The following is a 57671-nucleotide window of genomic DNA, read 5'->3' on the forward strand; positions in this document are numbered from 1 at the left end:
GGTCTTACCTTATATATGAACGGCGATCCGGGGCAAATTGACGCTCTTGGAAAAGCTGACGTTTTACCAAACTACTATCACCTCTTTACTCCAAAAGCAAACGGCAATCCTGAAATGATTGTTGTATTTAACCATGGGGGAACCAATACTAACCAGGGAGAAGAACTGATGCGTGATTTTTCTGGTCGTTCACATGAAGGTTCCCAGTGCTGGGTGTCTCCACGATATGAACTGGCAGATAGGTACCAGAGGATAAGCACCGGCGACTTTGCCGACTCGCTGATTCCAATGAATCCAACAACAAATGCAGCTGCAAGAACTACGCTGAATTCAGCAGTTAATCCGAACAGTTATCTTGACAGGGATTACCGCATGAAAGCAACTATCCAATGGGATTATGAAATGAGCATTGGCCTTGCAGCTTTGCAGTCTACCGGTTTTGTACCATTTATTTACAGAACATGGGCGGCGAATGTAACAATCAACGGGGTAAATTATATCACCTACAATACCGATGGTTCGAATTCAGGATATGTGTTCAGGAAATTTGTAAGGAATTATGCAGGACAAGGGCGTAGTGATGGTGATTTCGCCTGGCCTGTTGTCAGGCTCGCAGATGTTTTCCTGATGTATGCTGAAGCTACCAACGAAGTATCAGGTCCCCAGGCAGATGCTATTGCATTGGTTAACCGCGTTCGTCGCCGTGGAAATCTGCCACCATTGGGTGCTTCGAAAATTGCGAGCAAACAAGCGTTTTTTGATGCTATTGAGCAGGAAAGAATTATTGAGCTGGTTGGTGAAGGACATCGTGGATTTGACCTGAGGAGGTGGAGAGCAATTGAAAGAGTATGGGGGCCTCCGGGAAGTGCTGGTGTCTGGAGAATTGATACCTGGGGTGCAAATCAGCAGCGCTACTACCAGAACACGATAGACAGGGTGTATGAGCAAAATTATATCTTCCGGATTCCGGAGAGCGAGAGAAACCGCAATCCAAACCTGACTCAAAACATTCCCTGGAGATAATCTGAATACCTGAAAAAATAAAGAACATGAAATTCAAATTAAAAAATATAAGCTTATTGTTTGCCGGTATACTGGCAATAACAGTTTGGTCAGCATGTAAAAAAGACTACCCGGTAGATGAAGATGGCCTTCTTATCACCACTCGTACGGAATGTTATGTAAGCAATTTTGAGTTGCTGGGTACTGATTTCGTAACGGTGAGAACAAAAGCTGCCGTGATTGACACTTTAGCCCAGACCATACGTGTCGAGGTCTTTAACGGAACAGATCTGAAGAATCTTTATCCCCAATTTTCATTGGTTACTGATGCAAAACTTGATCCGAAGATTACCGGCAAAGTTGATTTCTCTGACCTTGCCAGTCCAAAAGTGTGGACTGTGGTAAGTGGTAACCGGGAGATTCGCAAACCATACACGGTTTATATAACTGTTCAACCGAGATAGACAATTCACCATTTAAAAAAACAACGTGATGCTACGTAGAACCATATCATTTAAATATACATCTCTTGTGATGGTATTTGCGCTAATTCTCTCTGGTTGCAAAAAGGAGGATTATGCTTTACCTACTGCTCAAAGCGGTTTGCAAGTCGACGCTTTAAAAAGATCGCTCGGTCCCAACATGGTTGGTCAGCAGCTTGAGTTTGCTTTTGCTATGGCAATTTTGCCTCAACAGGGAAAGCTTGCCAGTGCACAGGTGGAAGCTACCATAGCCGGAGCTACCGGCACATATCTTGAGAACAATTCTTATTACACGGATAATACCGGAACAGACAGGCCGGTAAATATCGGGTCAGCATCTGTCACCAATGGCAATGTCACAAGCGTGACTTATGCCAAAGACACCGCGGCTGCAACGCTCAGATATTTCTATGTGATACCCGAAGCAGCCCGGGGGCAGACAGTTTCCTTCAAATTCACAGCTACAGCCACTACCGGTGAAACAAAAACTTTCAACCTGGGGCCATACACCATTTCGAGAATGGACATGGTGAGGAATCTTACAGTAAGTAATAATAATGTTGCTTACATTTCGATTGAGAACATGGCGGTTTATAACAGTGCGAATGCTGCAGCCAATGCATCAAAGATCGACATCGTTTATCTGTTCCGGAACATTACAACAAGTCCCTTCAACCATGCATTGGTTTCACCGGCAGCGGATCCTGTTTATTTACCCGGAGTTACACTACCAGCTGGTGTAAACAGGAGCACAAAAATGTTAAAGGTGTTCAATCTCCAGGATTATAATCTCGCACCAAATACACAGTTTGGAATATATATTGATGATCGGGATTTCCAGGAAATTGATCTTTCTACTTCGCCTAACTATGCAATAAATCTGCGGGCTGAAGCAGGCGTATGGGTTGAAACAGCAGACGGAAAATACCGGGCTTATGTTTACCTCAATTCAGTGAATGCAGCAGGCTCGGCAGTGATCAGTATTAAACGATATACGCTTTAGTGAAGCCATGGTTTATTCGAAAAACTTTCACGGCATAGTTTGCGCCCGATAATTATTATCTTTCCGGGCGCAGTATGAATGTCTTATCATTCGTGGAGCGGTAAACAGGATTCCAAAGGGACTGTTTACCGCTTTATGATTTCTCAACGATTATCACTTGTATATGAACAAAGCGATTGCTTTTTGCCTATTGTTATTCCTTGGTAACCTATACACAGAGCAAGGTTTTGCACAGGCTTTTATTCATCCGGGCATAGATCAGAATGCGAGTGATCTTGCTTTGATGAAAAAGAAAGTGCAGGCAGGGGAGGAGCCTTACAGGTCCGCATTCAACCGGTTGAAAGCAGCATCAGATACTGTCTTTATTGTCACCCCGCATACCCATGTTTTACGTGGCCCTTATGGGAAGCCAAATATTGGTGGCGATGATCTCGCCCGAAGCGCATCGATGGCCTATAATTATGCGTTGATGTGGTATATTACCAGTGATAAAAAATATGCTCAGAAAGCAATCGGGATCCTGAATGCCTGGTCACCGGTATTATGGGACTTTGATTACAATGATGCCAAACTCCTGGCAGCATGGACGGGTCATCAACTTTGCAATGCCGCTGAAATACTTCGTTACACAGATGCCGGCTGGCAACAAAAGGATATTGATACTTTCACAAACATGTTGCTGACAGCTTACTATCCTCTTTTCCGTTTTTATTATCCGCAGGCAAACGGCAACTGGGATGGTGCGATCATCCACTCGATTCTTGCTATTGCGGTATTTACGGACAACCGGAAGATGTTTAATAATGCGGTGGAACATTACCTCTATGGTCCAGTTAACGGAAGCGTTTTTAAGTATGTTTATCCAAGTGGTCAGTGCCAGGAAAGTACCCGCGACCAGGCGCATGTTCAACTCGGCCTGGGCGAGTTTGCCGGTGCGGCCCAGATTGCATTTACCCAGGGAAAAGATCTTTTGTCTGCCGGTGACAACCGCCTGGCACTGGGGTTCGAGTACACAGCCAAATTCCTGATGGGTGAAAAGCCTCATTCATATGGACCGATTTCCGAAAGAGCGAAGGCCCTTCGGGATGATTATGAATATGTTTATCGTCATTATACTGCCAGGGGAATCGAAATGCCATATACCAAAATGGCTGCTGATTCGGTACGTTCGCGCAGCTCGAGAAGCACTCTCACCGCTGTAAGAAGTGACTATGGTAGCCAGGCCAGGGTACAGCCCGCATTGAAGCCGGTGGGTATTGGCTATATAGCCGGCGCACAGGTTTATAAACCCGGAACCGTTAAACCGGATGCAATAATAGTTCAACCCGGTGAACCTGTTCAGGCTGCGCTTAACCAGTCGGCAGGTACAGGGAAGTGGGTGCTGCTCAAGGCTGGCATTCACAAAATACCGGCAACATTGAAACTGCCTTCCGGGATAACCCTGGCGGGGGAAGGCATAGAAACGGTACTCTTTCTTGATCCCGCAGCCGAGGGAATGCGTGATGCTATGGTCAACGCGGAAAATGATATGCATGATGTTACGATCCGCGACCTGAAAATTGAGGGATCGAACCGCACGGAAGTGCACAGTGACCCGAACAGCACAAGATCCTATCGCGGGAATTACAATAGGGGCGGAATCATTCTGCGTGCGTTGAAGGAGGGCCAGATGAAAAACATCAACGTCATTAATGTAAGCTTGCTCAACTGCACATACAACGGCCTGTTCATAAGTGGAGCAAGCAACGTAACCATACAGACCAGCGATCTGTCAGAAAACGGTGGGAGTGTTGTTCCGGGTCCCCGGCTCCAGCACAACATATTACTAACCCACTGTGATAACGTAAAAGTAAACAACAGCCGGCTTGGTACTTCGCCTTTCGGGAGTGGGATCTCTGTTGCTCATTGCAAAAATGTTCAGATCAACAACAATGAAATTGCCCGTAATGCATACTATGGCATCCAGATTGCCGAGAGCAGTGATATTACCGTTTCCGGCAACCTGGTGGAAGGAAATGACAGCAGTGGTGTGATGGTTGAGTTTTTATCACAAGGCTCCGTGGGTATAACAGTTAACAATAACCGAATTCAATACAATGGCCGCTACGGCCTTGAAGCTTACTCAACAAAAGAGTTGAAAAACACCGCAAACGTCTTTATACAGAATAAAGAAGGTGAAGCCCAGATAAAGAGCTCACGTATCATCGTAATGGAATAAGGGGGGAAGAAGTTTTGAGTTATGAGTTATGGGTTATGAGTAAGTGATGAGTTAGATGAATTTTTAGTTGACAAATGCGACGGATATATGGTGATTGGTGAACTGAGAAAGTGATTGTTATTTATTTTTAGTGACCGTAGTTACCAAAGACGTGAATACCAGGTTATTTGCCTGCAAAATTTCATCGTTATTTATGGTATGCCCCATGTTTTCATAGACTTTAGTGGTTAAGGATGCGCTCATTTCCGTGAGGATATTGGCGGTTGCGTAAACACGCTCCACCGGTACATGTGGATCAGGATTGCTGGTACCAATAAAGACCGGTGTGTTTTCGAAATTTCCTGAGTAAGCAGCACGATCAATTTTGTCGCCGATTAATCCGCCGGTATATGCAACAATTCCGCCATACCTGGTTGCATTGCGGGTTACATATTCCAGGGTAAGACAAGCGCCCTGCGAAAAACCAAGAAAATAGATAGATGATTTTGGTATACCGGCAGTTACGATATCATTTACGGTTTCGTTTATCAGATTAAGTGCTGAACTGAGCCATGGCTCATTCAGTGATTTTGGAGCCAGGAATGACTGCGGGTACCAGGTATTGTTTGTTGCTTCGGGGGCGAGAAGTGCAAAATCTGATACTGCAAGATATTTAGACAGACCGAGTATATCAGTTGCGTCAGCGCCGCGGCCATGGATCATGATCAGGGCTTTTTTTGCCTCTGACAATTGCTTACCTCCTGTTATTATCGTTTTCTTATGCATTGTTTCAATTTAAAAGTATTAATGTTTAAATGTGGCAGCTATACATTTGTTATTGTTGCAGGCACATTATTAGTGTCTCATGCACTGTGCTATTGCCTTATGTACTATGTTATTGCCTTATGTACTGTGTTATTGTCTCATGCACTGTGTTATTGTAACATGCACTGAGTTATTGTGCCATGCACTGAGTCATTGTTTCAGGCACATTATTAGTATCTCATGCACATCTTTATTGTCTCATGCACATCTTTATTGTCTATTGCACATCATTATTGTCTCATGCCCATTGTTAATGCCCCATGCACATGATTATTGTCTGGACCGATCGCCTGATTTATTGACCTGCTAACCCGACTTATCCTTATCTGAATAAGTTCGCATCGAAGTTTACAGATGGAAGTACAGCTTCTATGGCCGTGCGTTCTTCTTCAAACTGAGCCGGAAGTTTCAGATTCTTTCCCAGTTCCTGGTCCGATTCATCAACGAGAAAGCCCGGGCCCGCTGTGGCGATCTCAAAAAGCACTCCGCCCGGTTCACGAAAATAAATAGAAGAAAAATAGTTTCGGTCCCGCACAGGGGTTACATCAACATTAAGATTAACAAGACGCTCCCGTAACAAAGCCTGGGTGCCCAGGTCAGGCGTGCAGAACGCCACGTGGTCTATTGTCCCACTGCCTTTGAGACCTTTTAAGGCTTCAGGCACGCAGACCACATCAACATAATTTCCCGGATGGTCCGTGGCCGCAAAACGAAACCTATTGCCTTCCTGGGTAAGGAACTTATGATCCAGTTGTTCAGTAAGCACAGCACCTGTTCTTTCGTAGCCATCCTGCCAGATCTCAACATTATAAAAACCTTTGAGGCTATGTTCAACCGGGATAATGCCGTTTGTATAACCCAACCTTGTATCGCGGTCATTAAATACGAGTTCCAGTCCAAGTCCGTCACCATCTTCCAGGTAGATCACAACTTCTGACCGGAAGCGCTCTACCGGTTGCTTATACGGTATGTTGAAACGTTTAAATCTCTCTTCCCAGAAACCCAGTGAATGTATGTTCACCGAAAAGGTGGTCGTATTCAACATCCCTTTTCCATGCCTGCCCGGGACCAATCCCTGGTAAGGAAAAAATGTTAAGATAGTGCCGGGTGATCCCTGGGCATCACCATAGTAAAAGTGATATACCTGGCGGGCATCGAAATTGACGGTTTTCTTTATCATCCGCAATCCAAGTATGCCAGCATAAAAATCAATATTTTTCGCTGCGTCAGATGCAACTGCCGTTACATGATGAATACCGGTTACCAGCTTTTCCATGGAAATAATTTATGAATGAACTGAATACTATTTATAGCTGAATGAACTGAATACTATTTATAGCTGATTGAACTGAATGCTATTTATAGCTGAATGAACTGAATGCTATTTATAGCCGAATGAACTGAATGCCGATTACAGCTGAATGAACTGATTACTATTTACAGCACAGGCAGCATGCTTTCAATTTTTTCTCTTGCTCCTTCGTATTGTTTTGGCAGGCGCAGACCTGTTCCCAATTTGTCAAGCGGCTCATCAATGGTGAATCCCGGATTGTCAGTCGCTATTTCAAACAACACTCCGCCCGGCTCCCTGAAATAGAGTGAAAAGAAATAATCCCGGTCGATCTTTGGCGTTATTCCGAGCCCTTTTGAAAGCACCTTTTCACGATACTGCATCAGGATTTCATCATTCTCAACCCGAAAGGCGATGTGGTGATTTGTTCCTCCTGCATTTATACCTGCGGGTTCGGAAGGAGAAGCATACAAATCAACAATAGATGCATTTTCAACGGCATCTGTTATGTAACGGTACCGGTTTCCTTCCTGCGAGAACAATGTATAACCAAGGATACCTGTTAAGATTTCAGCTGTAGGTTCAACACGTTGAAGTGTGAGAACGATATTGTGAAAACCTTTAGTAGCAACATTGGCTTTTACATCACCTGACTCCCATGGTTGGCGGCTGTCAGTGTTTTTTGGAACCACCAGTCTCAGTTTTAAGCCGTCCGGATCCCGGAAAGGTAAAAACTGCTCGCCGAAACTTTCCTCAATTGGGTCTGTTTTTACTTTATATTTTTTAAACCTTTCCTGCCAGAACTCCAGGCTGCCGACGGGAACAGAATAACCTATATCTGTTGCCATGCCTGTGCCTGCACGTCCCTGGCGTATACCCTCCCAGGGAAAGAAGGTCAGGATCGTTCCGGGGGTACCCTTTTCGTTTCCGTAATAAAAATGATAGGTGCCCGGATCATCAAAGTTGACCGTTTTCTTGACCAGCCTCAAACCCATGACTTCTGTGTAAAAATCAAAATTCCGTTTTGCATTCCCTGCAATGGCTGTGATGTGATGTAAGCCTTTTATCCTGTTGTTCATATTTGTATTTTTTACTCCACAAATATCACATTACCCCCAGTGCCGGCCATTGAACTGGATTAAGAAATATGGTAGTTATCCGGGGAGTTGCTGTAGATGTTATTTCTTCGCCATTTTGGTCCGGATCTTACTAAGGAACTCCGGGGAGATGCCGAGGTAAGAAGCTATATAATGTTGGGCCACCCTCTGGGGGATGTCAGGATAATGCTTTAGAAAGTCGAGGTATCGATCCTGCGCCGGCCAGGCTATTGTGCGAAACAACCTGTTTTGCAGAACAGATAAGTGTCGCTGGATCAGGATGCGGAAAAATCTTTCGAAAGCAGGTACTTGTTGAAGAAGCAGTTCTTTTGTTCCCGGGTTCAATACCAGGATCTCGCAATCCTCAAGTGTCTCAATAAACATATTGGATGGTTGATGATCATGGAAGCTGCTGATGTCGCTAACCCACCAGTCTTCGACGGCAAATTGCATGGTCAATTCATAACCGTTTTCATCCAAATAGTAACTCCGGATACAGCCTTTGTTTATATAAGCCTCAAAATTGCAGATCTCCCCTTCCTGCAAAAGCATTGTTTTCTTTGGATATGATTTTGGCTGCAGCAATGTATTGAATACCTCCAGGTCCGCATTGGAGAAGGAGGCGCAAAGTGAAACATGTGCATTGATCTTTTCAAACATATTTAAAGATAGGGCTGGTTTGCATTAATGATGTTACAAGAAACGAAGCAGCTGAACGAATTGGCATGCCAACTTCAGTGAAGATTTGCATACTTATATCTGACAGTCACTTTCTCTTCTTCCAGGTCAAGCAGACTTTGTTGTTTGCGTATAAGCTCTTCCTCAATTTCAGGATGACTGTTAAAATCTGCCAGCCACAAACGTTGCTTCGCCAGGAGATCAAGATAAACATCAGCAAAGGCTTCCTTTTCCACCAGCTCGGGCTCGTCGTGTGGCTGTGCATCGTGTTCCAGTTTCTGAATCAATATCTGCACGCCTGGCGTTCCGAGTATTTGTTCACCATAGGTCTGACGCAGGTATTCGATACTCTTTGTTGCGATTTTTTTCCGGACAAGTTCCTCCTGTTGGTGTTCCGTTAGTTCAGGCTTTGCGGGATCGGTTAATTTTAACCATCTCACAAGCAGGGGTAATGTTAAACCCTGAACTACCAGCGTCAGCAGTATAACCACAAAGGTGATGAATAATATCAGGTGCCTTTGAGGAAATGCCGCACCCGAACTATCGAATATTGGTATGGAAAGTGCAGCTGCCAGCGAAACTACGCCCCGCATACCCGCCCAGCCTAACACAAGAGGACCTTTCCAGCCGGGATTTCTTATTTGTGTTTTTATATAGCGGCTTGCAAAAATTGTAAACAAAGATGTTCCCATGGCGCAGGCAATCCGCGTAATTATCAATACTCCCGTTATGACCAGGCTATAATAAATCGCTGTCTCAATACTCGTATTACCCAAACCTTCTTTAATGACGGGAAGTTCAAGGCCTATAATGATAAATACAAGTCCATTAAAAATAAAACCCAGTGTTGACCACACATTGGCCCCGGACAACCGGCTTCGATGACTGAGAAAAAGATGTTTGCGCGAAGAAAGAAATAATCCCCCGGATACCACTGCCAGCACACCTGAAAATTTAAAGTGTTCCGCCACGATGTACATTACGTACGGCGCAGTAAGCGTAAGCACTGTATCAATATTTGGAGTAGTAGGCAGCCACCGGTGTGCTACATAATAGATCATCCCGATTATTAAACCGATAACAATACCCATGACTATTACGACAGGAAAGTCTACCACTGCCTTACCCAGTATAAACTGGCCGGTGTTTACCGCCACTAAAGCAAAACGAAAAATAATTAAACTTGACGCATCATTAAGCAGGCTCTCACCTTCAATGATCGCAGCTATCGTTTTTGGGATCTTAACATATTTAAGTACAGAAGTAGCGGAAACGGCATCAGGCGGAGAGATGATGCCACCTAACAAAAAGCCCAGGGCCATTGTAAAGCCCGGTATCAGGTTGCTGGACACCACTGCAATTACAAAAGAAGTAAAAATTACCACCAGGAAGGCAAATGTGCTGATCACCCGTCTCCATTTCCAAAGATCTTTCCATGAAGTGTACCAGGCTGCTTCGAATAATAACGGTGGGAGGAAGATAAAAAAAATCAGATCAGGATCAATATTTATGACCGGCATGCCTGGTATTATGCTAATAATCAAACCCGCAACAACCAGCAGGATAGGATAAGCGATTTTCAGTTTCTCGGCAATCATTACCATTGCGATGATGAGGACGGCGATTACCAGGAAAAACACTATGTTATCAGTCATCGTTCAGGTTTACTGTTAAATGATTATCCAGCTGCCAATCGCCTGCACATACCGTGAATTCAGAAGCATAAATTTACAATCATCGTAAAGAAGTTTCCTTTGGTTGATTTCAAATATAGCCAATAAGATTAATTGCATTTGCCCGGGTAAATCAACACGGAACCGGGCGGACTGCAGTTGATTCAGTGCCTGCGTTCAGAGTAGATTAGTTATCCTCCTGACAATGCTGGTCTTTGGACGGTTTTGTTTTCACCGCGTAAAAGAGAGATTGCCCCTGCCAGGAACACAAGGCACGAAACCACGCGGTATGCCATCTGCATACCTTCAACCTGTGCGATCTTTGATAGAGGATCAGTGTCAGTGCTGATAGCATATGAATTCCTGGAGGTATACCATACTGCTGCTCCCAGGGCTATTCCGAAAACCAGTCCAAGGTTACGCATAAATGCGACCAGGCTACTGGCAACTCCCCGTTCTGATGCAGGCGCTGCATTTAAGGCGGAGCTGCTGTTGGGCGACTGAAACAAGCCAAAGCCAAGGCTAAGCATAGACAGTCGCCATACTACATCTGCAGAGGTCCAGTCTGCCTGCAGGCCGGAAAGAAACAAATATCCTGTTGCAGTGATCAGCAGGCCCAGGCTTGCTATCCACCTTGTGCTGATTTTGTCTGACAGGTAGCCACCGACAGGCGCTGCGATACTTAAGGTTAATGGGCCCGCCAGCATGACCAGCCCGGCATCCTGGGGGCTCAGGTCCAGGATCATTTGCAGGTAAAAGGGTATCACAAAAATGTTGGCACCATTGGCGATAAAACCCAACCCGGCGGTCATCAATGATATGCGGAGAGGCTTAATGCTGAAAAGGCTGAGTTTTAACATTGGGGCAGTGGCCACTTTCTCCCAGAAGATAAAACTGGTAAGCATGATAATTCCCGTCGTGATCAGGATGATCACGATCATACTGTTCCAGGGATAAATATTTTCTGCACCAAGATCAACACCGATAAGCAGTGCGGTTACTCCGGAAAAAAACAAGGCCGCTCCTTTCAGATCAAACTTTTGCCTGTGAGTAACCGAAGTTCCAGGTAACAACCGGTATGCGCGCCATATCGCTATCAGCCCTATAGGTATATTCACATAAAAAATGCTTGTCCATCCAAAATGTTCCAGCAGCAGTCCACCTGCAACCGGGCCCGTACTACTACCTGCAGCCACAACGGTGCCCATAAGGCCAAGCGCTTTGCCTCTTTCATTTGGCTGAAAGGCATCACCTACAATAGCAGGTCCGATGGCAAACATCATGGAAGCACCAAGCCCCTGGACAACGCGGAAACAAACTAATGACCATATATCCCACGACAGGGCACATAACAGTGAGCCGATAACAAACACGGAGAAGCCGAGAATGTATATTCGTTTCCTGCCATACATATCAGATAAGCGACCCATAATAAGCAGCGTACTCGTCGTCACGATCAGGTAACTTAAAACGATCCACTCCACATTATCACCAGCTGCCAGTGACCTCCGGATGGTAGGCAACGCAATATTGACGATACTGCTGTCGAGGGTTGCCATGAAAGTGCCGAAAGCCACAGTAAACAGTATTGCCCATTTCCCCGCGGGCTTTTTAACGGGAAGTTTCACCGGTTCAGACAAATTTGTTGTTTTATGATTGGGGAGATGAACCTAAAATCACATGCCATCCGTCATCCCGGAAAACTTATTTTACCCATCGATACATTCGGGATACCGTTTCTTCCCTTTCCGAAACTTACGGATCCGCCGCAAATCATTTCGTTGGCAAGGACCGCAAACAAAACGGCTTCCTTTGCATCGGGATTAATGCTTAGTTCAGCTGTACTTTTAAAATCAGAGCCGGGAAGAAGTTCTGCGAGATTTTTGATCAGCAGCGGATTATGCATGCCACCACCACTTACAAAAAAACGGAACTTTTCACCCGTACCCGTGACTGATTTCACTGCCTCGGCAATAGTTTCGGCAGAAAACCGGTTCAGGGTGGCCATCAGATCTTCGGTTGAGAGGTTTGGGGTACCTGCACGCTCCTGTGCATCCCGCAGATATGAGATATTAAACAATTCGGGTCCCGTGGTCTTGGGAAAAGGCTGGTCAAAAAAAGTGTTCTGTTTCAATTGCCAAAGCAGGCCGCCTTGTACTTTGCCCCGGGCAGCAATAGCTGCGTTCTCATCGAAATATTTTCCCGGAAAAGAAGTTCTCGTGAGTGCGTCCATTAGTGTATTCCCAGGGCCTGTATCAGAACAGAACACCCGGTCAGCATCAAGATCGCCGGGAAGGAAGGTAAAGTTGGCAATGCCGCCTATATTAAGCATGATCCGGTTCTCACCCGGGGAAGAAAAAATGAGATAATCCCCATAAGCCGCGAGCGGAGCTCCTTCACCACCGGCTGCAATGTGTTTTTGACGGAAGTCGCTGATGGTTATTATCCCCGTGTCAACAGCCATGTGATCACCATCGCCCAGCTGAAGTGTGGCATTACCGAATTTCTGATGCCGGTGAAGCGACTTCGGTGCATGAAATATGGTTTGCCCATGGCTGGCAATAAGATCCACATCCGTCGGCCCGAGGTTCCATTCACTCAGGCAGGAGAGGATAATGGCAGCATGTTGCTTCGCGATCCATCCGTTTAATAAGGTAAGTTTTTCGAGATCCGCATCACGTCTTGAGAACACCGAACTGATCTCCTTTTTATATTCTTCATCATACGGAACGGTAGCAAACCGAAGCAGGTTTATTGCTGTATCCATCCCGGTACCAGAAAATTCACAAAGCGCTACGTCAAGTCCATCCACAGATGTACCGGACATCAGGCCAATTACAATTCGTTTCTGCTTATTGGCTATTTTATATAATCTTTTGATATTCTCGTTCATGCGCTAAGATAAAATTATTCAAAATAGTTATTGTTTCAGGAGCATATTCCAGTAAATTGCTTTTAAGATATGACATGTCCTGATGTCCGTACTATATCCGATAGCTCCAGCCAATTGAACAGTTCTTTACCTAAGGGTTCAAACATAAATAACTAAAACAACTGCAAATGAAAAAAATCTCCTGGCCTGGCCGGAAAGGTAAGTTTTTACCGTTCGTCCTGCTGCTACAACTCGTTTCGTTTATTGGGCTGGCACAAACAAAAATAACGGGAAAGATCACCGGCCCGGGTGATGCTCCGTTGCCCGCAATATCGGTACAGATTGCAAATGCCGGTGCCGGCACTTCGTCTGATGCAAATGGTAATTACAGTCTTGATGTTGATCAGCGTGAAGGTAAGATCACTCTTAATTACACCGGTGTAGGCTTTAAGCCGCAAAGTAAAACAGTTGATGTTGCCGGTTCCACACTGACGGTAAATGTTCAGATGACTGAAGATGTACTGATGCTCAATGATGTGATTGTTACCGGTAACGCCGTGGCCACGTCGAAAAGAAAGCTGGCCAATGCGGTGTCTACCGTATCGGCACGTGATATACAGTATAGTGCTTCAACAGGAATAGATGGAGCTTTACAGGGTAAGGTGGCAGGTGCCCAGATCACGCAAAATTCAGGTAACCCTGCAGGTGGCATCAGTGTAAGATTACGGGGACCAAGCACTATTGTGGGTTCTTCTGATCCATTGTATATAGTGGATGGTGTGATCGTAAATAACGATTCGAGAGAACTGATTGACCTGGGTGGATATACACAGAACCGCCTGGTGGACATTAACCCTGCGGATATTGAACGTGTTGAAATAATTAAAGGAGCAGCCGCCGCCGCCATCTACGGATCGAGGGCCAATAACGGCGTTGTCCAGATCTTTACCAAAAGGGGCAGGTCAGGCGCTCCACAGGTTTCTTTTTCGACCCAGTTTAAAACTAACAGCGTACGGAAAAAATTACCTCACAACGAATATCCTTTCCGCTTCAATAATGCTGTTGTAACGGACCTGACTCAAACTGCGGTTACCCGTTATGATTACCAGGATGATATTTTTAGCACCGGCATCGGTACTGATAACAACCTGGCGGTTTCCGGTGGTACTGAAACAACCAAATATTACCTGGCGGGATCTGCCTTATATAACGAAGGAATTATCAAGAACACAAATTTCGGCCGCTATGGTATCCGGATGAATATTACTCAGAAGTTGAACGATGTACTGACTTTGTCTGCCGGTGCAAACTATGCCTTGAGTAACAGCCGTGAAATACCCAATGGAGGCCTTGTGGAAGCTTACGGCGCACTGACAGGTTTTATCTTCAGTAACAACTTCATAAACCCGGCTCCGGATCCTGTTACCGGCGCTTATCCCTCTACCGCACCTGTTTCAATTTTGCGTAGGACAAATCCACTCGAGGCGATTGAACGTTTCGATTTTCGTCAGCGGGTAAACCGTTTTACAGGTAATGCCCAGTTAAATTACAAGCCGGTTCCCGGCCTTAATCTGGACCTTGTTTTTGGTGTTGACAATTATGGTCAGAACAGTACGGCATATATCCCGCCAAAAAATACAACACCAAGTTATGATGGTGGCCTGGCTAAGAGAGCTGATGCAAATGTTCTTCAAACAAATACTGATCTTAACATCAGTTATCGTAAAATGGTTAACCAGTGGCTTGAATCTACCACAGGTCTCGGCGGTACCATGCAATATGACCGGACATATACTATCGGAGCAACCGCGCAACAACTGGGTGCTTTCGGGCAGACGATAAACAACGGAACCAGTGTTGCTACTGAATACAGGGCAGAGAGAACTATACTTGGTGGTTTTCTTCAGCAGACCTTTGGTATAGCCGAAAAGATTTATCTTACCGGTGCCGCGAGAATAGATGCTTCATCGGTTTATGGTGTGGATGACCGCTGGCAGTTTTTTCCAAAAGTAAGCGGCTCATATATTCTTTCTGAAGAGACATTCTGGAAAGATTCAAAACTTGGTGAGGTGATTCCCTCTCTTAAACTCCGGGCGGCATGGGGACAGTCGGGTAATCTTACTGCTATTGGTCCGTATGACCGGTTTACTGCGTATACGCCTATCAGTTATGGAGGCAGTGCCGGTTACGTTTCACCTGCACAACTTGGAAATTTCAGCGTACAACCTGAGCGCCAGACTGAACTGGAAATAGGTGCGGATCTGAGTCTGCTGAACGACCGTGTTTCTGTGGAATTCACCTACTTCAACAAAGATGTGGATGAACTTATTCTCAACAGGACCTTATCTCCCAGTACCGGATTTAATAACCGCTTTCTTAATATAGGTACCATGACCAACAAAGGTTATGAAGCGATGATCAGGGCGGTACCCATCCAAAATAAATCTTTTACATGGGTTTCTACATTAAGTTATACGCATAACAAAAATGTAATTAATGGAGTAGAAGGTAATGGTGTCTTGCCTTTTGCCGGTGGTTTTGGCCAGGTAGCAGCCGTAAACGGTTATCCTCTTGGAGCATTTTACGCAACGTTTTATGCAAGAGATAAAGACGGCGGATACCTGTTAACGCCGGGTGGCCTTCCACAGCGCGAAAGAGGAGTGCAGGGTCCCAACGGTACATACACTGCCGGGCGGGATGCAGCAGGGCAGCCAAGCGGAGCGATCCTCAGTAAAGTTATCGGCGACCCGAATCCTAAACATATTGTTGCTTTCATAAATGATTTCAATATCGGCAAATTTAATGTCAGGATGCAACTGGATGGAATGCTTGGTTTCGATGTATTCAACTTCACCAAACGGGTGGGTGACAATGCAAATTATGGAGGATTGAAGGGATATGAAGCTGAACTGAAAGGCGAAGTACCTAAAGGAACCAGCGCTGCCGAATTTTCGATCTTCGAACATTGGATCGAGAAAGGTGATTTTGTCAAACTGCGCGAGCTTTCAGTGTCTTATCTGCTCGTACCAAAAGCAAAAGGTTTCAGGGATCTCAGGCTTACACTGGCAGGCAGAAACCTTGTATCGTTCGATGACTACAGCGGATATGATCCTGAAGTAAATGCTGCCGGGCAATCAAATGCAGTCAGGGGTTTTGATTTTGTGGAAGTGCCTTTGCCAAGAACTTTCCTGATCGGTATAAGCGTAAATTTTTAATCCTGGTCTCATAAATTTTACAAAATGAAAAAGACATCAATATATACATTTCTCGTTTTGATCATGATGGGATCTGGCTGTGTCAAACTGGACTATGAGAATCCGAACGGGCCGACGGACACACAGATCCTGACCACTCGTGAAGGGATGCTTACCTTATCGATAGGGATGAAGCAATATTATGCCACCAGCGGATTGCAGGCATTGCTGATAAATCCCGGGGTTACATCCCGTGAACTAAAAGGTATCACCACATTCACAAACGTCCTTGAACTCGAAGCCGGCGGAACAGCACTTCCGACATTCAATGGCAATGTACTGGCGCTTTGGAGCAGCATGTTGAGGACGATGGGGATGGCTGATGATCTGTTGAACAATGCAGAGAATGTGCTCGCTTCCGATGTTCCTACAAAAACCGGGGTGATCGCTTTTGCCAGTCTTTTTAAGGCGATGGCGATCAGTGGTCTTGGTACTGCCTTTGAGCAATATCCCATACAAACAGTGGAGGAGGGTGGAGCCACTTTTGTAACCAGGCAGGTGGCATTGGAATCGGCAATTACATTGCTGAACAATGCGGTCACGGCGCTTGCTGCTACTCCACCTTCATCAGAGTTTAACTCCAGGGTCCTGGGAACTGATATAGTGCTCCTTGATTGTATCAATGCGTACCGGGCAAGGATCAATATGATGCTTGGAAAATATGCAGAATCGCTCACAGCAGCTAATCTGGTGAACCTTACCACAAAATCACAGTTTATTTATAATTCCCAAAGTCCGAATCCGGTTTATCAACAGGTGCAGGTGGCAATCAATTACAAGCCGCGGGCTAGTTTCGGTTTGCCATCAACGTTAGTGGAGGCAAACGACGGCAGGCTGAACTTTTATCTTGCGGCTCCCGATGTTGTTGTTGGAGGAGAAACGCTCAAAACGCTGAAAGGTTTTTTTGATGATATTACCAAACCGATTCCGATCTACCTGCCTGATGAAATGAGGTTATTAAAGGCTGAAGCGATACTCAGGAGCGGCGGCGTACTTGCAGATGCACTGGTTCATATAAACCAGGTAAGAACACAAACTACCGGTGATCCTTTCAATGTATATCCAAACCTTCCTGCGTACAGTGGTGCCGTCACCCGGGATGCATTGCTGCAGGAAGTTTACCGTCAGCGTTCAGCTGAATTATTTCTCCAGGGCGTGAGGTTGGAAGATAGCAGGCGCTTTGGCAGACCGGCTCCGCCACTGAATGTTAACCCTGTGCCGGTAAGTTTTGAAAGAAACAGGAACTTTTATCCTTATCCTGACCAGGAACGTCTGACAAATACAAACACGCCGCTGGATCCACAGATCTAAACGTAAAACATAGTTGAACACTTGTCATTGCAGGTCCCTTCTTTTTTTAAGGAAGGGACTTTCCTTAACAGTAATACCTGTCTTATGGCTTTCAAAAATTTCATTGGTGTCGTACTTTTTTTGATGTTCAATACCTTGCTGTCTGCACAGGGCCTCCCGCTGAAAATTGCGGCGCTCCGTGAGGCGGCAAACACGATTGTAGTATTACACAATGAAGGCGAAGTTCTTCCGCTACAACAACTTGATAAAAAAAGGATCGCTACGGTTCACTTTGAGCAGGGGCAGGAGGGGCTGACTGATACCAGGTTTTTTGATAGCATAGCGAAAAAATACTCGGAGGTCAAAGGATTCAACGCAGTCAACACTGCCGATGGGAGTTTATTAAGTGATAGCGCCCTGGGAGTTTTGCATGATCAGCTGAAATTGTTTAACCAGTTGATCGTTACGTTTTCAGGATCATTGTTTCCTGAGTCGCGGATAAATGGATTTATTGAAAAATTAAGGTTAAACCGTAGCCTCGTTTTTATTTATCGTGGGGAGGGTAAAAACCTGGTGGGTTTCGGATCATATACATCACCGCTTATATGGTGCCCTTATATCACCCCGGAAAGCGCTTCTGTTGCTGCCCAAATTTTGTTTGGCGGGATAGCATCAGGTAACAAACTTAGTGAGACATATGGAAAGGGGTTCCGTAAGGGCAAAGGCTCGGCCATCGGTAAAATGAGGCTGGGATACGGAATCCCTGAATCAGTTTCCCTTGATAACGATCTTTTAAAAAATATCGACTCCGTTGTTGAGGCGGGAATAACGGCTCATACTACTCCCGGTGCGGTGATCTTACTGATCAAAGACGGTGTTGTCATTTATGACAGGGCCTATGGTAAACATACATATACGGATACGGTCCATACAAGAGCTGATGATATTTTCGATATGGCTTCAGTAACCAAGGTTACTGCAACGACCCCGGTGATCATGCAGCTATTTGAAAAAAATCAGTTAAACCTTGATACCCCGATCAGCCATTATGTGCAAGTGCTGCAATCCATACCTGATAAAAGGGAACAAACGATCAGGGAAGCTATGTTGCACGAAGCTGGTTTTACACCTTATATCAAATTTTTTGAAAAGTTAACACCGCTTGATCTGAGCTACGAGGGATCGCGGGACTTTCCTGTGCAACTGGCTGATCATTTCTTTCTGCGGAAGAACTATTTTGATGAGGTCATGTGGCCCGTGACATTAAGATCGCCGGTATTAACACGCGGAAAATTTGTATACAGTGACGTAAGTATGTATATGATGAAAGAGGTTGCAGAAAATATAACTCACCGTTCCCTGGATGAATATGTGCTTAATGAGATCTACCTGCCCATTGGAATGAAGTCAACCGGTTTTCTTCCCCGGCAGAGGTTCGATAAGTCGAGAATTGTGCCTACCACTGAAAATGACAACTGGCTGAGAAATATGCGGGTAGTTGGTTTTGTAAACGATCCCGGCGCGGCGATGGCAGGTGGGGTAGAGGGGCATGCCGGTTTATTTTCAACCAGTAACGACCTGGCCATTTACTACCAGATGTTGTTGAACAAAGGCAGTTATGGTGGAAGGAGGTACTTCGAACCCTCAACGGTTGAATTGTTTACTTCGAGGCAATCGAAAGTAACCAACAGGGGACTCGGCTTTGCTAAAGCGCCAGAACCGGTTCTTTCCGATAGCGCATACCCATCACAGTTGGCATTCGGTCATAGTGGTTATACAGGAACTTATGTTTGGGTTGATCCCAGATTTAACCTTGTATATGTCTTTCTTTCCAACCGTGTTTATCCCGACGATGGTAAAACCTGGGGTCCCGCAAAAATTAATATCCGGATGGAGGTACTGAATTTGTTTTATAAAGCGGTAAAAAAGTGATGAGTTATGAGTTATGAGTGATGAGTACTATTCGACGGTCAGATTGTGTTTTCTAAGATCTGCGTTAAGGCGTAAAAGTATCTCGCTTTTTGCAGTTTCCGAATTTGACACATCCGCGCACCAACAAAACGCTTTCAGGGAGAATCCGTTGTCTAATATTTTTGTGATCAGTACCTGCGGATCGCGACCCTGCATGACATATGAGGATTCAGCAATGCTGTTTTTTATTACCGATGAAACCAGCTCCATATCATCCGATCCCCTGATAGCGAGATCAAGCTCAAGCCTGCGCTGATTATTAGACAAAGTCCAGTTCACGATTTGCCGTGACAGGAGATCGCCGTTGGGAATGATTACTTCTGCGCCATCCTGTGTCAGCAGGGTACTTGATCGCAAACCTATTTCCCTCACTTTACCGGTCTTATCACCAATTTCAACCAGGTCACCAATCTGAAGTGGCCTGTCGAATATCAGGATGATCCCGGAAACAAAGTTGCTGACAATATTCTGAAGACCCAGTCCGATACCTACACCAAGGGCTCCTAACACAATAGTGATTTTATCGACCGGTATACCAGACGCCGTAACTGCAAGAAGATATCCCAGGCATAACAGCACCAGCCTCGCAATCAGTAAGCGCGAACGTTGTACTTTGTTTTGCGCGTCTTCATCAGTGCCGGTATCGCCAAAAAAGTATCCGATGTACTTTTGAAGTAAGTGTGCCAGCCAAATGATCATAAAGAATAGCGCTATTCCTCCAAGAGTAAAAGAGGCGCTTCCAAGATGACGGGGCTCTTCCAGAATATTCAAAACTGTTGAATAGGCAGCAGTATATAAATTAAGATTCGTAGTAAGCACAATCAGCCAGAGTACAGCAATAAGAAATTTGATGGGCCGGTTAAAGCTGTTTATTACCTGCCTGTATTCAAATGAAGGTGGTAATCCATTTCTCAACCGGCTTGAGACCATCTGTGACAACACGGTTTCAAGCCAGATCTTGCTGAATACTGCAAGGCCGACTGCCTGCGTAATACCAAATATTGCGGCGTTACTTAAGATCTGGGCAAGGGTATAGCGACCGGCGATATTGCAGAGTATACTTAAGATATGTAACCCATGATGAAAAAAGCCTGCGACGACGAGGAAACGCTTCAGGTGATGACTGGTTCTGATGGAACTGATAAAAGACCTTGCAATCAAAATTGAACTTATATTGAGCAGGATGAGCCAGCATCGCTGAAGAAAGCCTGGTTCAATCGTATGTCCCGTTAATGAAAAGCACAGGAACAGGATGCCCAGTCCCATCCACCGGGTGAAGATTTTGCCCGGCCATTTTCTGTACATCAGGTAGGTGACCACGCACAAAAGCAGGAACTGCATCGTTTCGATATAAGCCGCGGGTGCATACAGATCAAACACAGGTGCTATGCAGAATACGACCACCAGTGCCGAAGGGATCACTCCATATTTCAAATATTCAAATTCATTTCCGCTTAGCTGGTGATCGCCTTTCTTCGACCTCAGGTAACGAATGTTCCTGTTCGCCCATAAATAAAATAAGAACCCCATAAACAAAAGCAGTACGGTTTTATACCAGTTATCCATGAAGTAATAGCTGATCGCTTTTTTTTCGCCTTCGTACACTCTTTCAACAGACCGTTTTGTTTGCTCAGTGATTACTGTTGTATCAGCTTCCCACAGGTAATTATATTCTTTGCTGAAGATCCGTTTTGCTGAGGAGGCTTCCAGGTTTGCGATAGCTTCCAGCAGTTGATTTGTAACAATCGAGTTGGATGAAGTTTGTGTTTGCAGAAAGTTAATCGCTGTCAGGCTTTCCCTCACCTGCCTGGTAGTACCCACGAAGGAGCGGCGCAGATCCCTCAGCTGGGGTCCGAATACCTGGCGCAGGCTGTCAGTACGCATCACCTGGCGCAAAACAGTATCTGTGATAAGTTGACGGAGATCAGATCTAAGTCTTACCATCTTATTTTCGTTGCTATCGAGTAGCTTCCTGTTATTTCTCAGCTCCTTCTGAATATTCTGTAGCAGCGTTTTGAAAACCTGTAGATTTTTAAGATTTAAGGCGGTATTGTTATTGACTACGTTGTCTTTTAGCACTGCAAGTGCACTTGTGTTCTCCTGCAGCTCTCTTTGAATATTAGTGACTGCCGGACCGAGATGACTGTTATTTTCAATATTGTTTACAGCGAGAAATGTTTTTTCGATCTGGAGCTGATAATCGCTGGTGGTAAGTATATTACTATCTGCAAACAGGGAGCTGATCATTCCTCCTCTTCCTCTACCTGAATCTGATCTTCTGAAGGAAGAGTCGTATCGCCTGTATGAAGAATCATATCTTCTGAATGATGAGTCCCTCCTCCGGGATGAATCCGATCGCCAGAAGACCCCATCATTCCTGTCAGACAAAGAATCTGATTGGCGGCGTTGTTCGTTTCCTGTCCTGCGTGGTGAATCCTGCCCCGACAATGAATCTGCTCTTCTGTTATTCCTGCCTGGTTCTCTTTGCGGTGTTTGCTGTGCTAACACGCTGATGTTGATTGATGTTATCAGCAAAATGAAAGCCAGTAACCCATATTGCTTTTTCATGTCTGTGGTATTACGACGGCAAGATAGGTATATGAATTATAAATTTTGAGTTATGAATGATGAGTTTGCAAAGGCACTTTGCTGATAAAGGTTTAGCAAAAAGTCATTTTTATCTTTTTAGTGATTAATCAGCTTTACAGTTTTATTTAATTGCTTATTGTCAGACACATTCACCAACACTATACCTGCACTACCCGGGTGAAGATCAAGCGAGATTGTTTTTGCATCGCTGAACGATCTTCTTGCCAGCACGCTACCGCCGGCTTGCATCACAGTAACAACGGTCTTCTCATCCGATGCGTTTGCCAGTTCTACCCTGATGATATTGTTCAACAGGTAAACTTTTGTTGTGTTCTCAACGCCGGTTGATATCTTCCTTATCCCGGAATAACTGAAGCTGCCCCTGTTGTCAACCTGTTTCAACCGGTAATAGGTGGTGGCTGCGTTATCATTTTTATCAATGAAAGAGTAAGTATTGCTTGTAGTTGAGGAAGATGCGCCCTTGACTGTGCCGATAGCTATCCATGCTAAACCATCCGCACTGCGTTCAACAGAAAAATAATCATTTGAAACTTCAGATGCTGTAACCCACTTCAATCGGGTACCATTGATATCCCTGGTAATATTAAAGCTGAGCATTTTCACCGGAAGCACCAGGGTGGAAACAAATCCTGATGGTGACACTCCGGTTGTAGAATTTGCAAGCCATCCGCCTGTTTTCGTATGATCTTTAGATCCATTGTACTTTATGACCCCGCCCAATGTAATTAATTGGGTGGCATTCCCTCCCACGATTGATCCGCTTCCGAACAACTCGATCGTACTGCCGGAAGCAAGATTGATGTTGGTATTATTTACCATGGTGAGACTTCCAATAATATTGATGTCCGCAACACCAAGGCCGAAGCTGTTTACACCGTTATCAACCGTTACCGCGTAAGAAGCAGGGATGATTACTTTAGTTTTTGGTACACCGTCCGTACGGATCGCCATCGCCCAAACCGTCAGGTCGTTCCAATTACCGTTTTTCTGAGCAGTGTACTGATAATAGGTTTGGGAAAATATAGTTGCTGAACTGATGAGTAAAAGTAGAGTGAAGTAGAGTTTTTTCATGTTGTTACTTTATACTGCCTGGTAGCCAACTAACGTACCGCTTCGTTTTACCGATGTAAACTATTGACAAGTAAACGGTTAACAATATGCCCGAATTGGTAAAATTTCCAACTTTTGGAATGCGATTCCCAGGTCGGTATAATTACGCGTTTGATTCGTAGATTAACGAAGGCTCGCCAGGTGGATTTACAGCGTTCATCACGGGCATCTCTGTGAAAAGCGCTAACGGCTAAGTGCACTGATGACGGTGGCGGGGATAGCAGTAAGTTGTTCCTTAATAAGCCTTATACTTTGCTACGGTTATAGTGCTGATCTCAAAATGGTTTATCTTCCTCCCTTATTCACATACAAGAAAACAAACTGTTCTGAAATGAGAAAAATCTTTACAACGGCAATATTTTGTGCCGCAGTCTGCTACTCTAACGTCTATGCGCAGACCCCGGATTCGGTGATAGTGAACCGTATTGTTGCTGAAGCCACAACCAATTCACAGCTTGAGAACCTCGCCAGGGAACTCATGGATGGAATAGGTCCCCGCCTGGTCGGAACCCCCCAGATGAAACAGGCAAATGACTGGGCGGTCGCGAAGTATGGCACATGGGGTATTAATGCTAAAAATGAAAAATGGGGTGAATGGCGCGGCTGGGAGCGTGGCGTGAGTCATATTGATATGATTTATCCAAGGGTCAAATCCCTTGAGGGTATGCAGCTCGCCTGGAGCCCATCTACCGGTGGTAAAGCAGTGACCGGTGAACTCGTTATTATTCCTGAGCTCGATGATAGCATTGCTTTCCGGAAATGGGTGCCTTCTGTTAAAGGAAAGTTTGTGATGATCTCTATGAATCAGCCGACGGGCAGGCCTGATTATAACTGGGAGGAGTTTGGTACCAAAGAGTCTGTAGAAAAAATGAAAAAGGCACGAGCCGCACAAACGGAAGCCTGGCGCAACCGGATATCAAGGACCGGCTACAATGCCCGCACCTTGCCCGCTGCCCTCGAGCAGGCTGGCGCCATCGGGATAGTAATGTGCAACTGGTCAGCCGGTTTTGGGGTGAATAAGATTTTTGGGGCTAATACTACCAGCGTTCCCACGGTTGATATTTCACTCGAAGATTACGGTCTTTTATACCGCCTCACCGAGTCGGGCATTAAGCCAAAAATAAGTGTAAGAGCTGATTCCAAGGAACTGGGTATCGTGCCGGTTTTCAACACCATTGCTGAGATCAGGGGTTCTGAAAAACCTGATGAGTATGTTATGCTTTCGGCACACTTCGATTCATGGGATGGTGGAACCGGAGCCACTGATAATGGAACAGGGACCCTCACCATGATGGAAGCAATGCGAATATTAAAGAAAATCTACCCCAATCCGAAACGCACTATACTTGTCGGTCATTGGGGCAGTGAAGAACAGGGCCTCAATGGTTCAAGGGCCTTTGTTGAAGATCATCCGGAAATCGTAAGCAAATTGCAGGTTCTGTTCAACCAGGACAATGGAACGGGTAGGGTGGTAAATTTATCTGGCCAGGGTTTTGTGAATTCGTACGATTATCTTGGAAGATGGCTTTCAAAAGTGCCGGCCAACATCCGTAACCAGATTGAAACAAACTTCCCCGGTGTCCCCGGTGCCGGAGGTTCCGACTTCGCTTCGTTTGTGGCGGCAGGAGCACCGGCCTTTTCGCTGAGTTCAACCAGCTGGTCATATGGCAGCTATACCTGGCATACCAACCGGGATACTTATGACAAGATCGTTTTTGACGATGTCCGTAGCAACGCGATACTGACTGCTATACTTGCTTATATGGCCAGTGAAGATCCGGCTACAACCTCGCGTGACAAAAGGGTGCTGGGCACGAATCCACGAACCGGTGAACCATTGAGCTGGCCCAAACAGACCAAAGCCATCAGGAAGGGCGGCGTTAAGTAATCATATTAACGGAGCCTACAAACCTTGTAGATCAGGCCTCCCATGCACGGTTCAGAAATGTTAGCCAGTTTTTGTTCATGATCTTCTCTATATCTTTTTCATTAAAACCCCGCCGGCTCAAAAGGCGGGGTATCTTTTGCAAGTCACTTATAGACTCAAGATCGTAAGGGCATTGTTCTTTTCCGAAAGCACCATCGAGATCTGTGCCTATGCCTATATGATCTGTGTTGCCTGCAATCGTACAAATATGTACCAGGTGATCTATAAGTTTTTCAAGATTGCAACCTGTTGCTTCAGGCGTTGATGATCCCCTTTGCCAGCCGGGTACCATCATCCATGCATCTAATGCCCCACCGATCACCGCATTTTTTTCCACCAATGCGCGGATCATATCGTCACTGAACTGGCGATTGTGATCGACCAGCGCCCGGCAATTGTTGTGGCTTGCCCAAACCGGGCCCTGGTAAATTTCCATGGCATCCCAAAAAGCATCATCACATAAATGCGTCGCGTCCAGGATCATTCCAAGCTTATCCATTTCTGAGATCAGTGCCCTTCCCTGTTTATTCAAATGACCGGTTGCGTCAGTGCCATTAGCATATCGTCCAGGACCATAATGCGCAGGGCCAACTGCCCGAAGCCCATAGTTATAGGCTATGTGCAAATGTTCAATGGTCACCAGGGAATCGGCTCCCTCGAGACTAAGGATGTAGCCGATTTTTTTTGATGAGCCCTTATCATCCTGCCAGTATTGAAGGTGTGCGTTTAATTCGTTGAGGTCCGTTATCATTTGCATCTCACCACAGGCCTCCATGGCTTTGTACCAGGCAAGCTGGGCCTGCGTTTGTGCCCACGCTTGCTCCGGCGAATGCCAGCCCGGCAATGGATTGCCCGGCGCCACATATCTTGCGATCTGGGTCGCAACAACCAGCCCGATATCGCCATCTCTCAAGGCACTCAATGACACCGTACCTTTTCCCCGGTCGGGTTTATCAGTCATTCCTGACTCACTTTGCCTGATCTCATCTACGCTCCATCGCAGATCCCGGTTCCATTCCATTGCATTCATACTTAGATCCAGGTGGGCATCTATGATAAACATAACATCGATGTTTTTTAAGAAGTTTATTAGTTAAGTGGACGCGTAGAACTTGGTTGCAATGCAATTAATGCAATTCAAACATTGCTTCGATCTCAACCGGGATATTATCTGGTAGTGAACCAAAACCAACCGCACTTCTGACACCGATCCCGTTTTCCTCTCCCCATATTGCAGCAAACAACTCACTGCACCCGTTTATAATATAGGGATGAGCAACAAAATCACTGGTGCAGTTGACCATTCCAAGTACTTTGATGACGCGTTTGATTTTGTCAAGACTGCCCAGGTTAGTTTTTATGGTGGCCAGCATGGCCAGGCCGACCTGCCTTGCTGCAAGTTTTCCCTGGTCCTTATCAAGGTCAAGCCCGATTCGCCCGATAATAAGCGTACTATTTGTTTGCACAGGTCCATGTCCGCTGAGATAGAGGTATTTGCCGTCAATAAGACAGGGTTTGTAAACCCCCAGGGGCTTAGGGGCAGGTGGTAGTTCGAGTCCAAGTTGTTCAAGCCGGCTGTCTGCTGTAGTAATTGACGTGCTCATTAATTTCAGTTTGTTATGTTATTTGATTGGTGATGTAAGCCTTCAAAGATGAGTAAAATTTACGCTAAACTTTACAACATAAAATTACAAAGTGCTACTCATGTCATTACTGAGTGTTGCAAATGCACCAAACGTTCTTTTTTCAATGTAGATAAGCAAAGAAATAAAATGAGGACGGGACATTTGTGATATATGTGCAAATAATTGAATAAATTGTAATCTGATTCCGGTAAAGAATCGCGACCGTAGCGGCCGCTGGTGGCATTTGACAATGATCGATAATCTCTCCCTATTCTATGCCAGAGAATTTAGCCCAAAAAGCCGAAGCGCAGATCGTGCTTCAGAAAAAACAGAGGAAGCAACTTATCATCAGGCAGGTAGGCATACACACACGCCTGATGTTCGCCGATCTCGTTAAACTGATTGATGTCTCAGAAGATACTATCCGCCGGGATGTTAACGAACTCGCAGACGAGGGGTTGGTGATACGCATCAAAGGTGGTGTTATGACTGCGGCTTATCATGTAAGCCAACAAACCATTACTTATTCGCACACGGATAAGATCATCATAGCCGACAAGGCTATAGGACTGCTGAGAAACGGCATGATAGTACTCACGGGAGGCGGTACTTCCGTAAGGGAATTGATCAAACGGATTCCTGATAACCTCCAGGCGACCTTCATCACGTTAAACCCGCTTACAGCGGCGGCACTACTTGACAAGCCCAATATAAAAACAATTATGATTGGCGGCTGCGTTTCTGCTTACAGCCAAATGGTTGTTGGTGGTGAGGTTTATACTGCCTTATCTAACATCAGGGCTGATCTATGTATTCTGGGCATAAACGCAATCGATATCAGGTATGGGCTAACAGATTCTGACTGGGAGACCGTCCAGGTAAAAAAGGCAATGGTCAGAGCCGCCCAAAGGATCGCCATACTGACTATTTCCGAAAAACTGAACACAACGATGCAGATAAAAATTGCTGACCTCTCAGAGATCGATTATCTGGTAACGGAACTGCATCCCGACAGCGAGTTATTAAACCGCTATCATTCAAGGAAGATTACGATTTTATGAGGCGCTTTAATAATAAGTTGAATCGATTTTAGAGTACGATTTAAAATTAAGTTCTGGCCTGTTCCCTTCCTGTTGATTCACACCCTACCTATTTTTTTTTGCGTGGTAGTTTTGCAAGCACCTGTTCATAGGAGTGTTTAATCCATTCCCTTAGCAAAGAATCCGGTATGGAGTGATCAATTAGTATAGTGTTCCAGTGTTTTTTATTCATGTGGTAACCCGGTTGTACCGCAGCATATCTTTCCCTTAATTCTGTAACAAGCTCCGGATCACATTTAAGATTGATGCTGTCAAAATTTTCTATACCTGCGAGTGCAAATATTTTTCCCTTTACTTTAAATACCAGCGTGTCTGGACCAAATGGAAGTTCCTCAGTGGTATCGTGAAGGGATAAACAATAGTTACGAAATGATTCTATATCCATAAAATTTTGTCTTACTGATTTTTACCCGAATATCTCTACATATTTCCGGTCAATTTTCCTTGAATGGCTATAATTTTTCTTTCCTTCAATGACCATAATTTGTCCGATTATTTCCAGTCATTATTATTGAATGGAAATAATTTTTTCAGATTGTTTCCGGTCGTTTTGTATTAGATCGACATATTTTTCCCAATTAACCTCAGTAATTATGTCCTTGTATTACAAAGATAATCCGTCAACAAATTGCCATTTCCTGTTTGCGGTCACACGTTCCGGATTTCGATTTCCACTCTTAACCACTGGTCCCGCTGGCCCGATGCCGCCTGATTCAAAAATCTGACATACATGGAAGTAAAATATATATCTTAATGGATTGTTTTTCATTGAGTTGCAAGATATGCACCCTTTAAGGAACTTATCCACTTTTTGGAGAATTAATATTGCGTAATCCAATTATTCATTTACTTGCGGCTTCAATCATTTTATATGATCGCCAATACTACAAAACCTACGCTTTCTGATTACCTCGAGTTATATCAGTATCTAAGTGTGCTGACAGAAGAACAAATTACAAAACTAAGGAGAGTGGCTGTTGGTATACTTCCGTTATCCGCTTTCACTTCGGATGAATTACTGCAGCTGGCAAATAAAATGCAGGCGCAACTTTCCTGATTATTGAGTTTCAGCACTCAGTTCCCCTAAAACCTGCCTTACGGCAGGCATAGTACTCATTCTCAGCTACCTGATTTGACGGAATGCTTAAATCTCCTAGCTTTGATATTGCTATGCGAAAAACCTACACCAGCCCCGCAGAATTGCAATCTGACCTTGCTTCCGCTATAAATGGAAACCAGGAACTGCCCACGCATGATCTTATCTATGACGATGTATTGATAGATCATACAATGGTAAGATCTATCCAGGATTTAAATATCCTGGTAACGCAGGCGCATGTCCGTGACCGGGGCTTTCAGTCTGTACCAACGGCAGGAATCATCGCTTTGTTCGAAGGTCCTTCAGCTTCCTCCAAAATACTTATTGCTAACCTGCTGGCGAAACAGGCAGGTGTTGAAGTCAGCATCATTAATCTCTCAAAAGTCATTTCAAAATACATCGGGGAGACCGAGAAAAATCTTACAAAGATTTTTGAGGAAGCAGATAAAAGTGGTGATATACTTTTCTTTGATGAAGCGGATGCCCTGTTTGGCAAGAGGAATGATATCAAGGATTCTCATGACCGGTACGCAAATACTGAGTTGGCGAAATTTACAAGGCTTGCAGAAAACAGGAATGGACTTACTATAGTCTCTGTTAAAGGTAAACCAAACATTGATGAGGGTTTTAAAAGAAGGTTGCGTACCATTTTGTTTTCAAAGAGATAGCTTTACCCTGGTCCTTTCCCGGTAACTTTCATGCATTCGAGCCCTATATTTAAAATCCAATTCAATACTTATGAACAGAAGAAATATTATTAAAACATTTGCTGGAACCCTTGCATCCCTTGCTGTTTCCAATAAAATTTCCGCCGCCGGTTTTAAAAAGCTGACAAACGGGTTAGCCACCATGGAATTCCAGCCCACCTGGGAGTCCCTCAGGCAATATTCAGTTCCTGAGTGGTATCGGGATGCAAAATTTGGTATATGGGCGCACTGGGGCCCTCAATGTCAACCTCACAGTGGCGATTGGTATGCCAGGGAAATGTATATGGAGGGAACTGATAAGTATAAGATCCATCAAAAAAAATATGGGCATCAGTCGCAATTTGGTTTCAAGGATGTGATCAATCAATGGAAAGCAGAAAAATGGCAACCTGATGAACTGATGTCACTATACAAAGCCGCGGGTGCGAAATATTTTGTAGCACTGGCAAACCATCACGACAATCTCGATTTATATAATAGTTCGCATCAACAGTGGAACTCAGTCCGGGTCGGTCCAAAGAAAGACATAGTCGGCGCATGGGCGAATGCTGCGCGAAAAAATGGTTTGTATTTTGGGGCCAGTGTTCACGCTTCACATGCCTGGAGTTGGTACGAAACTTCACGAAGAGCCGACAAAACCGGGCCAAAAGCTGGAATACCCTACGATGGATCAATCACAAAAAAAGATGGCAAAGGTAAATGGTGGGATGGACTTGATCCACAGGAGCTATATGCACAGGATCACCCGTTAAGTGAGAACAGTTTTGATAATGCAACGATTCATAAACAGTGGAGCTGGGGGAACGGCGTGGCAGCACCGTCCCAGGCCTATATTGATAAGTTTTATAAACGCACGATTGAGCTGATCGATAAATACGAACCCGATCTCCTTTATTTTGATGATACCGTTTTGCCCTTATGGCCGGTTAGTGATGCCGGTCTCAGGATAGCGGCCCACTTGTATAACAAAAGTATATTCCGGAAAGGCTCGGTCCAGGCGGTGTTAAATGGGAAGGTGCTTGACGAAGAACAGCGGAAATGTATGGTTTGGGACATTGAAAGAGGTCAAAGCAACAGTATAGAACCGCTGCCATGGCAAACCGATACCTGCATGGGTAACTGGCATTATGATGACCAGGTGTTCATTAATCATCAGTATAAATCTGCCCGGACCATCATTCATACATTGATTGATGTTGTTAGTAAAAATGGTAATTTATTACTAAGTGTACCGGTGCGCGGCGATGGTACTATTGATTCAGATGAGAGAGCAATAGTTCAGGAGATAGGGAAGTGGATGCGTGTTTATAGTGAGTGTATTTACAATACGAGGCCATGGAAAATATTTGGGGAAGGACCTGCCATGAATTCACAGGTAGCCATAAAAGCCCAGGGGTTCAATGAAGGCAAAGGAAAATCATTTACGGCAGAAGATATCAGGTTCACCAGGAAAGGAAAGTTTTTATATGCCATGCCATTGGGGACACCTGCCGGAGCTAAGCTGATCATAAAATCACTCGCTGAAAATGCAACACATTTCTCTGGAAAAATCGAGCGTGTAGTATTGGTTGGTAATAACCAGGATCTTGAGTTCAAAGTCAGTGCTGACGGCCTCGAGGTTGTACTCCCGGAATCAGTACGAAATGAATACGCTTATGCGGTCAGGATAACGATCTGACAAAAAAACCGTAATATCAATAAATGATGACTACACTTATAACAATTGCGACATGAAAGAGAGGGAATCGGGCTGGTTAAAGAAGCACGGAGGAAAAATTGTAAACGTCGTATTAATTACGCTGGTGCTCCTGCTCATCTTTGTTCCTGATGCAAAATCATGGATGATGCGCCAATTGCTTTGGACAGGTTTATTTAATGTGCAGGTAGAGAAAGAAGTATCAGCTCCGGATAAGAATATCAGTGAACTGGGGCTCACATTTGTAGACAGTGCGGGAGTTAATTTGTCTTCAGACTCCCTGAAAGGCAGAGTTGTATTTATAAATTTCTGGGCCACATGGTGCCCGCCCTGCCGGGCCGAGATGCCTTCCTTAAACAGGTTGGTTAAAACGTTTGAAAATGATAAGGATGTTGTTTTTCTATTTGTAAGTGAAGATGAAGAACTGTCTAAAGCACAGGATTATTTGCGTAGCCACCAATACCGGTTACCGCTATACAGTACACGGGGTGAGGGGACAGGGAATTATTATTCCGGTATCCTGCCCACCACCCTGGTGTTCGATAAAGCCGGCCACCTGGTACATAAACAGGAAGGCATGGCAAACTACCATACTGAAAACTTCATCTCCACATTACGGGAGCTTCAATAGACAAGTTGATCTCAACCTGCCATATTTTATGTTCAGGCTTTCGTCCCCAAAGCAGGGATGTTAATCGCGCTCTGACTCAGCCATTTTTCTTTGTTGCTCGAGGTCGGCCATGTTGCCACCCTTTGGACTGTCATCATCATCTTCATCTTCTTCATCGTCCTCATCTTCGTCATCTTCATCTCCTTCCAGCTGGCTATATTGATAGGAGAGTGTATCATCAAAGATCTGGTAATCGAAATTGGTTTTTGCTTCTCCTGCCGCATATACGAAAGCAAAATTGAGATCATAGAGGTCGTCCTCCGTTAACCACTCTTCCTCTGTAGCTAGTACGATCCATTTATACAGGGAAAGGTTTACATCGTCCGACTCGATCTTTTCTGCGAGATTTTTCTTTTCGATCACAAATCGGTTCGACCCGTTTCCTTTCCATTGGATAGTTGTCGCGGTTACTTCCCAGTTTCCTATTTTCATGTGATTACTTTACTTTTTTAGCACCAAGAGCATGCCAGTACCAGCTTCGTTTAAAAGTTCCTTAATCATAAGTTACTTTCAGGAGGCTGCCATCACCTGTACTTGTAACATACCAGGTGTGATCATTAACCTGTTTGAGACAGGCCGGTCTGTTTAAACCCCCGGTAAGTTCTTTCATCGAATTGCCGTTTGCCCACACAAGACGGCCACTGTTTGGAACAAAACCCATCTGGCCGAACTGGCCATGTTCCAGGACCAGTTTGCCTTTTCTGCCTCCTTCAGCCAGGTCAACAAGGGTTGTGAAACCTGGCTGATAAACTGACAGTGCTCCTCCTGTTGTGAGTTTGTAGATGTTTGCCTTCCCTGACGGAAATGGAAAACCGGTTAGGGTGGTGATCAGTAAATGCTGACCATCATAATGAATTGATGTGGGTACCTGGTGGATCTGTGGGGGACCTACCGGTGTGGGATTGGCAATCGGGGGAAATTCATATACTACACTCAATGCTCCATTACTGGCACGACGAATAATGGCATTAGAAGCGGCATCGGTGAGATATAGATTTCCTTCATCGCCTGCAGTGATACCGTAGGCATGCGTCTCATATATCTTGTATTTGAAATCATAATCAAGTATAAAAGGTGCTATTTCTTCAAAGGGCAGTGTAGACGCATCTTTTGCAGGATCGCCTGTGATATATGCTGAAGGATTAGCTTTGTATAATTTACTGTGGCTGCCTACGATATAGAGAACTCCTTTTGAAATCAGCAGGTGTCCGGGACCTTCTATCTCACCATTATCGATTTTATAAGAATCAAATCCGGTGTATACAGGATATTTCCTGCCATCTTTTGTGACAACAGAAACCTTTCCGTCGTTTTTGCCCGTACCCATCTCCGCCACCCAGATCCTTCCATACTGATCTGTTTCCACCCCAATAGGGAGAGCGAAATCTTTTGCGATGGTGGTGATTTTTACCTGCGGTTCGAGGTAATCTTTTATTTTATGACAGCTACCGGCAATCAGCAAAATGCCAAACAGCAATAGCGCCGGAAAAAGCGATTTTGAACACCTGGTGTAAAGGGTTGAAGAGAGTTTCATGTTTAAAGAGTTTAGTGATTATTTGATCAGACAACAATTGGTGCTTCACAGGCATAAAGGCGTAGTCAAGTCCACCGTACCTGGAACGTCAGGTAAATGGAGATCACAGATATTCACTAATCAGATGGAGGGAAGACTTCGGTTATCCATGGGGTCGGGACGAAATCGGGTACCGGGGTTGAATTTAACTAAGTCGGAAGGCCGGATTTTGCAATTGATTCGTCGGGCAGCATATTGACGCACCATCAGAGACCTATTGTAAGAAGCTTAACCGGATAAATCGTATGCGTATTTCTGCAAAAAATGATTGTGGTAGTGAAGGTAAGTAACAAGAATCTCAGGTTCACTGAGCCGGATGCACCGAAAGCATAGCAGACTGTTTAAGGAGCGAAAACTGGTCGATAGACTGCTTTGCGTTGAGGGGTTATACCGGATCGTCCCGTAGTCTTGATAAAATTAATAAGTTTTTTCCAAATAAAGCAACAAGTTTTTGTTGTGCCTCGTCCGGGTGAGTTGATCATGTGGTTACATCATGAAAAGCCTGGCAACCGATATGTAGAAATTTATACATTTCGTCAAATAGATTTTTCTGTCTTTGATCTTCTGGTGATTTTGGGACAAATATGGTTTTATGAAACACTATTACCTCGTCAATCCCCTGGTTCTATTAATGCTGATGTTCTTCCTCCTTAACATTGCAGCTTCCTGCAAGGCACAGGGTCAGAATATTAAAAAAAAGCAGGTGTCGTCTCAGAAATTCGTGGAGGCGCGTTGTGATGGATGTGAGGTAATGTGGGTAGGGGCTCCTGCCCGGATAGATTCCAAAGATACCAGTGCCGGTTGGAAGGAGCCCGGGCAGAAACTGATCATCTCCGGAAAAATTTTCAGGAAAGATGGGCGTACAGCCGCGCCCAATGTTATAGTCTACTATTACCATACAGATAACGAGGGATATTATTCCAACGCAGATGGCCTGCCTGCAGAGGCAAAACGGCATGGGCATCTCAGGGGCTGGGTTAAATCGGACGAGGCGGGAAACTATGCTATTTATACTATTCGTCCGGCTCCTTACCCAAAGGAAAACATCCCGGCTCACGTGCATTTACTGGTAAAAGAGCCGGAGATTGCCAATGAGTATTATGTTGATGAACTGGTGTTTGATGACGATAAACTGGTAACCCCCGAAAATAAACGCACATTCGAGAACCGTGGTGGATCAGGGATCTTGAAAGTGAATAAGAAAAATCAGATACTTACCGCTTCACACGATATCATTCTGGGCCTGAACATTCCCGGTTATCCTGACAAATAAATGGTCCATTCATCCATCTAATGCCGGGAGATGGATGTAATGTTACGAGCTGCTATACAGCCAGGTGATTTTTCAGTCAGGTGATTTTTTTAGATTTGCGGAACACCCAGTAAATCCCGGTTCCTAAATGCCTGCAACTTTCAGTGCCATCACCTTTCATTCAATCTGCGATATGCTTGGCACTGAGGATGCTGATCTTGGCAGCATTTTGAACAGGTTCGGTTATCCTCCTTTATGGAGCAGACGGAACACCTTTGAGACGATAGTACATTTTATACTTGAACAACAGGTATCGCTGGCTTCTGCTTTATCAGCCTTACAAAAGCTAAAGCAGCATTTGACTGATGTTACCCCTGAAGGGGTAATGAGGATGTCTGAAGAAGAAATGCGGGCCTGCTATTGCAGCCGGCAAAAACAGGCCTATATCAAAAACGTTGCTTCAGCTATAATAAATGGAACGCTCGACCTGCCTGCCTTCGACACTTTGGAAGATGATGAGATCAGGATGCAATTAACCAGGTTAAAAGGAATTGGGAACTGGACTGCGGATGTTTACCTGATGTTTGTACTTCAACGTGCAGATATTTTTCCTGCCGGGGACCTGGCTGCTGTAAATTCACTTAAATCGTTAAAGGGGCTGGGTGCAGACTCCGGCAAAAACCAGGTGCTTGCGATCAGTAATCATTGGAAACCTTACAGAACCATCGCCACGATGATGCTCTGGCATCTGTACCTCAGTCAGCGCGCATCGAAAAATAAATAGCAATCGGTGTTGATTCTTTGTAAATATTTCCACTTATAACGGCAATAAAGCATCCCTGACTTATAATACTTTGCAGTGAGTGTTCGTTTGATCAGTATATCCGAAGTCCTGGATCATGCTGCATGTATAACTGTAAAATTCAGGCGATTTAAAAGTTATCCGGACCGCCCACATGTTACTTAAGCGAATTACCATATATCTTACCGTTGATGAAGATACCATTGATTCCTATTTCAACATTCACGATCCCTCTCCATTATATAAGCGGCAGCTAAACCAGGAGTTCGAGCAATACATAATGTCGTCAATCGTCGCTATTAAGCGATATTCAGTGATCAGGTATAAACTGGTGTGTAAAAAAGAATCTGATAAGAAGTTTGTGGAACCCCTGATCCATGCTGTTCGCCGGCATTTCTCCATTCAGAAATCAATCAAAGAATCCCAGTTTACAAAATTCAAAAAGAGCTCCTATAAATTACTTGGATTCAGTTTGTCCATGGTGGTAATCTGTCATTTGATCCTCGCAGCATTCACAATGACCAATGAAACCATGCATTCCATTTTTGAGAATGCAATGGAGGTATTTAGCTGGGTTATCCTTTGGCGACCCATAAATGAACTGGTATTCGGGTGGAATCCATATCTCAAAGATATTTCGATATTCGACCGTTTGATAAATGCAGATGTTGTTACAAGCGAAATGTATGCTGTGGAACTTAAACAACCGGAGCAACAAATATGCGTCGCATCCTGACAATCATATTCCTGCTGTTGATCTCTTCCGGAACTTTTTCGCAACATGAATTAGGTATTGAACAGTATTCTTACGTCGGGGCGGGTCAGGCCGGGGCATTGGTTCCCATCGCTCATTTCAAAACAAATTCCAACTGGTATGCCGAGGCAAGGTATAACTATGATGAACTGAATACATTTTCATTGTATGCAGGTCGTACTTTTTCAGGCGAAAGAAACCTGGCGTACTCCATTACTCCAATGATCGGCGGGATGGCGGGAAGGAGCCGTGGTGGCTCATTTGCGTTGAACACTGAATTTGACTTCAGGGGATTCAATTTTTCTTCTCAGTCGCAATACAGTATGAATGCCGACAACAGGATTTATAATTATTTCTTTAGCTGGTCGGAGCTTTCCTATCAACCACTTCAATGGTTATATGCAGGAGTCAGTCTGCAGAATACACAGATGTACCGTTCGCTTTCATTGAACGAACCAGGCATCCTGGTTGGTTTATCTTATAAGCAGTGGAACCTGCCTGTATACAGTTTTAATCCTTTCGCAGACGAAAGATATTTTGTAGTGGGCCTTAACTGGGCCTTCACTTATGGAAGTGTTGCAAAAAAGAAACCTACTCCTGTTCTGGTTCAAAATCCATAGTATTTTACTGGCTCTGCGGCAAAGCTCTATTGCTCCATGTATCCACTTATCGTACGGTAGGTGATGGACTTAAATTTTGAAACGGTAATGCTGAGATCAAATTAAAAGTTATTACCCCCGTTGTAAGTATTCCTTCAAACTACTAATTAACTGTCTTTATGAAAATCCCAATTATCTCATTGATTCTGCTTTCCTGCACAGCTCAGTCTTATGCACAGGTAGGCGTTGGTACAACTACTCCTAATTCTACCCTGGATGTAAGAGGTTCTATATCTACCGGGTACAGGACCTTTACTTCGAATTCATCTGCGCTGATTACCGACAATGTCTTGGTTTTTACCGGTACAACAGCAGCTACACTTACTTTACCAACGGCTGCATCAATCGCCGGCAGAAGTTACCAGATCAAAAATGCGAGTCTAACCGGTCCAACACCAGCGGTTACAGTAGCCACTACTTCGGGTCAGACCATCGATGGTTTGGCTAACTGGTCACTTACCGGCCTTTATCAGACCGTTACAGTTGTGAGTGATGGCACTAACTGGAATATTGTAAGTTTTCTTCCGACCAGCTCAAGTATAAGCTGGAGCCAGACTGGTAACAGCAACATTAATACCGCAACCAATTTTCTTGGTACTACTGATGATAAGCAACTGATCTTTAAATCCAATAATCAATCTTTTATTGAATTTGGGCGCAGGCAAACCCTTGGTCTTACACAGGGATATACAGATTACAACGACAACAATGAGAAGGTAACATATATACGTTCTGCACTCCAGTTTGAAGCTGCCGGGGCGGATTTTTACAAACCAAAAATGTATACTGACGTTAACGGAAACTTCCGGGTTAAGGGAAGCTCCGCCGGTACGGATTATTTTGAATTCGGATCAACCGGTACCAACAACAGCGGCGGTTTTGAATTTATTATTGGCGATGATGGAGATGAGCCAATGGTCTTCAAGAGCTACCATTACCTCAATGGTATGTCAGAAATTATGCGATTGCAAAGCGGTAGAATGGCAGTCGGATCTAACGCCTTTAATGCTTCGAATCCTGAAAAATTATTGATCGATGCAGGTACTACTACCTCGTATAACCTGATGACCGGTAAAGGAAGCATAGACAATTATTTGCAGATTAACGTACAGAACAGGTCGTCGGGAACAAGTGCAAGCTCTGACCTTGTTGCCACGGCCGATAATGGGACTGAAACTTCGAACTATATCGATATGGGAGTGAATTCCAGTCTTTATAACAGCACCGCTGTTCCTATTCTAAACGGTGCAAATAACACCTATCTCTATGGAGCTGGAAATGACCTGACCGTCGGTAACCTCGGAAACAATAAATCTCTTATATTTTTTACGACTCCCGGCGCCAGTCAGGCTGCAGCAGCGGAGAGGATGAGGATAACGGGAGCCGGTAATGTTGGAATTGGTACTACCGCGCCAAACTCGACTCTGTCACTCAACGGTTCTTTGTCATTATCTTATCGTTCCGGTACAGGCGACTATACCATAAAAGCAACTGATCATGTTGTGATAAACACAGGTAATCCCGATGTCAATTGGACCTTGCCTGCGGCTTCAACCTGTCCCGGAAGAACCTATAAATTATTAAATCATGGTGGTGGCACGGTAACTTTAAACGAACTTGTAAGAACCAATTCCTCCACTACTATTACCGTCATACAGAACACGACCGGAAACTTCCTGGAAATTATGTCCGATGGTAGTCAATGGAGGCGTCTTCATTAAGGAGCACTTTCACTTATACTAAACACTATGAAACTATTTCCAAATATTATTCTCTTTGCAATAACGATTGCTTTGGGCTATAGCCTGCAGGCACAGGTTAGCGTGCAGAATACCGGGATCCTGTTCATTGCCGGCCCGTCCAATACACTATATATTAATGGCTCACTAACCAATGCATCCGGATCGGCTCTCACCAACAATGGTAACATGTACGTGACAGGCAACATTTCCAATAGCCAGGCGTCCATGGCTGCTGGTTCCGGCGTTTTGTACCTCAATGGAAGCACACAGCAGCAGATCATTGGAACCCAGGTTTTCAGAACAAATAACCTCGTAACAAGTAATAGTGCGGGCATCCTGCTGAACAATGATTTAAGTGTTGCCGGGGCTCATACGTTTACGTCGGGTATCATTTCATCGTCTGCTACCCCAAACTACCTGATCTATGAAGCGGGATCATCATACAGTGGTGATGCAGACTCAAGACATGTAAACGGCTGGGTGAGAAAAACCGGGACAACCGCATTTTCATTTCCAACGGGCAACGGAACCGTTGTAAGAAAGATAGCTGTAAGTAACATATCATCATCAACGGTGTTTAATGCCAGATTCGCAGGTGCCACTACCAATACCGGCAACGTTGTGTCACCACTTTTCACTGTTGATCAGAATGAATACTGGCAACTCAATAAGGTAAGTGGTGGTTCAGCGAATGTGGATATGAACTGGGACAATTCAAAAGTAAGTATGCCAAATTATGGTATTGCGGATATCAGGGTAGCCAATTACATTGGCGGCAACTGGACCCAGGTTGGTGGAGCAGCTTCCGGTAACACAAGTTCCACAGGTGCTGTTTCATCGAACCTGATTTCTTCTTTTGGTGCTTTTACCTTCGGTAGCGTTTCAGTGATCCTTCCGGTACAGTTGCTTAATTTCTCGGCCCGGAAAAGTAACACCGGCGTACTGCTGAAATGGAACACAACAAACGAAGTAAATGTCAATCATCACGAAGCTCAGCGGAGTGAAGACGGGTTGGTATTTTCAAAGATTGGCACTGTGCCCGGGAGAAACAATGCGGCCAACGAAGCTTATGATTTTTTTGACGCAAAAACTTTGACGGCCACGACTTATTATCGTCTGAGAAGTGTTGATAACGATGGACGTTCCACTTTATCAGAAATCGTATCAGTTTCGCCGGATCAACCTGTGTCTGCTGAAATCACTATCGTCAATCCTGCTTTAAAGACGATATACGGGTTCACGAACACGCTCACCGGCATCTATCAGTATCAGTTGAATTCATTGTCTGGTCAGATCGTACAGCAGGGCAGTGTAACGATAAGTGCATCCGGTTTCAGTATCCCATTATCAGGATCAGTAAACAAAGGCATGTATTTGTTAAGCCTCCGGAAGCCAGGATTTAACATGGTTCGTAAAGTGATAGTAGAAAACTAAATCAATAAAGTCTTATTAATATCTGTCCGTCCTTGTCTAATACATGAGGACGGATTTTTTTCTACCAAAAAAAAAACCGCAAGGATTTGCGGGTCATATAGTGAAACAAATTGATCAGATTCAGGAAAACAGTCTTTTAAGGAATGATGACTGGGCCTTAGGTGCGGGACCGGTGCGTACTACTGCATTTTCTGCCCGATCCATGATACTCTTTAACTTTTCTGAATTGAGTGATGATTTAACTATATAGTCCAGCGCGCCATGTTGAATAGTGTTTACTGCTATCGAGATTTCTTCCTGCCCCGAGATAAATATCACGACGATCGAAGCATCGATCTGTTTTATTTCTTTTAGCACATCCAGACCATTGAGGCCATCCATGTTATAATCAAGAAAAATTATTTCCGGTTTGTGAATGGAAACATGTTCAATGCAATCGCTCCCATTGTCATAAAGATAGACGCGCGTATAACCAAGTTGTTTAAGAAACTGCTGATACAGGTTCAGGCACAGGGCGTCATCATCAACCAGGAAAATCGGGATATTTGGGTCTTTGGGCATCTTTGGTATTTATGATGACTGTTGGCGGTGTCTTATTATACTTACCGAAGCCCTTGCAGCCGCAGTCCGCAAGTATTTTATAACGTCCCGGTACCCGTTCATATTGCAACCACAGGGTTAACGCTGCGTATTTAATCCATTAGTTTTATCAGCATCCGGGCAATCACTTCATAACCTTTATCCGAAGGATGTAATCCGTCATATGTCATGTCTATTGCTTCCGGCGGATATGGATAGTCATCGGTTTCGGGGTTGAATGGAACAGTGGTAAACGCCGGATATTTGAAGTTTTTATATTCTCCCGACGCAGGGTCACGGAGCCTCTTGAAATTCACTATATTCTTTTGCGTTATGCCGCTTTTATTAAAGAGGTCAACAACGTCAATTTTTTCCGCGTTCCCTATGTCTTTTATTGCTGAAGCAAAGGCCGACAATGACTGACCATTTTTTTCCTTATAGGAACCGAAGGCGTTGTTTTTCATGTTGTTTATATACACGAAGTCTGATCGTTGCAGTGGCGTGATCAGGATGATCTTTGCTTTGGGATTAAGACTTCGCAATTTATTAACAATTACCCGGAAGGAGCCATAAAGTGTCTTAGTGCCGGTATTTTGCTGATAATCCACAAGTGAACCGATCGGTCTGCCCTGCCACCAGTCGTTCGTACCCAGGAAAACGGTATAAATATCCGCAGGTGTCAGCTTAAGCTCTTCTATCTTATCCGCAATTCCGGCCGACGTCCAGCCATTGTGTCCCTGGTTGATATAATTGATCGAAGGAAGCTTTTCTTTTATAAGGGTCATGTAGCCTTTTGTAACGCGGTTCCCCGTTTCATCCAGATGTTCATTCAGGTAGGTTATTGAGTCGCCGATAGCCACCCAGGTGACTTCTTTTTTCTGAAATGAAGTACAAAGCAAAAGGAGGCAGGAAAATGCCAGGATTTTTTTCATCAGGTTAATTTTTGATCTGCGTAAATGTGATTTTTCCGGCTCAGTAAAGCCGGCGTCCGGGGCTTAAATGTACTGCATGCAGACCGCAATGATTCCATTCGAAAAAAAGGGGATTTCTGTTCAGAAGTATTTCTGAGAGAAGTTTAAAACTGGCAGTTAAAGTTTAAAACTGGCAGTTAAAGTTTGAAACTGGCAGATAAAGTTTACAACTGGCAGTTAAAGTTTAAACTGGCAGATAAGGTTTAAAGCTGGCAGATGAGAGTTAAAACTGGCGGATGAAATTTAAAACTGGCGTACGAAATTCAGGCCGATGGCACCATCGCTATAGGATGGCATTATGATGTTCGTCGACTTAGTCTTATTAAAAAAGATCCTCTTGATCTTCGGGTATAACCAGTAAGCGATCTTTGTGGAGGCCATTCCAACACCTGCACCTGCTGCCACATCACTTAACCAATGCCTGTTATTATACATCCTGAGATATCCAGTAGTAAAGGCCACTGCATAACCGGCAACTCCATACCACGGGGAAAGATGTTTATACTCTTGCCGCAGAAATTCTGCTGATGCGAAAGCGTGCGCAGTATGACCTGAAGGAAAAGACAAATAATTTGATTCATCCGGCCTTAATTCCCGTGTGGCTTTTTTACCGGCCGACACGGTAACATTCAGGATGATATCCGACATAAGGTAAATCAGGGTCCGGTCGCGAAAATTGTTTAAACCCTTTACACCCACCAGGTTGAGTCCGTAGACGGCAACGGCGGGCGCGTATTGAAGATAATTGTCAACCCGCACCTTTTTATTTGGGCTTTCCAGGTAAATTTCTTCCCTGACTTTATGGTTAATTTGTCGAAGATTATGGCTCTCAAGGCTCACGATTCCATAAGTGATCAGGGCTGCGGGTACATAAAATGATTTGAGGGTGATCCTGGTTTCCGGGGGTGGGGTAGCGATGACTGGAGTCAGGAATCGCTTTTTCGCCGCGAGTGTCGATAGCCCGGTAGTGTCAGTGATTTGAGCGCCAGCTGAATAGCTGAAAAAAACAAGGATTGAAAGCAGGTGAAACCAACGTTTCTTTAACATGCAGTTTAGTTGAAAAAGTGATAAACAGTATTGCAAACAACCAATAGGTTTGAGAAAAAATGCTGATTTCGGAAGGTGCGGAGAAATTTGCAGATACCCTATAACGCAGCGTACGGATAAATCGTATGCGCTGAAAAATAATTGCTTTTCATCAACCGTATCTACTTCCAGTTCACAACTTAAATGGCGCGCCTCGTGAATATCCCTTCTAAAATTTTACTACTTCCCAGTATGCTTTCTTAGGTTTGAGTTCACGGGTAAATAATAAAGGATGGTCCTTCCTGCCGCGAACGGGAAAATTGTCGAGCCAGCTTCGCCTGTCGGAGATATTCCAGAACGTAACACCGGAAATATGCTGTTTATATTTCCTGAACATACTGAAAAACATTTTATACATATCGGCTTGCTGCTGTTCTTTTTCGGCGCTAAAGGTGGTGTCTGTATCAACAGCCGTTCTTCCCCTGGCGTTATGTTCCTTTGGATAAATCGAAACATCCAGTTCAGTTATTTGTAATTTGAGGCCGAGGTCTCCCAATCGCCTGAGGGTACTGTCCAGTTGCGTGGCTGTCGGTTCGTTAATTGCCCAGTGTCCCTGCAGGCCGATACCGTGAATCGGTACCCCTTTATCCAACAATGATTTCACCAGTCGGTGGATCTTTTCGCGTTTAACGGGGTTGATCTCATTGTAGTCATTGTAAAAAAGCAAGGCTTTGGGATCTGCCTCATGGGCAAATTCAAAAGCTTTCTCGATGTAATCTTCCCCGATGATCTGGAGAAACGGAGAATTGCGGAGATATTCATCCGGCTTATCGGAGATAGCTTCGTTCACTACATCCCAGGCATAAATGGTACCCTTATACCGGGATACAACCGTGTTGATATGATCCTTCAAACGTGTCAATAACACATCCCGGCTTACTGCGTTGCCCGCGGAATCTTTGAAAAACCAGGCAGGAGCCTGGCTGTGCCAACATAACGTGTGGCCCCTTAGCTTCAGGTTATGTTGCCTGGCAAATGCTGCAATGCTATCTGCATCATTCCAGTAATACTCGTTTTCCCGTGGATGTATGGGCCCCATCTTCATGGCGTTTTCAGGCGTCATGCTGTTGAACTGGGCCAGGATAAGGCCCGCCTCATCTGTTTTCAGTGCCCGGGGAGTCACCGCTACTCCAATGGCGAAATAGTTACTGTAATAGTCTTTTAATCCAGGGGTGGAGTCTTGTGTGATACCATTATCTGTAGCCTTCAGTTGCAGGCTGAACGCTGCCAGGTTGAATGTAAAGATGAGAACGGTTAAAATAGATTTCATGTTTGGCTCTTTAGTGTTGGAACGAATAATATCATCAGGGTGCTTTACGGATTACCACCAATGCCCGGAGCATAGCGGAACCGAAGCTTCATATAGTACTCAAGCGGGTGGGCAGGTTTTTCATACTTTGAAGGAATAGATTTACCTGAAACGCTGCTGAAATAAGACAGGCAGGCGTCACGCCACCACACAGCTTCTTCCTCCTGTATCGACAATAACATCTTTACCTGGTTGTGTCTTTCCTTATCTATTTTCCCTTCCAGTTTTGCCCAGTGCTGTTGCATGGATCGGACGCTGTCGACACCAACATTATATTTATAACAAAGCTCTTCCCATAAGCTTTTGCCAGACTTCATCTTATCATTCCAGGGGACATTATGAAACCATAAAAGATATTTTTCATCAATCGTTCCCCTGTTGTCAAACCGGGCCCGCACTGGTTCCTGGTATTGTGAAATAGCATCACTGCCTGTGGTCGTTCTGTCAAAGCCTATACTAACTGAATCAGCTTTGTGATAATAAACCGGGTTCCAGTCAGGCCTCCCGGCATCATTTACCCATGGACCTGGTCCATAATGATGCCCGGTTGCCATGATATGATGAAGGCCCAGGGGTGTCATATAATTGACCATCGTTTCCCTGGAGTTCAGCATCATGTTAACAGTAACATTTACAAAAACCGGATCGTTTGTAAAAGTCTGCTGAACCCATTCTTTTGCTATGCTTTCGGAAGAAACAGAGTGATCCCAGGAAAGTTTTCCAAAGGCATACCAGTTCGACTGTGCAAATGGATGGTGCGTCCAATTTCTTTCATTACCAATATTTGCGACTCCTGCGATGCCGGACAGCTGCTGATTGTCAACACTTCCATCAACAATTCCGGAAACCCGGGCTCCACCTGGTTTTGCGTGCGTTTCTGCGTCAAGGCACTCCTTGAAAAGTGGGCCCTGGTATACAAGGTGAGTACCTTGTCCGAGGTATTCCTGTGTCAGTTGAAATTCCATCATAAGCGGCGTTATCGGCATGGCCCCAAACAAAGGATGAAAAGGTTCCCTGGGTTGAAAATCGAGGGGTCCGCTTTTGACCTGGACCATTACGTTTTTTCTGAATTTTCCTTCCAGTGGTTTAAACTCCGAGTAAGCTTGTTTTACGCGATCTTCAGGGACTTCGTTACTATAAACAAATGCGCGCCACATTACTATTCCTCCAAAAGGCGAAACCGCATCGGCAAGCATGTTGGCCCCGTCTGCATGTGTCCTTCCATAGTTCTGCGGACCTGGCTGTCCTTCTGAGTTTGCTTTTACAAGAAAGCCTCCAAAATCGGGAACGACTTTGTATATCTCTTTCACTTTTTGATTCCACCATCGTTGGACGTTACTATCCAGCGGATCTGCAGTTTTAAGATCCCCGGATTCAACCGGCGCACTGAACCTGGCTGTGAGATAGACCCTGATGCCATAGGGACGAAACAAATCTGCCAGTGCAGCAACCTTCTGCAGGTAGGGTCCGGTAAGGATCAGGGCGTTTGCATTTACATTGGTCAGTACTGTTCCATTTATCCCGATAGAAGCATTTGCCCTTGCATAGTCAATATAACGTTGATCAATATACGTAGGAAGTGTGTGCCAGTTCCAGAGTGAAAGGCCTGCATAACCTCTTTCCACCGTCCGGTTAAGATTGTCCCAATGATTCAATATTCGCAGTCGGATTTTTGGTACAGATGTTATATTTAGATTGCCCAGGTCCTGGTTCGTCTGCATCAGCCTGATAAAATGGTAGGTACCATAAAGGACCCCGATATCGCTGTTCGCAGTGATAAAAATGACATTTTTGTCATTCACTTTAATTGTTCGTATAGCAAAACCCTCTGTGCCGAGCGATTGATAATTGATGCCGGATGTATTAATGCCGGCTGATGCTTCCGGTTTTGTGGCAACCAAAAGAGATCCATTTTCGGGTTTTGCATGCACAGCCAGCGGGCGGTCCAGTAACCCGGACATCGCAGTCTGCAGTTCATCTGACGCAAGCTTCATTGTTGCAGATTTGCCGGTGATATGCAAACCGGAAACAGCATTGCGGTATTGTTGTAAAAGGGTTACATTTTTTATCTTATCGAATCTCAGCCAGAGCCTGTACCCATCTTCTCCATGCGCCGCACCCGCAACAAATATAATGAGCAGGATCAATTTGATTATTTTCATATAGCAATTCATTAGTGGTTTTCCAGGATAATTATTTATCAATTCTCCAATAACCTGCGATGATAATTGATCTGGCCAAGATGGTAATTGAGATGCGACAATAAGTGTAATAATGTAAAACACATGTCCTTTGGCTCATCCCAGATCAACACGGGAAACTCATGGGACATATCGCTGTCCTTTAATGTTCGCAATGAGTTTTCAACAATGGTGATGGTTTCATCAATCTCATTTATCATGACGGCTAAGGAGACATTTTTTGCAGAAAACTCCAGGTCCCTGTTCCGGACATAATGGTAATGACCTATGCCGGCGCCAATATATGTTTTTAAATTCCCAATCAGGTGAAGGCACAGATTTCCCGCCGGGTTTGATATCGATTTTTCATAGTGCCAGATCCTGTCCTCATCCTTGTAAGATGCCATCTCCGTCCTCAGTTTTTTCAGATCGCGTGTAAATAATGTCACAAGTGCTTCAACAATCATAATATAGAGCAATATATTTATATTGACCACAATTTTTTTGAATACTCATCCTTAGTCCAAAGCCCTCACTGATAATGCCCTGGCCAGGAAGCAACAGCACATGAAGGTTGAGCCTGGTCATCAAACTGTCGCTATCTTTGCCGGGTAACTGGCTATCTTTGCCGGGTAACTAATTTAAGCTAAGAATTATATATTCCGGGTTAATTCGGCTTTTGAATAATATGCTCCACTCAATCACGATTTCTCAGTATTTACATTCCCAGGTTGAAATCCGGGTGTTGGACGTCAGAACGCCTGCTGAATTTGCCCATGGACATATTCCCGGTGCCTGTAATCTTCCGTTGTTTTCGAACGAGGAGCGTGTCCAGGTGGGCACAACTTACAAACAGCAGGGTAAAGAGGTTGCTATCCTGCTTGGCTTTGACCTGGTAGGGCCAAAATGGTCCAACCTGATCAGGGACGCGCTGGTTATCGCTCCCGATAAAAAAGTTGCCGTGCACTGCTGGCGGGGTGGTATGCGGAGCGGCGCAGTTGCCTGGGCACTTAGCCTGTATGGATTTGATGTGCACGTAATTACCGGTGGATATAAAAGCTTTCGTCGTTGGATTTATCAGCAATTTGCAAAACCCTTTGAAGTCTGTGTTGTGGGCGGGATGACGGGATCGGGCAAAACAAAGATCTTACACGAACTGATCAGGGCGGGTGAGCAGGTGATCGATCTGGAAGACATCGCTTCGCACCAGGGTTCCGCTTATGGGTCGATGAATAAACTGGTGCAGCCAACCCAGGAACAATTCGAAAATAATCTTGGCCTTGCATTGTCAAAACTGGATCCGGCAAGAAGGGTATGGGTAGAGGATGAAAGTATAAATATCGGCCGTTGCCAGGTACCCCGGCCATTCTGGACACAGATGCAGGCTGGCAGGTTTGTAAACATTCAGCTTCCGGTTGAGCTCAGGGTGGAATCGTTAACCGCCGAGTATGGATCCCTCGACCAAAACTTCCTGATCGATTCCACTGAAAAAATACGAAAACGCCTCGGCTCAGAACAATGTAAAATGGCGGTAGCTGCGATCAAAGAAAACCGGATGGCAGATTTCATCCGGCAGGTTTTGATGTATTATGATAAGGCGTATAAAAAAGGGCTCAGCCAAAAAACGCCCGCCATATTCCACGCCGTGAAATTAGAGACGCTCAATCATCATGAGAACGCCAGGATATTATTAGATGCAATAATGGATCCCGAAACAATCATTGATAAAAGACTCAACATTCAAACTATTTAATTTGAACCTGACTGATATAAAACTCACTGCTTACTCGCACGGAGCTGGCTGTGGTTGCAAGATAAGTCCTGCCGTGCTGGATAAGATACTACATAGTCCGATCCCATCTTTCATCGATCCCGGATTGATTGTCGGCAATAAGGATCGCGATGATGCTGCTGTACTTGACCTCGGTAATGGCACTGCACTCATCAGTACCACCGATTTTTTCATGCCTATTGTGGATGATCCGTACGACTTTGGACGAATCGCTTCTGCGAATGCTATCAGTGATGTATATGCGATGGGTGGCAGACCGGTGCTTGCTATCGCCATCCTTGGCTGGCCGATAGAAAAACTTGCGCCGGAGATCGCTCAAAAAGTACTGGAAGGAGCCAGGTCGGTTTGCGCAGAGGCAGGGATCGCACTTGCCGGCGGCCATAGCATTGACTGCCCCGAGCCCGTGTTCGGTCTCGCAGTAAATGGAATAGTGAATAAGGAACATCTGAGACAAAATTCCACAGCTACGGCCGGATGCAGGTTATATCTTACAAAACCCCTTGGAGTCGGTATATTATCTACTGCACAAAAAAAAGGGTTATTACAACCAGCGGACCAATTGCTGGCATTGAAGAGCATGACTACTTTGAACAAGCCGGGAGAACTTTTTGGTAAGCTGGATTATGTAAAAGCATTAACGGACGTCACCGGCTTTGGCCTGCTTGGCCATCTTGCTGAAATGTGCGAAGGCAGCGGCCTTACCGCAACCATCGAATTTAAAAAGGTGCCTGTTATCCCTTCCTTGCATGAATATCTTGTTCAGCAATGTATACCAGGAGGCGCTGTAAGAAACTGGAAAAGTTACGGGCACAAAGTGAGTGCGCTTCGGTCTGATGCACAGAATATCTTAAGTGACCCACAGACCAGTGGTGGGCTGCTGGTGGCGGTTTCAGAAGATGGCATTACAGCCTTCGAAAAGCTATTGCGGGAATTAAGGCTCCCGGCGGAATGTTGCGATTCTTTTGGTGTGCTGGAAGATTCAGGTTCTGATAAGCTTATCACTGTGATTGAATGATTTGTCCGTATGTTCACAAGATCGGGTCGCCTGTTATTTAAATTTCAGGTTCAGCGTGACGACATTTGCATTCATGTCGATGTTTTTTGAATAGTGACCATACCTGATTTCGAACACCGAAACATGCTTCATACCAAAGACACCTGTCGGCGGGGCGAGTCTCACTCCAGCACCAAAAAAAGAACTGCTGAACTTCGAAAGATCATAGTTGCTCGTATAATATATATCCTCGTTTGTATGTTCCTGGTAAGGCGCAAAGTATTTACTCTCTGATTGAGTATAACACCTGTAAAACGGACTTATCGAAATAAAAGGAGAAAGCTTGACAGGCACTTCTAAACTCGCCGTGTTCGACTTGATGCCCCAGGAATCTATATAATAGCGAAAATATGTCCTTACAATAATTTTATCGCCTGCAAAATAAGATGCTCTCAAGCCTAACGGAATTTTGGTTCTGTTATCAGGTAAATTTTCCTGGTGTACCGATCTATCCCTGAAGTATACGCGGTAAAATGGCAGACCGAGATAACCTTCCTGTTGTATAATGTCGCCGAGTATCATTACCTGCAATTCCTTATTGATGATTTGTGACCAGGACATGCTTACTGCGAATGTATTCCTGGCGCTTTTTTCGGCCGGCAATTTGTCGGTGCTTGCGCCTGTTCGTAATTCAACAGGTATAATTTTAGTAACCTCGTCAAAAAACGCCTGGAACCTGGCACTGAACTCTCCGCTGCGATTTTTTGATTTGGCAGAGAAGTTTATGTTTCCACCAAAAGACTGATAGTCGTATTCACCGGAATAAGAAAAGCCGGCACCTATTGATGTACCTTTTTTATCATTTTGTCTGGACCAGCTAACAGAGGGATATAACCGGGTATCTGAACTTGATGCTGATGAATTTGCCTTGAGGTCTACCCGGTCAGATGAAGCTGATGTATAGTGATCAACGCCCATCTCAATAGCGATGGAATGTTTTCTTTGCTTTCTATCGAAACTGATAAGGTTTATATCAATCACATTGGCAAAATCGGTCAACTTCTGTGAACCGATGCCGCCAGTGACTGCAGCATTGTTTCCATCCTGCTTATAGTAACTGGACACGAGATTGATCTCATCGATCCTGAGCTTACGGCTCTTGAAACCACTGTCACTGCTCAGTTTTCGGCTTTGAAAACTGTTGTCACTGTTTTGATCCCGGCTCTGGAGGCCGCTGTCGTTTCTTTGTGCAAATATCTGGAGCAGGGAGAGGAGTCCTGCGGCAGTAAGAAAAATTCTCTTCATCAGTTTTGTTTTGGCTTCTCAACATTATTGGATGTTAATCCTGGTCAATCTATCCCATACGGCTCAGTATTGGCTTCAGTTGCACCCGCATCCTCCGCCACTTTTACCTGAATTAGCGCCGGAAGCGCCTTCGCGGTAAGATTGAAAATTAAGCTCTGACTTTTCAACTTTCCGGTTACCAAGGCTCATCTCTGAATCGTTCAGTTTGTTTTTTTGATACTCTTTTACCGTCGTGCATGAGGCAGTAAGCAAAATTGCGGCAGCGGTAATCAGAGTCGGTATAGACCCGTGAGCAGAAATTGATTTAACAGGATATTGCGGCCGCTTCATGCAGATGTATATTTTTTGATGTATAAATATTGTTATCGTCGTCTATTATGATACATGCAATATGTTGCATCTGGTTGACGAGGTTCAGACCGGCGCGTATGCCCATTACCGTTATAGGTGTGGCCATGGCATCAGCAAGCTCGGCATTAGTTGTGATGACAGTTACACTTTTAATCCCGGTTACCGGTAAACCCGTTTTCGGGTTTATAGTGTGTGAATATTTTTTACCATCGATCACAACATATTTCTCATAGTTACCCGAAGTCGCAATTGCAACATCGGATATATTAAGATATGAGAACGGAAGCGCTGCGTTATCAGGATCAGCAATTCCAATGGTCCATGCGTTGCCATTCGCCTGTCGTCCCCAGGTAATCAAATCTCCTGAGGCATTTACAATTCCACTTTCAACACCTTCCCGCATCATCAGCGCCCTGGCCATTTCAGCTGCGTAGCCTTTGCCGATTCCACCAAAGCCAATCCTCATGCCTTTTTGCTTTAAGAATACAGTAGATGCTTGTTGATCGAGTTCTATATTCCGGTAGTTGATCAGTTTAACCATCTGCATGGCTGTTTGCGGATCGGGAAGACTGGTGATGGACCGGTCGAAGTTCCATAAGGATTTATCAAGCGACCCATAGCTGATATCGAATGCGCCGTCAGTTAAGGATGAAATGCGTATGGATCTTTCTATCAGATTGTAAACTTCTTCTGAAACGCGAACAGGAGATAAGCCGGCATTTGCATTGATGCGGCATGTTTCACTACTTTCGGAAAAAGTAGTCAACAGTTGTTCAATCCTTTTTATCTCCCTGATTGCGCTGTCTATCCTTTCGTTTGCCCAATCGGGGTCCCTGGCCACCACGATAATTCCGAAGTTGTTTCCCATCAACTTCGCTGATCTTTTTATTTCCTGTAAGTGTGGTAAGGCAACCAGGTTAGTGTTCATCGCATAACTTCTTTATCGTCGAAGTAAACTTTTCGGCATCTTCATCAGGAAGTCCTTCCCAGGTTTTGATCACGTTGCCTTCAGGAGTCATAAGGACCGTAAATGGAAATTTTCCCTCACGATTATATTTTTCTGCCAGCATCTCGTTAGCATTACGTTGTTCCTTGCTGAGTTGATTTTTTTTGATACGTGGGAAGTCTGCGTTGAGCAGGACCAGGTTAGCTTCGGCCATCTTCTGAAAGGTTTCAGTGGCAAATATTTCCTTTTCCATCCTGATGCATGGACCGCACCAATCTGATCCTGAAAAGTTTAAGAGAATTAGTTGATTTTTTTCAGTGGCAAGCCGACGCGCCGTGTCAAAGTCTTTCTGCCAAAAATTGAAGGAGAATAAGATAACAGAGATAGTAATCAGTGTCAGTAACCGAAACAGGTTTTTCATATAAAATGGTTGTTATTTGTAGGATAGGATAGGTCCGGTATGAGGTAACGTATATTTTTGGATTTTGTGTATGTTTCTACTTAACAAAAACTGTGTCAGATTTCCGGAATCATGGGTTTTATTGCCCTTTTCGCGTATTATTACGCTGGCTGGATCTGAAATCTAATCATATTTTAACCATCACCCCCATCGATCAGAATTCCGCATACCTTGCAACGACCACATCAATTTTTCAACTAATAAGTTCAGATCAAATGAAATTGTATAAAAATGTTTTTATTTTCCTGGGTAGTTTTTTAATGCTGCTGTCTCCTTCGGTAAAAGGCCAGGCGATCACAGAAGTAGATATCTGTATATATGGAGGCAGCTCTGCCGGAGTTATCGCCGCATATACTGCAGCCCGTCTGAACAAAAAAGTATTGTTGATTGAGCCCGGGAGGCACCTCGGTGGCCTGACCACCGGCGGACTTGGATACACAGATATTGGTAACAAATATGCTATTTCCGGCCTTTCCCTTGATTTTTACCGCAGAATCGGAAATCACTATGGCAAACTGGAGCAGTGGATCTTTGAACCTCATGTTGCTGAAAATATTCTTAAAGAATATATCAAAAATGCAAGTGTGAAGGTACTTTATGAACACCAGCTTGCTGATGTTGTCAAAAAAGATGGTTACCTCGTTTCAGCTACATTTAGTGCAACAGGAGCTGTGGCGAATGTAAAAGCAACCGTTAAGGCGAAGATGTTTATGGATTGTACTTATGAAGGGGACCTGATGGCGAAAGCCGGGGTATCGTATACGGTCGGAAGGGAGGATAATAAAAAATACGGTGAAACATACAATGGTGTACAGCTGTTGAATAAGCACCAGTTTCCAGATGGCATAGATCCGTATAAAATACCGGGAGATAAAAACAGTGGTTTGTTATGGGGTATCTCTGATGCTGCACTGGCACCTCAGGGATCAGGAGATAATAAAGTACAGGCGTACAATTTTCGCATCTGCCTGACTAACCGGCCAGATAATATGATACCTATCACAAAGCCGGATAATTATGATGCATCAAAATACGAACTTCTTCTTCGTTACCTTGAAAAGAAGCCTGCAGGAAATCTTTGGGGTTTCCTGAAATTCGATCTCATGCCCAATAACAAAACGGATATTAATAATACCGGGCCGTTTTCTACTGATATGATCGGGATGAACTACAGTTTCCCTGAAGCCGATTATGCCACAAGAAAGAAAATTCAGAAAGATCATGAAGACTACAATAAAGGGCTGTTGTATTTCATTGGTCATGATCCGCGCATGCCTTCACATCTCCGTGATTCTATGCAGAAATGGGGTTATCCTAAAGATGAGTACACCGATAACGGCAACTGGAGCCCGCAGATGTATGTAAGAGAAGCCAGAAGAATGGTTGGCCATTATGTGATGACCCAGGCAAACTGCGAGGGCAAAGAAGTGGTTCAGGATGGTGTTGGGATGGCCGCTTATACCATGGACTCCCATAATTGTCAGCGCCTGGTGGTTAATGGAATGGTAAAAAATGAAGGTGATGTTCAGATTGGTGGTTTTCCACCTTATCCTATTTCCTATGGTTCAATCATACCTAAAGAAAGCGACTGTAAAAATCTTTTTGTTCCTGTTTGCCTGTCTGCCAGTCATATTGCATACGGTTCAATCAGGATGGAACCCGTATTTATGGTGTTGGGACAATCTGCTGCTTTTGCCGCGGTGCAGGCGATCGATGCCAGATCAAGTGTTCAGAAAGTTGATATCAAAAAACTTCAATCGGCATTAAGATCGAATCCGCTTGCCGATGGAAGCACACCTGAGATTGTGATCGATAACGATGATAAATCATTAGTTGAGTTGAGCGGAAACTGGAGCATAAAGAAAAATGTTGGTTTTGGTCCTTCAACGCTTATTGCTGAAAAAGGCGCGGTTGGATCATCGGTGAAATTCAATCCTGTAATCTCCAAAGATGGCAGTTACGAGGTATATGCTTATTTTCTTCCCAAATACCAGGACCTTGCAAAAACTATAACTGTCGTGGTTTATGATGGAGCTAAAGAAACTGAGATCCCTGTGAAATTATCGGAGCTTGTTGCCCTGGGACAAACATCCGGTGAATGGATTCATCTTGGAAGATACAAACTGTCAAAAACGAAAAAGCCTTTTATCAAAATCACCACAAAAGGAGCCGATGGCGTGGTGTTGGCGGATGCCGTTTTGCTAAAACCTATAAAATAATTCAAAAATTATCAGCCTGGAGTGGTGAGTCAGAAAACATTGACTCACCATTTCCATGGTAAGTAATTAATACCAGGCGGAGAATTAATCTTTGAACCCGTATGCGGCAAGCATCTTGTCAAAGATGGAAGAGTTCTCATAAATGCCAATGAATCTTTCAGCGCCGGGGCCATAGGCAAAAACCGGTATCATAACCCCGGTATGTCCTTTGGTTGAGAACTTTGCTTCAATTGTACCAGCTTTCATGTCACCGTTTATAAGTGATAAGCCGCCTGTTTCATGGTCACCGGTGACAATTACAAGCGTGTTCCCGTCTCTTTGGGCGAAATCCAGAGCGACACCCACAGCCTCATCAAAATCGATAAGTTCAGAAGTCAGGTAAGCTGCGTCATTATTATGAGATCCCCAGTCAATCTGCGATCCTTCGACCATGAGGAAAAATCCATTAGGGTTTTTGTTAAGAATGGTCAATGCAGTCTTGGTGCCTTGTACGAGGTGGGGTCCTCTGCCATCAATCATCCTTATCGGTTCTGCATTGGCGGTGAAACCGGCAAGCTTACCAGAGGTAATTTTTGTGATCTCGGGAAAGGATTCCACTACCTGGTAATTTCTTTTTCTGAGGCTATCCAATAAGTTTTTACCATCTTTTCTTTGGGCGAAATGATCTTTACCTCCCCCGATAAACACATCAATATCTGTTTTCAGGAAATCCATAGCCACTTCTTCCCCCAGTGTCCGCGATACCTGGTGTGCGATAAATGCTGCAGGTGTGGCATGTGTGATGGAACAGGTTGTGACCATGCCGGTAGCCTTTTTATAACTTTCAGCAATCTCCAGTATTGTTGGCCTCGATATTCTTGTTGCATCTACGCCGATTGATCCGTTATTTGTTTTTGAACCTGTCGAGAATGCCGTAGCCCCGGCACCTGAATCAGTCACGTACTGATCAAAGGACTGGCTCTTATGAAAACCGATAGCGGTGCATCGCTCTATATTGAGCTTTCCTTTGTTTGCTGTAAGCCCCGCAAAAATCTGGGCGGTTCCCATTCCGTCCCCGATAAGTAATATGATTTTAGTTGGTTTGCCATTTGCCGACTTAGTCTGCTGACCCAAAGATTGGGCGCTTTCTTCGCTTTTGTGACAACAGCAGAGGAAAAAAGTGAGGGCGCCCAATACTAAACTGGCAATTCTTACGTTCATCCGAACAAAGTATCTATAATATTAGATTTTTACAAGTTTTTGTAAGGGTATTCTCGTAATTAGTTTGTTACGGGCAGTGCTTCTGTACCCTCCAGCCCCTGATCCGGGCTGCTATCTTTATCCTGATCCTGGTCAGATCATTACAGATATTTTGCTGAGAGTCTTATCTTCCGGTTTTTCTGAACCTACGGAAACCGGCATCGTTCCATAAATATCTGCCCATGACCTTATCAACTGAAAAAAATCTGACTGCCCACCGTTTATTTTCGATTGACGCACTGAGAGGCCTGGTTATGATTATCATGGCACTCGATCATTCCCGGGAAATGTTTCATAGTGCTGCTTTTACGAGTGATCCGGTGGATATGGCGACAACAACCCCGGCACTCTTTTTCACCAGGTGGATCACCCATTTTTGCGCACCGGTGTTTGTCTTCCTTTCAGGTACTTCCATTTATTTACAGTCGCTTCGTAAGTCAAAAAAGGAGCTGTCTGCATTTTTATTGAAGCGGGGGCTTTGGCTCATCGTAGTTGACCTCGTCATCATGAGCTTCGGGATAACCTTTGACATTCATTTCGGACTCATCATTCTGCAGGTAATCTGGGCAATGGGAATCAGCATGATAATCCTTGCCGCATGTATCTGGCTACCTTTCTCTTTGTTGACAGCCATTGGCCTGCTGATAGTGTTTGGCCATAATTCACTTGATTTCTTAGAAAGTTCTTCCTCTGCACCTGCTTCGGTGTTTTATAACCTGGTACACCGTCCTGCCATGTTACCCATTTCGGAAGAACATTTTCTTGGTATCTTCTATCCGTTTGTTCCCTGGACGGGTGTAATGATGATTGGTTATGCATTCGGGAAGATTTATACAAGCGGGGCCAATGGTGCACCAAGGCCCCTGGTTGCGCGTTATATCGGGCTTGCTGCCATTTTGCTGTTTATCGTCTTGAGATACACCAATCTTTATGGGGATCCCTTGCACTGGTCTACACAGAGGACACCGGGCTTTACCGTTCTTTCGTTTCTGAACACACAGAAATATCCACCTTCATTGCTATATCTCTGCATGACCCTTGGTCCTGCCCTGGTATTACTGAGCTTCCTGCAGCACTTGCCGCGAAAATTTGTGTCAGTGATTACGATATATGGTCGGGTGCCCTTCTTCTATTATATACTCCATTTCTATATTTTACACGCACTGACTGCGATGATGTTCCTGTTACGCGGGCATACATTCGCAGAAGGCGTAAAGGGTTTACCGTCATTTCCATTTCATTTTATTGTTCCCGGCGAAGGTCTGTCGCTTTCCGCTGCTTATGGCATGTGGATATTGGTCGTGGCTGCCTTGTATCCTCTCTGTGCCTGGTTTGGAAGATATAAACAAACTCACAGGCAGTGGTGGTTAAGCTATGTCTAAGCAGTTTGGTCAACAAAAAGATAGTGTTGGTCAAAGCATTTTTCGGCACATTGAACCTGCGTTTATGTTTGTAAAAAATTACAATGCAGGACTCAAATCGTTTGTATTACCTCGACTGGTTAAGAATCGGCGCAATTATCGGTGTGCTTTTTTTTCATAGTGCTATGCCATTTGCAGCAGAAAGTGACTGGCATATAAAAAACAATGAAACCTCCAGTCTATTCCTTGAATTCAACTTCTTTTTAAGCCGTTTCAGGATGCCGCTGTTGTTTTTTATATCAGGGGCGGTTGCACATTTTATACTGAAACGGAAAACAGGTGGTGAGTTCATTTGGCTTAGGTTTAAAAGATTAATGATCCCGGTAATTGTCGGCATCGTATTTATTGTACCGGTCCAGGTGTACATGGAGAGGCTGAACCAGGGCTTCAAGGGAAGCCTGACAGACTTCTATGCTTCCCTTCT

The 57671-nt window shown here is 44.5% G+C and carries 49 protein-coding genes (1 of these 49 running past the window's edge); 24 read left to right on the plus strand and 25 right to left on the minus strand.

The window, feature by feature from the left end:
• From ACX0G7_RS17420 to ACX0G7_RS17435, 4 genes are all read left to right on the plus strand, one after another.
• Nucleotides 1-1023 (plus strand): RagB/SusD family nutrient uptake outer membrane protein (locus tag ACX0G7_RS17420; protein ID WP_458924791.1); only part of this gene is annotated, 1023 nt, incomplete at its 5' end.
• Between the two features lie 26 nt (nt 1024-1049).
• On the plus strand, nt 1050-1466 hold the full coding sequence (locus tag ACX0G7_RS17425; RefSeq protein ID WP_458924792.1) for a hypothetical protein: 417 nt from the start codon (nt 1050-1052) through the stop codon (nt 1464-1466).
• Nucleotides 1467-1494: 28 nt separating this feature from the next.
• A complete protein-coding gene (locus ACX0G7_RS17430; RefSeq protein ID WP_458924793.1) occupies nt 1495-2487 on the plus strand; it encodes a DUF4466 family protein in 993 nt (330 codons plus the stop codon).
• Between the two features lie 163 nt (nt 2488-2650).
• On the plus strand, nt 2651-4705 hold the full coding sequence (locus tag ACX0G7_RS17435) for an alginate lyase family protein (protein WP_458924794.1): 2055 nt from the start codon (nt 2651-2653) through the stop codon (nt 4703-4705).
• 117 nt (nt 4706-4822) lie between these two features.
• Here ACX0G7_RS17435 and ACX0G7_RS17440 read toward each other — a convergent pair whose 3' ends face one another.
• The 7 genes from ACX0G7_RS17440 to ACX0G7_RS17470 all read right to left on the minus strand — a co-directional run bounded on the left by ACX0G7_RS17440 (nt 4823) and on the right by ACX0G7_RS17470 (nt 13141).
• The gene (locus tag ACX0G7_RS17440; protein WP_458924795.1) at nt 4823-5470 is read right to left on the minus strand and encodes an alpha/beta hydrolase; all 648 of its coding nucleotides are present in this window, start codon (nt 5468-5470) and stop codon (nt 4823-4825) included.
• A 361-nt stretch (nt 5471-5831) separates the two neighbouring features.
• A complete protein-coding gene (locus ACX0G7_RS17445) occupies nt 5832-6785 on the minus strand; it encodes a VOC family protein (RefSeq protein WP_458924796.1) in 954 nt (317 codons plus the stop codon).
• Nucleotides 6786-6946: 161 nt separating this feature from the next.
• Nucleotides 6947-7879: a ring-cleaving dioxygenase gene (locus ACX0G7_RS17450; RefSeq protein ID WP_458924797.1), complete on the minus strand. Its 933-nt coding sequence runs from the start codon at nt 7877-7879 to the stop codon at nt 6947-6949.
• 99 nt (nt 7880-7978) lie between these two features.
• Nucleotides 7979-8557, minus strand: coding sequence for a Crp/Fnr family transcriptional regulator (locus ACX0G7_RS17455; RefSeq protein WP_458924798.1), 579 nt, complete (start codon nt 8555-8557; stop codon nt 7979-7981).
• A 74-nt stretch (nt 8558-8631) separates the two neighbouring features.
• Entirely contained in the window at nt 8632-10230 is a 1599-nt protein-coding gene (locus ACX0G7_RS17460) for a Na+/H+ antiporter (RefSeq protein WP_458924799.1), read from the minus strand.
• A gap of 209 nt (nt 10231-10439) precedes the next feature.
• Nucleotides 10440-11888 carry an MFS transporter gene (locus ACX0G7_RS17465; protein ID WP_458924800.1) on the minus strand — a complete coding sequence of 483 codons (1449 nt, stop codon included), beginning with the start codon at nt 11886-11888 and terminating at the stop codon, nt 10440-10442.
• Between the two features lie 50 nt (nt 11889-11938).
• Nucleotides 11939-13141: an anhydro-N-acetylmuramic acid kinase gene (locus tag ACX0G7_RS17470; RefSeq protein ID WP_458924801.1), complete on the minus strand. Its 1203-nt coding sequence runs from the start codon at nt 13139-13141 to the stop codon at nt 11939-11941.
• Nucleotides 13142-13308: 167 nt separating this feature from the next.
• Here ACX0G7_RS17470 and ACX0G7_RS17475 point away from each other — a divergent pair, with 167 nt between their 5' ends.
• The 3 genes from ACX0G7_RS17475 to ACX0G7_RS17485 all read left to right on the plus strand — a co-directional run bounded on the left by ACX0G7_RS17475 (nt 13309) and on the right by ACX0G7_RS17485 (nt 19596).
• On the plus strand, nt 13309-16335 hold the full coding sequence (locus ACX0G7_RS17475) for a SusC/RagA family TonB-linked outer membrane protein (RefSeq protein WP_458924802.1): 3027 nt from the start codon (nt 13309-13311) through the stop codon (nt 16333-16335).
• A 24-nt stretch (nt 16336-16359) separates the two neighbouring features.
• Nucleotides 16360-17685, plus strand: coding sequence for a RagB/SusD family nutrient uptake outer membrane protein (locus ACX0G7_RS17480; RefSeq protein WP_458924803.1), 1326 nt, complete (start codon nt 16360-16362; stop codon nt 17683-17685).
• Nucleotides 17686-17769: 84 nt separating this feature from the next.
• Nucleotides 17770-19596: a serine hydrolase domain-containing protein gene (locus tag ACX0G7_RS17485; protein WP_458924804.1), complete on the plus strand. Its 1827-nt coding sequence runs from the start codon at nt 17770-17772 to the stop codon at nt 19594-19596.
• 27 nt (nt 19597-19623) lie between these two features.
• On the opposite strand, the gene ACX0G7_RS17490 is transcribed toward ACX0G7_RS17485, so the two are convergent.
• Nucleotides 19624-22203 carry a mechanosensitive ion channel family protein gene (locus ACX0G7_RS17490; RefSeq protein WP_458924805.1) on the minus strand — a complete coding sequence of 860 codons (2580 nt, stop codon included), beginning with the start codon at nt 22201-22203 and terminating at the stop codon, nt 19624-19626.
• A 117-nt stretch (nt 22204-22320) separates the two neighbouring features.
• Entirely contained in the window at nt 22321-23316 is a 996-nt protein-coding gene (locus ACX0G7_RS17495; RefSeq protein WP_458924806.1) for a hypothetical protein, read from the minus strand.
• A 370-nt stretch (nt 23317-23686) separates the two neighbouring features.
• Between ACX0G7_RS17495 and ACX0G7_RS17500 the strand changes: the two genes are divergently transcribed.
• Nucleotides 23687-25243: a M20/M25/M40 family metallo-hydrolase gene (locus ACX0G7_RS17500; RefSeq protein WP_458924807.1), complete on the plus strand. Its 1557-nt coding sequence runs from the start codon at nt 23687-23689 to the stop codon at nt 25241-25243.
• Nucleotides 25244-25274: 31 nt separating this feature from the next.
• Here ACX0G7_RS17500 and ACX0G7_RS17505 read toward each other — a convergent pair whose 3' ends face one another.
• Together ACX0G7_RS17505 and ACX0G7_RS17510 are read right to left on the minus strand one after the other, a co-directional pair.
• On the minus strand, nt 25275-26345 hold the full coding sequence (locus ACX0G7_RS17505; protein ID WP_458924808.1) for a dipeptidase: 1071 nt from the start codon (nt 26343-26345) through the stop codon (nt 25275-25277).
• 64 nt (nt 26346-26409) lie between these two features.
• Nucleotides 26410-26886, minus strand: a complete 477-nt coding sequence (locus ACX0G7_RS17510) for a RidA family protein (protein WP_458924809.1) — start codon at nt 26884-26886, stop codon at nt 26410-26412.
• 296 nt (nt 26887-27182) lie between these two features.
• Here ACX0G7_RS17510 and ACX0G7_RS17515 point away from each other — a divergent pair, with 296 nt between their 5' ends.
• On the plus strand, nt 27183-27968 hold the full coding sequence (locus ACX0G7_RS17515; protein ID WP_458924810.1) for a DeoR/GlpR family DNA-binding transcription regulator: 786 nt from the start codon (nt 27183-27185) through the stop codon (nt 27966-27968).
• Nucleotides 27969-28056: 88 nt separating this feature from the next.
• Here ACX0G7_RS17515 and ACX0G7_RS17520 read toward each other — a convergent pair whose 3' ends face one another.
• The gene (locus ACX0G7_RS17520) at nt 28057-28392 is read right to left on the minus strand and encodes an MmcQ/YjbR family DNA-binding protein (protein WP_458924811.1); all 336 of its coding nucleotides are present in this window, start codon (nt 28390-28392) and stop codon (nt 28057-28059) included.
• Nucleotides 28393-28878: 486 nt separating this feature from the next.
• On the opposite strand from ACX0G7_RS17520, the gene ACX0G7_RS17525 reads away from it, so the two are divergent.
• From ACX0G7_RS17525 to ACX0G7_RS17540, 4 genes are all read left to right on the plus strand, one after another.
• Nucleotides 28879-29064 carry a hypothetical protein gene (locus ACX0G7_RS17525; protein WP_458924812.1) on the plus strand — a complete coding sequence of 62 codons (186 nt, stop codon included), beginning with the start codon at nt 28879-28881 and terminating at the stop codon, nt 29062-29064.
• Nucleotides 29065-29147: 83 nt separating this feature from the next.
• Nucleotides 29148-29774 carry an AAA family ATPase gene (locus tag ACX0G7_RS17530; protein WP_458924813.1) on the plus strand — a complete coding sequence of 209 codons (627 nt, stop codon included), beginning with the start codon at nt 29148-29150 and terminating at the stop codon, nt 29772-29774.
• Nucleotides 29775-29844: 70 nt separating this feature from the next.
• Nucleotides 29845-31491: an alpha-L-fucosidase gene (locus ACX0G7_RS17535; protein WP_458924814.1), complete on the plus strand. Its 1647-nt coding sequence runs from the start codon at nt 29845-29847 to the stop codon at nt 31489-31491.
• Between the two features lie 52 nt (nt 31492-31543).
• Nucleotides 31544-32140 (plus strand): TlpA family protein disulfide reductase, encoded by a 597-nt coding sequence (locus ACX0G7_RS17540; RefSeq protein ID WP_458924815.1) that lies wholly within the window; start codon nt 31544-31546, stop codon nt 32138-32140.
• A gap of 60 nt (nt 32141-32200) precedes the next feature.
• Here the strand turns inward: ACX0G7_RS17540 and ACX0G7_RS17545 are convergent, their stop codons facing one another.
• Both ACX0G7_RS17545 and ACX0G7_RS17550 read right to left on the minus strand, forming a co-directional pair.
• Nucleotides 32201-32611: a hypothetical protein gene (locus tag ACX0G7_RS17545; RefSeq protein WP_458924816.1), complete on the minus strand. Its 411-nt coding sequence runs from the start codon at nt 32609-32611 to the stop codon at nt 32201-32203.
• A gap of 61 nt (nt 32612-32672) precedes the next feature.
• On the minus strand, nt 32673-33713 hold the full coding sequence (locus tag ACX0G7_RS17550; protein WP_458924817.1) for a ScyD/ScyE family protein: 1041 nt from the start codon (nt 33711-33713) through the stop codon (nt 32673-32675).
• A gap of 631 nt (nt 33714-34344) precedes the next feature.
• On the opposite strand from ACX0G7_RS17550, the gene ACX0G7_RS17555 reads away from it, so the two are divergent.
• The 6 genes from ACX0G7_RS17555 to ACX0G7_RS17580 all read left to right on the plus strand — a co-directional run bounded on the left by ACX0G7_RS17555 (nt 34345) and on the right by ACX0G7_RS17580 (nt 40395).
• Nucleotides 34345-35025 carry a dioxygenase family protein gene (locus ACX0G7_RS17555; RefSeq protein WP_458924818.1) on the plus strand — a complete coding sequence of 227 codons (681 nt, stop codon included), beginning with the start codon at nt 34345-34347 and terminating at the stop codon, nt 35023-35025.
• Nucleotides 35026-35152: 127 nt separating this feature from the next.
• A complete protein-coding gene (locus ACX0G7_RS17560; RefSeq protein WP_458924819.1) occupies nt 35153-35788 on the plus strand; it encodes a DNA-3-methyladenine glycosylase family protein in 636 nt (211 codons plus the stop codon).
• Nucleotides 35789-35960: 172 nt separating this feature from the next.
• The gene (locus ACX0G7_RS17565; protein WP_458924820.1) at nt 35961-36542 is read left to right on the plus strand and encodes a hypothetical protein; all 582 of its coding nucleotides are present in this window, start codon (nt 35961-35963) and stop codon (nt 36540-36542) included.
• Nucleotides 36527-37180, plus strand: a complete 654-nt coding sequence (locus ACX0G7_RS17570) for a hypothetical protein (protein WP_458924821.1) — start codon at nt 36527-36529, stop codon at nt 37178-37180. Before ACX0G7_RS17565 ends, ACX0G7_RS17570 begins: the two co-directional genes overlap by 16 nt.
• Before the next feature lie 158 nt (nt 37181-37338).
• Nucleotides 37339-38940 (plus strand): hypothetical protein, encoded by a 1602-nt coding sequence (locus ACX0G7_RS17575; protein ID WP_458924822.1) that lies wholly within the window; start codon nt 37339-37341, stop codon nt 38938-38940.
• A 27-nt stretch (nt 38941-38967) separates the two neighbouring features.
• Entirely contained in the window at nt 38968-40395 is a 1428-nt protein-coding gene (locus ACX0G7_RS17580; protein WP_458924823.1) for a T9SS type A sorting domain-containing protein, read from the plus strand.
• Nucleotides 40396-40515: 120 nt separating this feature from the next.
• On the opposite strand, the gene ACX0G7_RS17585 is transcribed toward ACX0G7_RS17580, so the two are convergent.
• The 6 genes from ACX0G7_RS17585 to ACX0G7_RS17610 all read right to left on the minus strand — a co-directional run bounded on the left by ACX0G7_RS17585 (nt 40516) and on the right by ACX0G7_RS17610 (nt 46987).
• Nucleotides 40516-40956, minus strand: coding sequence for a response regulator (locus tag ACX0G7_RS17585; RefSeq protein ID WP_458924824.1), 441 nt, complete (start codon nt 40954-40956; stop codon nt 40516-40518).
• Between the two features lie 131 nt (nt 40957-41087).
• Nucleotides 41088-41906 carry an SGNH/GDSL hydrolase family protein gene (locus tag ACX0G7_RS17590; RefSeq protein ID WP_458924825.1) on the minus strand — a complete coding sequence of 273 codons (819 nt, stop codon included), beginning with the start codon at nt 41904-41906 and terminating at the stop codon, nt 41088-41090.
• A gap of 282 nt (nt 41907-42188) precedes the next feature.
• Nucleotides 42189-42992, minus strand: coding sequence for a phosphatase PAP2 family protein (locus ACX0G7_RS17595; RefSeq protein ID WP_458924826.1), 804 nt, complete (start codon nt 42990-42992; stop codon nt 42189-42191).
• A 208-nt stretch (nt 42993-43200) separates the two neighbouring features.
• Nucleotides 43201-44301: an endo-1,4-beta-xylanase gene (locus ACX0G7_RS17600; RefSeq protein WP_458924827.1), complete on the minus strand. Its 1101-nt coding sequence runs from the start codon at nt 44299-44301 to the stop codon at nt 43201-43203.
• Nucleotides 44302-44345: 44 nt separating this feature from the next.
• The gene (locus ACX0G7_RS17605) at nt 44346-46502 is read right to left on the minus strand and encodes an alpha-glucuronidase family glycosyl hydrolase (RefSeq protein WP_458924828.1); all 2157 of its coding nucleotides are present in this window, start codon (nt 46500-46502) and stop codon (nt 44346-44348) included.
• A gap of 38 nt (nt 46503-46540) precedes the next feature.
• Nucleotides 46541-46987: a DUF1572 family protein gene (locus tag ACX0G7_RS17610; RefSeq protein ID WP_458924829.1), complete on the minus strand. Its 447-nt coding sequence runs from the start codon at nt 46985-46987 to the stop codon at nt 46541-46543.
• Between the two features lie 221 nt (nt 46988-47208).
• Here ACX0G7_RS17610 and mnmH point away from each other — a divergent pair, with 221 nt between their 5' ends.
• Nucleotides 47209-48273 carry a tRNA 2-selenouridine(34) synthase MnmH gene (gene mnmH / locus ACX0G7_RS17615; protein ID WP_458924830.1) on the plus strand — a complete coding sequence of 355 codons (1065 nt, stop codon included), beginning with the start codon at nt 47209-47211 and terminating at the stop codon, nt 48271-48273.
• Nucleotide 48274: 1 nt separating this feature from the next.
• Nucleotides 48275-49327, plus strand: a complete 1053-nt coding sequence (gene selD / locus ACX0G7_RS17620) for a selenide, water dikinase SelD (protein WP_458924831.1) — start codon at nt 48275-48277, stop codon at nt 49325-49327.
• 33 nt (nt 49328-49360) lie between these two features.
• Here the strand turns inward: selD and ACX0G7_RS17625 are convergent, their stop codons facing one another.
• The 4 genes from ACX0G7_RS17625 to ACX0G7_RS17640 form a co-directional block, all read right to left on the minus strand.
• Nucleotides 49361-50611: a DUF3570 domain-containing protein gene (locus tag ACX0G7_RS17625; RefSeq protein ID WP_458924832.1), complete on the minus strand. Its 1251-nt coding sequence runs from the start codon at nt 50609-50611 to the stop codon at nt 49361-49363.
• A 75-nt stretch (nt 50612-50686) separates the two neighbouring features.
• Nucleotides 50687-50941, minus strand: coding sequence for a DUF4266 domain-containing protein (locus tag ACX0G7_RS17630; RefSeq protein WP_458924833.1), 255 nt, complete (start codon nt 50939-50941; stop codon nt 50687-50689).
• Nucleotides 50916-51890, minus strand: coding sequence for an FAD:protein FMN transferase (locus ACX0G7_RS17635; protein ID WP_458924834.1), 975 nt, complete (start codon nt 51888-51890; stop codon nt 50916-50918). The genes ACX0G7_RS17630 and ACX0G7_RS17635 overlap by 26 nt, the downstream gene beginning before the upstream one ends.
• Entirely contained in the window at nt 51880-52329 is a 450-nt protein-coding gene (locus ACX0G7_RS17640) for a thioredoxin family protein (RefSeq protein WP_458924835.1), read from the minus strand. Before ACX0G7_RS17640 ends, ACX0G7_RS17635 begins: the two co-directional genes overlap by 11 nt.
• A gap of 254 nt (nt 52330-52583) precedes the next feature.
• Between ACX0G7_RS17640 and ACX0G7_RS17645 the strand changes: the two genes are divergently transcribed.
• Nucleotides 52584-54587 (plus strand): FAD-dependent oxidoreductase, encoded by a 2004-nt coding sequence (locus ACX0G7_RS17645; RefSeq protein ID WP_458924836.1) that lies wholly within the window; start codon nt 52584-52586, stop codon nt 54585-54587.
• Between the two features lie 84 nt (nt 54588-54671).
• Here ACX0G7_RS17645 and ACX0G7_RS17650 read toward each other — a convergent pair whose 3' ends face one another.
• Nucleotides 54672-55787 carry an alkaline phosphatase gene (locus ACX0G7_RS17650; protein ID WP_458924837.1) on the minus strand — a complete coding sequence of 372 codons (1116 nt, stop codon included), beginning with the start codon at nt 55785-55787 and terminating at the stop codon, nt 54672-54674.
• 221 nt (nt 55788-56008) lie between these two features.
• On the opposite strand from ACX0G7_RS17650, the gene ACX0G7_RS17655 reads away from it, so the two are divergent.
• The gene (locus ACX0G7_RS17655; protein ID WP_458924838.1) at nt 56009-57208 is read left to right on the plus strand and encodes a DUF1624 domain-containing protein; all 1200 of its coding nucleotides are present in this window, start codon (nt 56009-56011) and stop codon (nt 57206-57208) included.
• Nucleotides 57209-57291: 83 nt separating this feature from the next.
• Nucleotides 57292-57671 carry the 5' end (the start) of an acyltransferase family protein gene (locus tag ACX0G7_RS17660; protein WP_458924839.1) on the plus strand. The gene runs 895 nt beyond the window's last position, so 380 of the gene's 1275 nt are visible here — the first part of the coding sequence; its start codon is at nt 57292-57294; the stop codon falls past the right edge of the window.

The organism is Flavitalea antarctica (assembly GCF_054461535.1).

Coding starts and splice junctions, on each gene's coding strand:
- ACX0G7_RS17425 (WP_458924792.1), top strand. CDS start 1,050: ATGAAATTCAAATTAAAAAATATAAGCTTATTGTTTGCCGGTATACTG.
- ACX0G7_RS17430 (WP_458924793.1), top strand. CDS start 1,495: ATGCTACGTAGAACCATATCATTTAAATATACATCTCTTGTGATGGTA.
- ACX0G7_RS17435 (WP_458924794.1), top strand. CDS start 2,651: ATGAACAAAGCGATTGCTTTTTGCCTATTGTTATTCCTTGGTAACCTA.
- ACX0G7_RS17440 (WP_458924795.1), bottom strand. CDS start 5,470: ATGCATAAGAAAACGATAATAACAGGAGGTAAGCAATTGTCAGAGGCA.
- ACX0G7_RS17445 (WP_458924796.1), bottom strand. CDS start 6,785: ATGGAAAAGCTGGTAACCGGTATTCATCATGTAACGGCAGTTGCATCT.
- ACX0G7_RS17450 (WP_458924797.1), bottom strand. CDS start 7,879: ATGAACAACAGGATAAAAGGCTTACATCACATCACAGCCATTGCAGGG.
- ACX0G7_RS17455 (WP_458924798.1), bottom strand. CDS start 8,557: ATGTTTGAAAAGATCAATGCACATGTTTCACTTTGCGCCTCCTTCTCC.
- ACX0G7_RS17460 (WP_458924799.1), bottom strand. CDS start 10,230: ATGACTGATAACATAGTGTTTTTCCTGGTAATCGCCGTCCTCATCATC.
- ACX0G7_RS17470 (WP_458924801.1), bottom strand. CDS start 13,141: ATGAACGAGAATATCAAAAGATTATATAAAATAGCCAATAAGCAGAAA.
- ACX0G7_RS17475 (WP_458924802.1), top strand. CDS start 13,309: ATGAAAAAAATCTCCTGGCCTGGCCGGAAAGGTAAGTTTTTACCGTTC.
- ACX0G7_RS17480 (WP_458924803.1), top strand. CDS start 16,360: ATGAAAAAGACATCAATATATACATTTCTCGTTTTGATCATGATGGGA.
- ACX0G7_RS17485 (WP_458924804.1), top strand. CDS start 17,770: ATGGCTTTCAAAAATTTCATTGGTGTCGTACTTTTTTTGATGTTCAAT.
- ACX0G7_RS17490 (WP_458924805.1), bottom strand. CDS start 22,203: ATGAAAAAGCAATATGGGTTACTGGCTTTCATTTTGCTGATAACATCA.
- ACX0G7_RS17495 (WP_458924806.1), bottom strand. CDS start 23,316: ATGAAAAAACTCTACTTCACTCTACTTTTACTCATCAGTTCAGCAACT.
- ACX0G7_RS17500 (WP_458924807.1), top strand. CDS start 23,687: ATGAGAAAAATCTTTACAACGGCAATATTTTGTGCCGCAGTCTGCTAC.
- ACX0G7_RS17505 (WP_458924808.1), bottom strand. CDS start 26,345: ATGTTTATCATAGATGCCCACCTGGATCTAAGTATGAATGCAATGGAA.
- ACX0G7_RS17510 (WP_458924809.1), bottom strand. CDS start 26,886: ATGAGCACGTCAATTACTACAGCAGACAGCCGGCTTGAACAACTTGGA.
- ACX0G7_RS17515 (WP_458924810.1), top strand. CDS start 27,183: ATGCCAGAGAATTTAGCCCAAAAAGCCGAAGCGCAGATCGTGCTTCAG.
- ACX0G7_RS17520 (WP_458924811.1), bottom strand. CDS start 28,392: ATGGATATAGAATCATTTCGTAACTATTGTTTATCCCTTCACGATACC.
- ACX0G7_RS17525 (WP_458924812.1), top strand. CDS start 28,879: ATGATCGCCAATACTACAAAACCTACGCTTTCTGATTACCTCGAGTTA.
- ACX0G7_RS17530 (WP_458924813.1), top strand. CDS start 29,148: ATGCTTAAATCTCCTAGCTTTGATATTGCTATGCGAAAAACCTACACC.
- ACX0G7_RS17535 (WP_458924814.1), top strand. CDS start 29,845: ATGAACAGAAGAAATATTATTAAAACATTTGCTGGAACCCTTGCATCC.
- ACX0G7_RS17540 (WP_458924815.1), top strand. CDS start 31,544: ATGAAAGAGAGGGAATCGGGCTGGTTAAAGAAGCACGGAGGAAAAATT.
- ACX0G7_RS17545 (WP_458924816.1), bottom strand. CDS start 32,611: ATGAAAATAGGAAACTGGGAAGTAACCGCGACAACTATCCAATGGAAA.
- ACX0G7_RS17550 (WP_458924817.1), bottom strand. CDS start 33,713: ATGAAACTCTCTTCAACCCTTTACACCAGGTGTTCAAAATCGCTTTTT.
- ACX0G7_RS17555 (WP_458924818.1), top strand. CDS start 34,345: ATGAAACACTATTACCTCGTCAATCCCCTGGTTCTATTAATGCTGATG.
- ACX0G7_RS17560 (WP_458924819.1), top strand. CDS start 35,153: ATGCCTGCAACTTTCAGTGCCATCACCTTTCATTCAATCTGCGATATG.
- ACX0G7_RS17565 (WP_458924820.1), top strand. CDS start 35,961: ATGTTACTTAAGCGAATTACCATATATCTTACCGTTGATGAAGATACC.
- ACX0G7_RS17570 (WP_458924821.1), top strand. CDS start 36,527: ATGCGTCGCATCCTGACAATCATATTCCTGCTGTTGATCTCTTCCGGA.
- ACX0G7_RS17575 (WP_458924822.1), top strand. CDS start 37,339: ATGAAAATCCCAATTATCTCATTGATTCTGCTTTCCTGCACAGCTCAG.
- ACX0G7_RS17580 (WP_458924823.1), top strand. CDS start 38,968: ATGAAACTATTTCCAAATATTATTCTCTTTGCAATAACGATTGCTTTG.
- ACX0G7_RS17585 (WP_458924824.1), bottom strand. CDS start 40,956: ATGCCCAAAGACCCAAATATCCCGATTTTCCTGGTTGATGATGACGCC.
- ACX0G7_RS17590 (WP_458924825.1), bottom strand. CDS start 41,906: ATGAAAAAAATCCTGGCATTTTCCTGCCTCCTTTTGCTTTGTACTTCA.
- ACX0G7_RS17595 (WP_458924826.1), bottom strand. CDS start 42,992: ATGTTAAAGAAACGTTGGTTTCACCTGCTTTCAATCCTTGTTTTTTTC.
- ACX0G7_RS17600 (WP_458924827.1), bottom strand. CDS start 44,301: ATGAAATCTATTTTAACCGTTCTCATCTTTACATTCAACCTGGCAGCG.
- ACX0G7_RS17605 (WP_458924828.1), bottom strand. CDS start 46,502: ATGAAAATAATCAAATTGATCCTGCTCATTATATTTGTTGCGGGTGCG.
- ACX0G7_RS17610 (WP_458924829.1), bottom strand. CDS start 46,987: ATGATTGTTGAAGCACTTGTGACATTATTTACACGCGATCTGAAAAAA.
- mnmH (WP_458924830.1), top strand. CDS start 47,209: ATGCTCCACTCAATCACGATTTCTCAGTATTTACATTCCCAGGTTGAA.
- ACX0G7_RS17625 (WP_458924832.1), bottom strand. CDS start 50,611: ATGAAGAGAATTTTTCTTACTGCCGCAGGACTCCTCTCCCTGCTCCAG.
- ACX0G7_RS17630 (WP_458924833.1), bottom strand. CDS start 50,941: ATGAAGCGGCCGCAATATCCTGTTAAATCAATTTCTGCTCACGGGTCT.
- ACX0G7_RS17635 (WP_458924834.1), bottom strand. CDS start 51,890: ATGAACACTAACCTGGTTGCCTTACCACACTTACAGGAAATAAAAAGA.
- ACX0G7_RS17640 (WP_458924835.1), bottom strand. CDS start 52,329: ATGAAAAACCTGTTTCGGTTACTGACACTGATTACTATCTCTGTTATC.
- ACX0G7_RS17645 (WP_458924836.1), top strand. CDS start 52,584: ATGAAATTGTATAAAAATGTTTTTATTTTCCTGGGTAGTTTTTTAATG.
- ACX0G7_RS17650 (WP_458924837.1), bottom strand. CDS start 55,787: ATGAACGTAAGAATTGCCAGTTTAGTATTGGGCGCCCTCACTTTTTTC.
- ACX0G7_RS17655 (WP_458924838.1), top strand. CDS start 56,009: ATGACCTTATCAACTGAAAAAAATCTGACTGCCCACCGTTTATTTTCG.